A 54,795-nucleotide genomic window follows, 5' to 3' on the forward strand; every position below is an offset into this window, starting at 1 on the left:
TGTGTGGCGGCCTAGAAACGGGTCGCGTTCTGGAGCTTGCCGCAGGAACGGGAATTGTCAGCCGTAAGCTGCTCGACGCATTAAACCCGTCTGTTTCGCTGACGGTTACGGACCTTAATCCGCCCATGTTGGAGATTGCAAAAGCCAAGTTCTCCGGCAGTGAGAATGTCGAGTTTGTCCAAGCGAACGCAATGGAACTGCCCTTCGAAGACAACAGTTTTGACCTGATCGTTTGCCAGTTTGGCGTGATGTTCTTTCCGGACAAAACTGCGTCATATCGCGAAGCTGCCCGTGTTCTGAAGCCAGGTGGCCGGTACGTGTTCAATGTCTGGAGCGATATGTCCGAAAACCCGTTTTCCGAGACAGCCCACAAAGCGGCGATGACGTTCTTTCCCGCAAACCCACCCGGATTCTACAAAGTCCCGTTCCACTATGGCGACCCCGACATCGTTCACGCGGACCTTGCGGCCGCAGGTTGGGGGACTGTTACGCACGAAACCATCAGGCTGAACAAACCAATCGCCGACCTTGAGAAATTTGCGACAGCCCTGGTGTATGGAAATCCGTTGATTGACGAAATCAGAGCGCGCGGAGGCGTCGATCCGGATGCGGTTGTGGCCGAAATGCTGTCGGCGCTGCGGTCCAGATTTGAGGCCAGTGATATGGTGATGCCCCTTTCGGCAACCCAGTTCGAATGCCGAAACAAGGGGTGAATCGGACCTGACGGGGGCAAGTGATATTACCCGGGCAGGTTAAAGTCCCCGAACCGTGTGGTATCCACCCAAACACCTTCGGGCGAAATTTGCGTACCATACACCAATCGTTCGACACCGTTCGCCTGTGCCGTCTCAAATGCCGCCGCATAGGCCGGGTCTATATCCGCCGCCAAACCAAACCGGTCGCAATCCGTGCGCTGCACCAGATACAGCATGATCGCGCGATGTCCTTGGGTCACCATGGCCGTCAGCTCTCCTAGATGTTTGGTACCGCGTGCGGTGACGCTGTCGGGGAACTCTGCCAAACATGGTTCACGGGACAGGGTCACGCTTTTGACCTCGACATAGGCGTCGGGCAGGCCAGGTTGCGTCAGCAGAAAATCAATACGGCTGTTTTCGCCGTACTTCACCTCGGGACGGACGGTTTTATAGGCTGCAAGCTCAGGTATTTCACCGGCCTGAAGGGACGCGCGCAGGGCTTTGTTGGGTACTGAGGTGTCAACACCGGTAAAATGCCCGTTCTCATGATCGACCAGACGCCAGCCGTATTTCAGTTTTTTCTTCGGGTCATCGTTGGGTTCCAACCAGATCTTCTCGCCGGGTTCCGCCAGACCCATCATTGACCCCGGATTGGCGCAATGGGCGGTTACTTCACGCCCGTCCTCCAACTGGCAATCGGCCAGAAAGCGTTTGTAGCGGCGGATAAGGCGGGCGGGGATCAATGGGGTGGCAAACTTCATGCCACCCGGCTTACCGCGCCCCCGCCCGCATGGGAAGTGTCAGACGAGGCCCGCCATTACGCCACCATCAACATCCCAGACTGCCCCAGTGACCCAACCCGCATCATCGGACAAAAGATGGGTGACGGTATGCGCCACATCCTCGGGTCGACCGACGCGGCCGATCGGGTGGAATGCGTCGAAGGCATCGGTCAAGGTGGCCTCGATCTGTTCCGGGTCGATGAAGGCACCATAGATGGGGGTCACCACCACAGCTGGAGAAACCGCATTCACTCGGATGTTATGTTCTGCCAGCTCCATTGCCAGATGCTGCGTCAGGGAATGAAGGCCGGCTTTGGCCATCGAATAGGCCGAGGACGGTGTGGCGCGAACTGCCTGTTTTGCCCACATAGAGCCTATGTTGACGATATTGCCGCCTCCGTTGGCTTTCATGTTTTCGGCCACGGCCTGCGTGATGAAAAAGGTTGCACGGTTCAGATCCAAATAGCTGTCATAATCTTCGGCAGTGTGTTCCAGGAACGGTTTTGGCGCAAATGTACCGGCTGCATTCACCAACCCCTGAATGTGACGCGTGTCCGATTTGATCTGTTTGATCAACCTTTCGACGTCTGCCGGGTCACGCAGGTTCGCGCGGTATATGTCCGCTTTGTCGCCAAGTTCCGCTTTCGCCGCGTCCAACTTGCCAGCGGATGACCCGACAAGGGTCACGTGCCCGCCGCTTGCTATGATTTGGCGTGCTGTGGCCAGACCCATTCCGCTGGATCCGCCGACGATAAGTGTTGTTGTCTGTGTCATGATCAGATTCCCTATCTACTGATAGGTAGATATATTGAGTTTGAAATTTGAAATACAACCCCCTATCTAGTGGTAGGTAAATTTTAGATTGATGAGCAGATGCCCAAAACGGAAAAACCCCTGTCAGAAACTGCCAGCCGTATTTTGGATGTGGCCGAGCGTATGGCGCGACAAGGCGGGTATTATGCCTTCAGTTTTCGCGACATCGCGTCTGAAATCGGCATCAAATCGGCCAGCATTCACTACCATTTTCCCACCAAGGAAGCTTTGGGCGAGGCGCTAGTGACCCGGTACACTGATCGGTTTCTGGGGGCGTTGGGACGGTTGGACGAAGCCACGCCATTGGAATCTCTTGAACAATATGTCGCGGCATATAGACAAGCATTGATCGAACAGGACCTGATGTGCCTTTGCGGTATGTTCGGTGCTGAAATCGCAAGGTTGCCAGACCCGGTCGCCGGACGGACTCGCGAATTTTTTGAGCGCAATCTCGTATGGCTGGAAACGGTTTTCCGGGCTGCTGGTGCCGCAAATCCCGAAGCCCGAGCAGGGGAAACGATTGCCCGTCTGGAAGGGGCAATGATCCTGGCGCGGTCGATGAATGATATGGACCTGTTCCAAAGCGTCACTGCGGATTTGCCTGCCCAAGCGCTGCGGGACTGACAAACGGGCCTTGCGAGGTTCAGCAGGAACGATATCTTGCGGCCTGTGCCATATCAGGAAAGGACAGGTCATGCCGAACCCAACCGCAGCAATGCTTGTGATCGGGGATGAAATCCTGTCGGGACGCACGCGGGATGCGAACATGCATTATCTAGCGCAGGAACTGACAAAGCAGGGCATTGACCTTAAAGAGGTCCGGATGGTCAGCGATGACGCCACTGCTATCGAACAAGCCGTTCGAGCGCTGTCTGAGCAGGTCGATCATGTGTTCACCAGCGGCGGAATAGGCCCGACGCATGACGACATCACGGCCGAATGTATTGCCCGAGCCTTTGGGGCGACGATCGACGTGCGGGATGATGCCCGCGCGTTGCTGGAACGGCACTATGAGAATTCAGGGCTGGAACTGAACGCCGCGCGCCTGCGTATGGCGCGTATTCCGGATGGGGCGACATTGATCGATAATCCCGTTTCGACCGCACCAGGGTTCACGCTTGGGAATGTGCATGTGATGGCGGGTATCCCCACAATCTTTCAGGCCATGGTCGCCAGCGTTCTGCCAAAGCTGACCGGTGGCGATCCCCTGTTGTCGCAAACGCTGCGGATCAATCGGGGTGAAGGTGATATCGCCTCAATCCTCTCGGCTTTGGCTGAGGATTACCCTGATCTCGCCATCGGCAGCTATCCGTTTCAGGTAAATGGTGTATTCGGCTCTAACGTGGTGGTTCGGGGCACGAACGGGTCACAGGTCGATGCGGCCACGACCCGGTTGGCAAAAGAGCTGGAGCTTTGAGCCCGAACTGGGCCGACGTTGTCGACGGCACATGGCCGGCGGCTCGGTCCGAAACAATTGGCCCAATTCGACTGCGACAAGGGTTGGGTGGCGGTTCGCGGGTGTCTGCGGCCAGCGCTGTGGCACTAGCAACCGGCGCTGACATCAAAGCTGCAGAAGAGGCGATGCGCGCGATGGGTCAGCGACCGATTTTCTGCCTGCGACCGGGCGACGAAGGGTTGGATCAGCAGCTTGCGGATCAGGGCTATGACATTCTTGATCCCGTCAACATCTACCAATGCCCGGTCGACCACCTGACCGATACGCCCATCCCTCGGGTCACCGCCTTTACCATCTGGAGTCCGCTGGCGATCATGAACGAGATCTGGGCGCAGGGCGGGATCGGGCCAGAGCGGCTGGCCATCATGGACCGCGCCGACGGGCCTAAAACGGGGATATTCCTACGTCATTCCGATCACCCGGCGGGGACCGGTTTTGTCGCCATTCACGACGACGTCGCCATGGTTCATGCGCTGGAAATCTTACCGGCCTATCGCCGTCAGGGCTTGGGAAAGTGGGCCATGCGCGCAGCTGCAATCTGGGCACAGAAGAACGGCGCAAAAACGCTAAGTGTGATCTGCACTAAGGCCAATGACGGGGCAAATGGTCTCTACCATGTGCTCGGGATGGGGATCACCGGCGAATACCATTACCGTCAGCTTGTCCAAGGAGAGTGACCAACGTGACCGATCAAACCCTGCCCACCGCACTGGACCTGCCGATGGTGGACCCGCTGCCGCCTGAGACGCAGAAGTACTTTGAAATATGTGTCGAAAAACTGGGCTTTGTGCCCAATGTTCTGAAAGCTTATGCGTTCGACATCGACAAGCTGAACGCGTTCACGGCGAACTACAACGATCTGATGCTGGGCGACAGCGGATTGTCAAAACTGGAACGCGAAATGATTGCGGTGGTCGTGTCCGCGATCAACAAGTGCTTTTACTGTTTGGTGGCCCACGGCGCGGCCGTCCGACAATTGTCGGGCAATCCGCAACTGGGCGAGATGCTGGTTATGAACTACCGCGTGGCCCCACTGGACAACCGCCAACGCGCCATGCTGGATTTTGCTGCCAAGATGACGACCGCCAGTACCGAGATCGAAGAACCTGATCGTCAACGTCTGCGCGATGTTGGGTTCAGCGACCGGGACATTTGGGACATTGCCAATGTGACCGGCTTTTTCAACATGTCGAACCGAGTGGCCAGCGCAACTGCGATGGCCCCGAACGACGAATACCACGCGCAGGCCCGATGATCCGAACTGCTGCCCTATTCCTGATGATCATGGCCGGCCAGGGTCTTGCGCAGAACCTGACAATGCCTTCCGGCGCGCGTCTTGTCAGCGAGCGGACCAGTGAACTGGACAGCTACGAGCTGCCAATCGGGCCCTTTGCGGATGGGGCGGTACCGGCGCGAGAAGTCGAAGGAAAAGTCGAGCGGTTTACCTGGCGGTTGCAATCCGGCTCCAGCACGACGCTGCAATTGCTGGCCCCGTTGCGTGACCAGATCGCAGCGCAAGGGTACGAAATATTGCTTGAGTGCCAGGCCAAAACGTGTGGTGGGTTCGACTTCCGTTTTGGCACCGAAGTTGTGCCCACACCAGACATGTACGTGGCTATTCAGGACTATCGTTTTTTGTCTGCCATCCGAGGGGGAAATGTGGTCAGCCTGCTGGTCAGCCGCAATCCGCCTGACGGGTATGTGCAGATGATCCGGGTCACCCCGGTGGGTGCAGAGGCGTCACCACCGCTTGTGATTGACGAGCCGGTCACGTCGCCCAGCGACCTGTTGGCCGAATTGGAACAAAACGGTCACGCAATATTGGAAGATCTTCATTTCCGCACCGGAGAGATGACGTTGGGCGAGGGGCCCTTTGCGTCGCTGAAATTGGTTGCGGAGTTTCTGGACAAAAACCCAAACATCCGGCTGGCACTTGTGGGTCACACGGATGACACGGGCGCGCTGGATGCCAATATCTCGGTCAGTACCGGCCGGGCACAGGCCGTGCGCGACCGGTTGATCCAGGCACATGGGATCGCGGCAGACCGGGTCGAAGCGCGCGGGATCGGCTATCTGGCCCCGCTCACCTCGAATGCCACGCCGGAAGGCCGCGACCTGAATCGCCGGGTCGAGGCGGTCTTGCTGGTCAACTGACGCCAGCGGTGCCGATCAAATCTTGATCTGCAAAAAAAAGGCCCACGAAGTTGGCGCAGGCCGTACAGTTTCACCGAGGTTAATTTACCAGTCCATCGGGCCTTTTTCGTGAAAGGCATCGACGAGAAAATCTATGAATGCCCGAACCTTGGGCTGAGTAAAGCGTCCGGGCGGGTAAACGGCGTAGACGCCCTGAACCTCGTCCGGAAGCGACGGCATAGCGTCCAGTACAGCACCGGATTTCAGCGCATCTGCGTACAGATAGCTGGGCAAATATGCGATCCCCAGACCAGAGATGGCGGCGTTCAACAGGGATTGCCCATCGTTCACGCTCAGCCACCCTGCGGTGCGAACCTGTCTTTTTTCACCCGAAGGCGCGGTCAGCTTCCATACATTGCCAGAGGACTGGCTGGAGTAATGCAGTAGCTTGTGTTCATTCAGTTCGTCAATTTTCTGCGGCCGGCCGAATTTCTCGACATAGCTGGGTGCTGCGACCATCCGCTTGACGGTTTCAGTCAGTTTGCGTGCGCGCAGGGTGCTGTCTTCCAGCTCACCAATCCGGACGGCTACATCGAACCCTTCAGAAATCAGCTCGACGTAGCGGTTGTTCAGCACCATGTTCACAGTGATATCAGGATAGGCCGCCAGAAAATCCGACAGAACCGGAGACAGGTGATTGACGCCGAAATCTGTTGCAACGCTGATCCGAAGCAGACCCGAGGGGGCGGATTGCATCGAAGTCACAAGCGCATCAGCTTCGCCCGCGTCATTCAGAACACGCCGTGCGCGGTCATAATATGCCAGGCCAATTTCGGTCGGCGACACTCGCCGGGTCGTGCGGTTCAGCAGCCGTGCGCCCAGACGGGCCTCGAGGCTCGAAACATGCTTTGATACGGCCGATTTGGAGATGCCCATTTTCTTGGCCGCATCGGTGAAGCCACCTTGGTCCACCACATTGGCAAAGGCTTCCATTTCGGTCAGTCGGTCCATTCTCGTTCCCCAAGTCTTAGTCCTTTGAGCCAACCTGACGTCCAATCTGGGCGGAAACAGGGCGGACATGGGATAATATCAGGGTTTCAAATCGGATCGTTTGCATATGGGAAACGCGGAAACGATGGTTTCCGAGATGGCCACAATGCCTGTAAGCCAAGGGTTTTGGGTGATTTCGGCCGGATATGCTAGGATGACAATGGCAAATTTGTGACCACGGAGGAGATCATGAAAGCCATTTATACCGTCGCAGTCATATGTCTGTCCGCGACCTTCGCATGGGCGGGTGGCGAGACGCCGTCGAACCCAGACGCACGGGTCTATTTTGTAAACCTGTCGGATGGCGACACTGTTTCATCGCCGGTGACCGTGGTCTTTGGGTTAAGCGGGATGGGCGTGGCCCCCGCCGGAACCGAGGTGGAAAACACCGGGCACCACCATTTGCTGATCGACCGCCCGCCATTGGGTGAGGGCGAGGACGGTGTGGACGAGCTGGCCTATGGTCTGCCTGCGGACGACAACCATCTGCATTTCGGCGGGGGACAGACCGAGGTGACAACGGAATTGGCCCCTGGTGCACACACGCTGCAACTGGTGCTGGGCGATGCCGGGCATGTGCCACACTCCCCTCCTATTGTGTCCCAGGTGATCACGATAACGGTCGAGTAGCCGACGTGCCTTCGCGGCGCAGGCAACTATGCCACGTCGGGCAATAGGAAAATACGGCGCGCCAGCACCGAATTTAGCCGTTCTTGTGGATACCATTGGCTGAGGGTTGTCTTGGCCATCAAATCGGGGTTTTCCGCAATGAACGCCTCGAAAGCGCTGGTTTTCGAACTGGCAAGACGCTCTGCGATCAGGCTCATGAACGCGTAGGTGATCGTCAGGTTGAACTTATCCGGGGCGCCAGCCTTGGCTGCAAGTGTTCGGATTCCTTTGGCGTAGATCGCCGCGGCATCGATGAAATCATACTTGCGCAGCAGATCGTATGCGACCTGTACATGTTCGGCATGTCCGAAGGTCGTGTTGTCGATGGCGTGTTTCTCAAATGCGTTGGTGATGTCGGCGCTCATTCCCCGTCCTCCTTGAAACGGTGGCTATCCTCGGCTGTCCAGTCGAGGTCGTAGACATTTTTGAGTTGCTTAATCTTCTCCAGCGTTTCCTCGGAAAACGCCGGCTTGTTTTCAAAACTGTGCAAGGCGATGCCCTCGATTAGATTTCCGAGGGTCATATCCAACGACTCTGCCAGTCCTTTGAGGACTTTCAGCAGGCGCTTTTCGATTCGAATTCCCGTCTGGGTGCGTTCTATTTTCTGACTCATTGCGTACATATGTACATTGATACCAATGGAGTCAAGCGACACAAAAAAAGCCGCCTCTTTCGAGACGGCTTCCTGCAGGTCAATTGAGGTGTTGCTTTAGAACGTTGCCGCCAGTCGCGTGCCTTGATTGATCGCCCGTTTGGCGTCCAGCTCTGCCGCCACATCTGCCCCGCCGATCACGTGCGGAGTGATGCCGCGTTCGATCAGCGCATCCGCCAGGCTGCGCTCGGACACCTGACCGGAACACAGAACGATTGTGTCCGCCGCGATCACGGTCGGGTCGGCACGTTCCTCACCAAAGCTGACATGCAGGCCGTCCTCATCAATACGCTCGTAGTTCACGCCGCCCACAAAATTGACGTCCTTCATCTTTAGCGTAGCGCGGTGAATCCAGCCGGTTGTTTTACCCAGACCTTTCCCATGCGCCTGTTTCTTGCGCTGTAACAGAGTGACCTCACGCGCAGGTGCCGCAGGTTGCGGACCCTCAGGTGCCAGGCCCGAGCGGTGTTCGGCCGGGTCTGTGACGCCCCATTCCTTCATCCATGCGGGCAGGTCGGTGGTAACGCTGTGGCCGTCTTCCAGCAGGAATTCGGACACATCAAACCCGATGCCGCCCGCACCGATCACGGCGACTGACTTACCGACATCCGCCTTTTCGCGCAGTACGTCGATATAATTGATGACGTTGTCCCGATCCTGACCCGGGATTTGCGGATCGCGCGGAATGACACCAGTAGCGATAACCACCTCGTCAAAGCCGGTCAGGTCGTCAGCGCTGACTTCGCGGTTTAGCTCTACCTTCACACCCAGATCGGTCATCATGGTGCGGTACCAATCGACTAGTCCCCAGAACTCTTCTTTGCCCGGAACCTGCTTGGCCATGTTCAATTGGCCGCCAATCTCCGAGGCGCGATCGAACAGGGTTACGTCGTGTCCGCGCTGGGCTGCGGTCATCGCGGTGGACAATCCCGCGGGGCCGGCGCCGACAATGGCAATCGTCTTTGGCGCTTCAGCTGTGGTGATTTCCAATTCGGTCTCATGGCAGGCGCGTGGGTTCACAAGGCACGAGGTCAACTTGCCGCTAAAGGTGTGGTCCAGACACGCCTGGTTGCAGGCGATGCACGGCGCAGTCTGTGCCGCGTTACCTGCAATTGCCTTGTTGACGAAATCTGCATCGGCGAGCATCGGACGGGCCAGAGACACCATGTCGGCGCAACCCGTCGACAGGACCTCTTCGGCGACCGCTGGCGTGTTGATCCGGTTCGAGGTGATAACGGGGATAGAAACCTTACCCATCAGCTTTTTCGTTACCCAGGCGAAGGCCGCGCGCGGAACGCTGGTGGCGATGGTCGGAATGCGTGCTTCGTGCCAGCCGATGCCGGTGTTGATGATCGTGGCACCGGCCTCTTCGATACGCTGGGCCAGTTCAACGACCTCTTCATGGGTCGAGCCATTGGGGATCAGGTCAATCATCGACAGGCGATAGATGATGATGAAATCGGTGCCCACGGCCTCGCGCGTGCGGCGAACGACCTCGATCGGCAGGCGCATGCGGTTCTCATAGGATCCGCCCCAACGGTCAGTGCGCTTGTTGGTGTGTGTCACAATGAACTGGTTGAGGAAATATCCCTCGGACCCCATGATCTCGACCCCGTCATAACCCGCTTTCCGGGCCAGAACGGCAGCGTTCACGATGTCGGCAATCTGCTTTTCAATACCCTCTTCATCCAGCACATTCGGCGGGAAGGGCGAGATCGGAGATTTTACCGGGCTGGGGGCCACACATTTCGGACCGTATGCATAGCGCCCTGCGTGAAGGATCTGCATCGCGATCTTGCCGCCGGCCTCATGGACACGCTGGGTAACGATGGAGTGGTTCGCGACCTCTTTGTCATTAGTCATCATCGAAGCACCCGGCAGGACCGAGCCTTCAAAGTTCGGACCAATCCCACCTGTCACCATCAACGCGACGCCTCCGCGCGCGCGGTCGGCATAGAACTCGGCCACGCGGTTCCAGTCGCCGGTTTCTTCAAGGCCCGTATGCATCGATCCCATCAGGACGCGGTTCTTCAAAGTGGTAAAGCCCAGATCCAGCGGGGCCAGCATGTTTGGGTACGCAGTCATGGCGAACTCTCCCTCCCGATTTGTCGACGCTAGATTGACCTTCGCGTCAACGTTGTCACGCGAAACCTAACGTCACACCCTTTGCTGGCGCCTTGGGGCTTGATACAGACGTCTCAAAGCACATTCACGAGGCTGCACATGACCCCCGAAGAGATCGCCAAACTGCCCTATCGCCCTTGCGTGGGGCTTATGCTGATGAATGCCGAGGGCAGGATTTTCGTCGGCCAGCGCAATGACCGCCACAAGGAGGCATGGCAAATGCCTCAGGGCGGCGTGGACAAGGGCGAAGACCCTCGGGACGCAGCCCTACGTGAGTTATGGGAGGAAACCGGCGTGACCTCGGACCTGGTCGAGATCGTGGCTGAGACGGACGGCTGGCTGCCTTATGATCTGCCCCACGATATCGTGCCCAAAATCTGGAAAGGCCGCTATCGCGGGCAAGAGCAGAAATGGTACCTTCTGCGATTTACCGGCCAGGACGACAAGATCGACATCCAGACCAAGCATCCGGAATTCACCCGATGGAAATGGCAGGAGCCAGGCAAGCTGATCGACGAGATCGTGCCGTTCAAACGTGAGGTTTACCAGCAGGTGGTTGCCGCCTTTGCGGATCACCTGTCATAAAACAGCATGCGCATTGAAGACATCTGGCCCAAGTACCGCGCACGCCTGAAGGCGTTTTTGCATTCGCGTGTGTCCAACACCGCGGATGTGGAAGACCTGTTGCAAGAGATCTCGGTCAAGGTTTTCACTGGTCTGCCGAACTTGAAAGACCCGACAAAACTGCAGCCGTGGTTGTTTCAAACGGCCGACCGCACGATAATCGACCATTACCGAAAATTCGGCCGTGCCGAGGCGCATCCGGATGATCTTTGGTATCACCGGGATGATCCGGAAACGCGTCAGGATCTTGAGGGATGCGTCGAACCTTTCATTCGCGGATTGCCGCAGGAAACCGCGGACATGCTGATGGCGATCGACATCAATGGCGTGTCCCAACTGGATTATGCACAGGCGCAAGGACTGGCGTATTCAACGCTCAAGTCCCGGGTTCAAAAAGGCCGGGCAGAGCTGCGAAAAGCGTTCGAAGATTGCTGCAATATCTCGATGGATGTGCGGGGCAATATCTCGGAGGTTCAGGAAAAACCGAAATCCTGCAAAAAATGTTGATCTGATCGTCGTCTTTTTGGCGCGGGCTTCGTCTGACAGATGAAACCAGCAAAAGGAAAGTCAAATGATCCGTATCATCAGTTTCAAAATCTGCCCTTTCGTTCAGCGCGTCACTGCGCTGTTGGAAGCGAAGCAGGTGCCTTATCAGATTGACTACATCAGCCTCAGCGACAAGCCGGACTGGTTTCTGGAATTGTCGCCGACAGGTCAGGTGCCAGTTCTGGTGACCGAAGGCGGTACCGCGCTGTTCGAGTCGGACGCTATTGCCGAATACCTCGACGAAGTGACCGCCCCGCTGCAGTCCAACCTGACATCTGAACAGCGCGCCCTGAACCGCGCGTGGAGCTATCAGGCCAGCAAGCATTATCTGGTTCAGTGCAGTGCGATGCAAAGCGCGGATCAGGCGATCTTTGCGGATCGGACGACCAAGTTGAACGCCTCGTTCGCGAAAGCCGAGAAGCAGCTTAGCGGTGGCCCATTCTTTGCGGGCGAGGCGCTGGGCAATGTCGATATGGCTTGGTTGCCGTTGCTTCACCGGGCTGCAATCGTGGCCGATCACAGCGGGCACGATATGCTGGCTGACTATCCTAAGGTGAAGGCGTGGCAGCAGGCTCTTCTGGCAACAGGCATTCCTGAGAAAACCGTGTCTGATGACTTTGTCACCCGGTTCACTGATTTCTATCTCGCAGAGCGGACGTGGTTGGGGCGGGGTGCGAACCTGAACGAAGCGCCTGCAACCGCTCAGGTGAAACAATCCGGCGGGTGCTGCTGGTGATTCACTCACTAAGCCGCACGTTGGCGTGAGGGGGCGTGGCCGCATCTGATCGACCTGTCTAGCTTGACGGGTATGAAGGACACGGCCCCAACTCTCTCTTCTGTAAAACCCGCCGGACGCAAGTTTACCGGCACCGACCGTCGCGCGCCTTTGCGCGGCGGTCTGCAAGGGTGCGGGGAATATGGCGCAGGGCAGACGGCAGGCCGGTTCTACCCCATCGCCTGCGTCGCGCTTGAGGTCACCCAACGCTGTAATCTGGATTGCACACTGTGTTACCTCTCGGACCGGGCCGAGATGACCTATGACCCACCGCTGTCGGTTCTGTTTGCGCGTCTTGCCACAATTCACAGCCATTATGGTCCCGGTGTCTCGGTCCAGCTGACGGGGGGTGATCCGACCCTGCGAAAGGTGGAAGACCTAGAGGCACTGTGCCGTGAAATTCGCCGCCTGGGCATGCGGTCGTGCCTGATGACCAACGGCATTCGCGCCAGCCGGGCGTTTCTGACGCGGCTTGCGGCGGCGGGGTTGGATGACGTGGCTTTTCACGTCGACATGACGCAGGAACGCAAGGGGTTCAACAGCGAGACTGAGCTGAACGTTGTACGTCGAGCCTATATCCGGCACACGCGTGGGCTGGGCCTGCGGGTGTTGTTCAACACAACCGTTTTCGGCGGCAACTTCGATGAATTGCCTGCGCTGGCGCGGTTCATGCGAGACTGCCCCGAGGTCTCCTTTGTCTCGTTCCAGATGCAGGCCGATACCGGGCGCGGAGTGCTGCGCGAACGGCCCGACGCGATCACGCAGGAAAGCGTGATGGCCGCGGTTGAGGCCGGATATGGAACGCCTCTGCATTTCGACACGGCCGCCGTGGGCCATGCAAAATGCAATCGCTATGCAAGTGTTGTCACCGCAGGCGGACGGGCGGTTTCGCTTTTGTCCGCCAAGCGCCTGACGCACAAAGTGATCGCTGCGCTCAGCCGCGTCGATCAGTCGGCAGACGGCCATATCGACACCCGCGACAGCATCTGGCGCATGGTGAGGCGCAACCCGCTGTTGGCGCTGCGGGCCGGGCTACATCTGTTGGGTTGTGTGCTGCGGTTGGGTCGAGGGTTGTTGCAGGGTCCCGTCCGTCGGCAGTCAGTGTTTATCCACAATTTTATGGCCGCCGATGCGCTCGAAGAAGACCGCTGTGCGTCTTGCGTCTTCATGGTCGCCACTGCGAACGGGCCGATGTCCATGTGCGTTCAAAACGCGCAGCGTGACATGCATCTGGCCGCGCCAGACCGGGTTGACGGGCCGTCTGGACCAAGCTGGTGGAATGCCGCCGTTCCCCGCCTGTCGGGTGGACCCGATCTGCCGGATCTGAGCGATCCCGGGCTGGCCCCGCTCAAGCGGCTCAAGGGGCAGTTGCGGGCCACGCGCCGGAACCAAAAGGACGTATCATGAGAAAACTTCTGATCCTGCTGTTGCTTCCGGTTTTGACCGCATGCGCAAGTGTCGAGCGTTTGGCCTTGCCCGCCCCCGAGGCATTGCCAGGGCAGACCCTGACCAGATTTGCGTCCCCACCGGGCGAAAAGGTCGATCACCGCGATTGGACAGCTTTCCTGCACCGCTATGTTGTGACCGACGGCCAGGGCGTGAACCGGGTAACTTATGGGCAGGTGACACAGGCAGACAGGGCGCGCCTGGACGAATATCTGGTCGATCTGCAAGCCATTGACCCTGCGCGGCTGACACGTGATCAGCAACTGGCGTATTGGATCAACCTGTACAATACGTTGACGGTGGATGTGGTTCTTGAAAACTATCCCGTTTCTTCGATCCGCGACATCAAGAACGGACGATTTTCGATTGGGCCGTGGAATCAACCTCTGGCGCAGGTGGCCGGGCAGGAGTTGACCCTCAATGACATCGAACACCGCATTATCCGGCCCACATTCGGCGAACCGCGCATCCACTATGCGCTGAACTGTGCCGCTGTAGGTTGCCCCAACCTGATGGACCGCGCCTGGCAGGCCGAGACGTTAGAGCGCGATTTTGCCGCCGCCGAGCACGCCTATATCAACGACCCGCGTGGCGTGCAGTTCGACCAACGCGGCGGATTGATCCTGTCGAAGATCTTTATCTGGTTCCGTGAGGATTTCGGACCAAACGAAAAATCCGTGCTGGCCTATATCGCGACCGCAGCGGAACCCGAGCTGCGCGCCCGTCTTCAGCAGACGCCGCCCGTCAAAGCGTATCAGTATGACTGGGCTTTGAACGACGCGGCGGCTGGATCTTAATCAGCGGATTACAGCAACCCTTCGGCGCGCAGCAGTTCCTGCATGTTCGCCTCGGGGCGCGGGCCGATATGGCTGATGACCTCGCGGGCGCAGATATTGCCGATCTTGGCGCAGGTTTCGTGATCGCGGCCTGTCGCCATGCCAAACAGGAAGCCGGCGGCAAACTGATCGCCCGCACCGGTTGCGTCCACGGGCACGACTTTCTCGACCGGTACGTCGACGCGTTGCCCGTCGCTTAGAACAGTCACGCCGTCGCCGGAGCGGGTGCATACAACAAGCGGGCAGATCGCGGCGGTTTTGGCCAGCGCCTCTTCCAGATCGTCGGTTTCGAACAGGGATTTAATCTCGGCCTCGTTGCCGATGACGAAATCAAGTTCGTTTTCGATCAGCAGCAAGAAATCAACACGGTGGCGTTCCACGCAGAAGGGGTCCGAAATGGCGATACCCGCCTTGCCGCCACCCTTGTGGCACGCGCGCGCGGCCTCAAGAAACGCGGCCTTGCCCTTTTCCTTGTCGAACAAATAGCCCTCAAGGAACATGATCTGGCTGTTCCCGGCTACGGCATCTGACACGTCTTGCGACGACAGCTCTGAGGAAATCCCCAGATAGGTGTTCATCGACCGCTCACCGTCGGGCGAGACAAAGATCATCGAGCGCGACGTTGGCAGTTCGCCGCCCGGTACCGGAGGATTCACGAAATCAACGCCGTCCTCGTTCATCGCATCCGCATAGAACCGGCCCAGAGCGTCATCATGAACCCGCCCGATAAACGCTGAATCCAGCCCCAGCGCACCTGCGCCAGCGATCGTGTTGGCAACCGAACCACCCGGCGTCTGAACGCGGCCTTCCATCGAGGCATAGAGGACTTCGCCACGCTCCTGCTCAATCAGTTGCATGATGCCTTTTTCGATGCCCATCAGCTCCAGGAAACTGTCGTCGGCTTGGGAAATCACGTCCACAACAGCGTTTCCGATGCCGGTCAGTTGGTAGGTTTTCATAAGTTCTTGTCCTCAAATTCGCAGAGATCGCGGATGATGCAGGTGCCGCACATGGGTTTGCGCGCCTTGCAATGATAGCGGCCATGCAGGATCAGCCAGTGATGCGCATGCAGCTGAAAGTCGGTTGGGATATTGTCTTCGATGGCGCGTTCGACGGCGTCCACATTCTTGCCGGGGCAAATGCCGGTGCGATTGCCGACCCGGAAGATATGCGTGTCCACCGCCTGCGCCGGATATCGCCACCACATGTTCAACACCACATTGGCGGTCTTGCGGCCCACTCCTGGCAGTGACTGCAGGGCTGCGCGGGAATTGGGCACTTCGCCGCCATAATCGTCGACCAGAATACGGCTGAGTTTAATGACGTTCTTCGCCTTTTGCCGAAACAGGCCAATGGTCTTGATGTGTTCAATCAGACCTTCTTCGCCCAGATCCAACATCTTTTGCGGTGTGTCGGCGATCTTGAACAACGCACGGGTGGCCTTGTTCACGCCTAAATCGGTGGCCTGCGCAGACAGCGCCACAGCAACGACCAGAGTGTAGACGTTGACATGCTCAAGCTCTCCCTTGGGTTCGGGGTCGGCTTCCTGAAAGCGCGTAAAGATCTCGCGGATCCGGTGATATCCGAGTTGTTTTGCCATCCGCGTCTTAATGCCGTTCGGGGCGCGTCGATACAAGTCCAAAGCCAATGCGCAAGTTCCGGGTCGCGAGGGCGTAACCTGCGCGCTATGGTTTGATCAAGAATATGAGGTAATAGCCATGAACGTCCAGACACCGGAAAGCGGATACCACTACAACGTCATGCGCCGCGCGATCGACCTGATTGATCAGGGCGGCGAGGGCCTGAGCCTGGAAGAGCTAGCCCGCCAGATGGATATGAGCCCGGCGCATTTCCAGCGCCTGTTCTCGCGTTGGACCGGGGTGTCGCCGAAACGCTACCAGCAATATCTGACACTGGGCCACGCCAAGGCATTGTTGCGGGAACGGTTCACCACGTTGGAAACCGCACACAACGTCGGCCTGTCCGGCAGTGGCCGTCTGCACGATCTGTTCCTGAAATGGGAATCCATGAGCCCCGGCGAATACGCGCGCAGAGGCGTGGGGCTGACGATCTATTGGGGCTGGTTCGAATGCCCCTTTGGCCCGGCACTGGTCATGGGAACCGACAAGGGCATTTGCGGCATGGCTTTTGGTGCTGAAACCGGTGAAGAGGCCGCGATGGAGGATATGATCTCACGCTGGCCCAAGGCCAAGTTCATAGAAGATCCGATGCACCTGCGCCCTTGGGTTCTAAGCGCCTTTGGCGCAGCAAGCGACCGGCTGGAACCTACGCCGCTGTACCTTATTGGTTCGCCCCTGCAAATCAAGGTTTGGGAGGCGCTGATGCACATCCCGTCAGGCCAGGTCACCACCTATTCCGAGATCGCGCAGCGTGTGGGATCGCCACAAGCAGTGCGCGCCGTGGGTACTGCGGTTGGCCGCAACCCGGTCAGCTGGCTGATCCCGTGCCACCGGGCGCTACGCAAATCCGGTGGGCTGGGTGGCTATCACTGGGGCTTGCCGGTCAAACGCGCAATGCTGGCATTCGAGGCCGCTCAGGCCGACGCATAGTCACGTCAAAAACAAACTTTGCGCTGCTGCATCCTGTGATAGTGAGATTCTATGAAGCAGGACAGCAGGCAGATCACACAGACATTCGCGGCGTGGGCCATTCCGGTTTCAGTGGCGGTCTTGCTGCTGAAACTGCTGGCCTGGTGGGTAACGGGTTCGGTCGCCCTGCTCTCGGACGCCTTGGAATCAGTGGTGAATGTAGCGGCAGCTCTGCTTGCATTTTTTGCGGTGCGGATATCTGGCATGCCGCCAGACAAGAAACACCCGTTTGGGCATAAGAAAGCCGAGTACTTGTCGGCCGTGGCCGAAGGGACGCTGATTGTTCTGGCCGCACTGCTGATCATTCGTGAAGCTGTTTTCGCATTACCTGATCCGCATCTGGCCGGGGAACCGTTCCTGGGCATTGCCATAAATGTGGGCGCGACGTGCCTGAATGGTATCTGGGCGTTTCTGCTGTTGCGGGTTGGGCGACGAGAATCCTCGCCAGCGTTAGAGGCAAGCGGAAAGCACATTTTGACCGATCTTATGACCTCGGTCGGTGTTGTTGTCGGATTGCTGATTGCGATGGCGACAGGTTGGTTGATCCTTGATCCAATTATCGCGATTCTGGTGGCCGTCAATATTCTGTGGGAGGGGTGGAAGGTTATCCGCAGCTCGGTCGACGGGTTGATGGATGCTTCGCTGATCGACGGAGAATTGACGTCTGTCCGCGAAACAATCGAAGCCAATTTAGGCCCGGCGCTTGAGTATCATGATCTGCGCGGTCGCAGGTCAGCCAACATGATTTTCGTTGAGTTTCACCTTGTCGTCGACGGTGCCATGTCGGTCGCGGCCGCGCATGACATCTGCGACGATATCGAGGCGGCCCTGAACAGGAAGTTTCCGGGGTCAGTCTTTGTCATCCATCTGGAACCGGACAGCGAGTTGAAAAGTGCCAGCGCCTGATTGACAGATACACTCGCCGGTGCCAAAGGTTTCCTTCAGGTTTGGGTCCCCTGCCGTTCGCTGCCATTTGGCATTGGTGAAACCCGGTTGATGAACATCTGTTGCCCTTTTCTGGCGCGCGGATGGTAATGCGAACTCCGTCCTGACTTGGCGCCCGTTTAAGGAAACGAGGCAAGAAATGACACGTTCAAACAGTATTGCTCCACTTGAGGAGCTAAAAGCGCAGGCAAAACGACTGCGCGACAGGCTGCGCGGAGCGGGGGTTACGCTCTCGCATAGTGAATCGCTGGAATTGCTGGCGCATCAACATGGGGTGCGCGATTGGAATACGTTGCACGCAATGGCCGGAAATCGCATGCATTTGCGTGTTGGTGATCGCGTTGAAGGGTTCTATCTGGGGCAGCCGTTCAGGGCGGAGATCCGTGGTATGACCCTGTTGGGTGACGGGTCGCATCGGCGCGTTACCTTACACTTTGACACCCCCGTGGATGTCGTTCAATTCGACAGCTTCTCGGCCTATCGGCAACGCGTAACCGGTGAGATTGGCTGGGATGGCCGATCCACACGACATACCTCGGACGGCCAACCGCAACTGATCGTGCGACCCACGTAAAGAAAAGGGCGCGGCGGGTAACCACCGCCGCGCCCTTTTGTTAAGTTCTGGTCTGGCGTCACTCTGCCGCCCAGCCACCGACGGCTTTGACCTCAAGGAAGTCCTCCAACCCCCACAAGCCGCCTTCGCGCCCGTTGCCGGACTGTTTCATGCCGCCAAACGGTGATCCTGCACTGCGCGACTGGCCATTCATTTCGACCATGCCGGACCGCAGTACCCGCGCCATTCGATTTGCTCGCGCGCCGTCTTGTGTCTGAACGTAATTGGTCAGGCCGTATGGCGTGTCGTTGGCAATCTCGACCGCCTCTTCTTCGGTGTCGAAGGGGATCATGGTCAGGACGGGGCCAAAGATCTCTTCGCGCGCGATGTTCATCTGGTTATTGGCGTCGGCAAAGACGGTTGGACGTACATAATAGCCCTTGTTCAGCCCCTCGGGCCGACCGGTGCCGCCTGCTACCAGCCGGGCGCCTTCATCGATGCCCTTCTGGATCAGGTCCTGGATTTTGTTCCACTGCACCTCGTTCACGACGGGGCCGATATGGCGGCCTTCTTCCTGCGCGCTGCCCACGGAAACCATGCTGGCCACTTCAGCCGCCGTTTCCACGGCCTGATCGTAGATCGGGCGCTGCACCAGCATGCGGCTGGGCGCATTACAGCTTTGGCCGGTGTTGTTCATCATGTGCAGAACACCACGTTTGACGGCCTTTTCATCGGCATCGGCAAAGACCACGTTTGCACCCTTGCCGCCCAGCTCCAGATGTACCTTCTTCAAGGTGTCTGCAGCACTTTTCGAGATCGCGGTCCCGGCGCGGGTCGAGCCGGTAAAGCTGACCATATCCACATCCGGATGCGCGGAAAGCTGGGAACCGACGCCCACGCCATCGCCGTTCACCAGATTGAACACACCGGCGGGGAAGCCGGCCTCATCCATCATCTCGGCAAAGATCATCGCGTTCAGCGGGCTTTGTTCGGAGGGTTTCAGAACCATGGTGCAGCCTGCAATCGCCGCCGCGCCAACCTTGAGCGTGACTTGGTTCATCGGCCAGTTCCATGGCGTGATCAGGGCGGCAACACCGACGGCCTCATAGATGATCCTGTCATTGGGCGTGTGATCGCCCAGCGGGCGGTCGAATTGGAACGCTTTGGCTGCGCGCACAAAGTTCGCAAGGTGATACATGCCCGCGCCAGATTGCTGGGTGCGCGCCATGTCGATTGGCGCGCCCATCTCAAGTGACATCGCCTGTGCCAAATCCTCGGACCGGGATTGGTAAATCTCGATCAGTTTCTCGACCAGCGCGATGCGATCTTCGACCGGTGTGGCCATCCAGCCGGGCAGGGCGGCCTTTGCGGCAGCAACTGCGGCGTCTGTATCAGCTTGCGTGCCCAGTGAGATCACCGCGCAGGGTTCCTCGGTCGAGGGGTTGATCACCTCGAAATCTTTCGCTGCAGATGGGGCGACCCATGTTCCGTCAATGTAGAAATTGCGTTTCTCGATCATCACGTATCCTCCTGATCCCGTGGCCCGGATGGCGGGGATTTGCGCCACTCTGGCACCGGCATATCGGTGTGGCAAGGCGCAATTTGATCAAATTAATTTCCTCAAAAATGAATACCCTTTCAAGCAGCTAATGGTTTAACAATGGCGCAGAGTTATTAGGTTTCCAGCAACCGACTCGGTTTGTTTCACAAAAAAGGAGATGCCCCATGGGTTTGCGCATCAATGACACCGTTCCGAATTTCACTGCAGAGACGGATCAGGGCACTGTTCAGTTCCATGACTGGATCGGTGACAGCTGGGCGATCCTGTTCTCACACCCCAAGGATTTCACGCCGGTCTGCACTACCGAGTTCTCGGCCGTTGCACAGCTGAACGACGAATGGGCAGCCCGCAATACCAAGGTGATGGGCGTCTCAGTCGATGGTGTCGAGGACCACAAGAAGTGGAAGAAGGACATCGAGGCGTATGGCAACGCCAACCCCGGCTTTCCGATCATCGCCGACGACGGTCTGGCCGTGTCCAAGGCGTTCGACATGCTGCCCGCCGAGGCATACCTGCCCGATGGCCGCACGCCTGCCGACAGTGCAACCGTGCGTTCGGTGTTCATCATCGGCCCTGACAAACAGTTGAAACTGTCGATGACCTACCCGATGACCGTGGGCCGAAATTTTGCCGAAATCCTGCGCGCGCTGGATGGTCTGCAGATGAGTGCCAAGGGCGTGGCCACCCCCGCGAACTGGGTGCCGGGCGAAGACGTGATCATCCCGCCGGCCGTGTCGAATGATGAGGCAAAAGAAAAGTTCGGTGAGTTCGAAACCATCTTTCCGTACCTGCGTAAAACGAAAGCGCCGAGCTAAAACAAGTTCGGGCGGAGCTCAAAGCTCCGCCCGGTTCCAAAACACCTTTAAAGCCGCTTAAGCGGCGGATCTTTGAGGGTGCTGATACAGTTTCCGACGGTAGGCAGCGCGTTTGAACTCACGCGTTAGCTTGTCGGCCAGCGGCGGGCTTGCCTGTATGGTCGAACCGCCGATTTCTTGTGCGACTTCCTGATTGCCGCTTCCTTGCAAGGAAAGGATCGGCTGCCCAGTCACCCAGTGCATTTGCAGGAACGTGTCGACCGGTCGGTCAATCTGGTCGGTTACGGCAAGCAACCGCTCAGCCGCACGCCGCCCGACCACCTGGCAGACGCATTGCAAGCCAATGACTTTTGGCAGGATCAGACGCAATCCATTTTGCTTTATAAGCGTTCGTGCCGCATCCTCGCGTTGTTTCACGGGAATTCGGATATAGTGATCCGGGGTTGCAAGCGGATCCAGCATCTCTAACGCATAGGCCATACGACACGGATCTATGCGCAAATCATCCTCGGTAATGATAGCGCGGTCGATCTTTTCATCAACGAGCTTGCGCCAGATTCGCCGATGGCTCGCGAAAATTCCGATCTCCGCAGGGCGTAGCGGAAAAGGGTATCTGGGGCGATACAAATCGCCCGGAAACAATTGTACATCCGCGATTTGAGCGGGGTCCTTCCCATTGACGGCCTCGAACAGTTCCGCATCGGGCAGACTGGCACACAGCCTTTCGGCATTGGGTCGCCGCGCTGTGCTTGCTGTCATATGGATGACAAAAGTCCTCATGCCACAGTGCATAGAACACGATAACGAAAGGGGGAAGAGAAACCCGAAAGAAACACTTCCCCGTGATCCATCAGAAACCGTAACGCAGTCCGACATTGACGCTGAAGGCGTCGATATCATCCTCGACCGTACCCGTAGACGCACCGTTTGGTGCCAAACGTGCCGAGGATACGTCGAATGCGCGGGCATATCGGGTGTCCAGGGTCAGAGAGGTATTTGGGCTGATCTCATAGGCTACACCGGCAATAATTTGCGCAGCAAAGGTGGTGTCGGTGTCGTTAAGTTCAACGCCGGGCCCGTAGACAAAGTCCAGATCAGAATAGGTGGCACCCAGACCCAGACCGACATAGGGCGTGAAGGCCCCTGCCTGTTTGAAATCGACCAGCACATTGGCGAACAGCGATGTCTGCGACACGTCACCCGAAATGTTGCCTTCTGCGCCGGGTCCGTTGCCTGAAAAATTGACGCCATCCACGTCGTTGTCGCGGTAGGACAGCTCCAGCTCGATCCGGGTGCCAAACTGATCGTTCGACCACTGCGGGATCTCTTTGCCGACCGCGATGCCCAGCCCATAGCCGCCATCGAAATCGGTATCCACCGACTGCGACGATCCATTGATTGTGCCGCTAAAGTCGCTGTCCTGCAGCTGGCTGTACCCGGCAAAGCCCTGAAGATAGAGACCATCCGACAGGCTCTGCGCGGCCAGCGCGGACGCGCTGATCGTCAAAGCTGTCGATGCGAGAAGAAGACGCGTAACCATGACCATGTCCTTTGTTCCACATTTGTTATGGCGCACATGTGGGCAGTAGAGGCAGGAATGAAAGGCAACAGCCCTTCACTTCAATTCACAGGATATTGGGCACGTGTGAGTGAATAAGATCAGCACCAAGCTAACACTTTGGTTCACGTTCTATGTGGTCGAATTCGGCTTTTCAGAACTGTTTGTCAGCAAAGGTTCGGAAAGCAGCTCATCAATGAAGTAGCTCAGCAATTGCACGCGTCCCGTGACTCCTGCCTTGCGATACACCGCGGCGCATTGCGCTTTGACCGTGCCTTCTTTGGTTTGCCGCAATGTCGCGATGTCCGCAATGGACAGACCCTTGATAGACAACAGGGCAACGTCGCGCTCGGCATCACTCAGGTTCCACTCAGTGAATTGAGAGACAATGAGTTGAGCAAACGCGCCCTGCGCGACATTCAGCTGTCGCTGCATGTCGCGCACACGCCTGTTCTGGGACCTGATCAGTGCAATCGTCGCGGCAAGGCCGCCGATCAATGCCAGCGCCAGAACCAGTTCGAAACTATGCAGGTGGCGAAAGCCCGCGCTTTCCCCACCAGTCCAGTCCAACATCGCGTCGGTCACGAAAAAGGCGGCGCAGACGGCCTGCACCACCAGAAGGAGCCAAAGCAATGACGTTTGTGAAAGCTTCATGAGGCTCCTGAGAGTTTGTCGGGTCAGTCATCGTCCTTTTCGAGTTCGATGGCAGTTACCACGCCGTCGGTCTCGGACAGGACAAGTTCAGTTTCTACGCCATCCTTGATGAGTTCAACCTCGATCTCACCGTCTTCGAATTCGATCTCTTCAATCTGGTATCCCTGCGCCTCTAGGGTCGTGCGGATATCAGCCTCACTGGTGCCCAGTTTGTCGCCCAGTCCGACATTGGCCAGTGCAAGAACCGGCGCTGTTGCAATCAATCCGGTCAGTGTCAGCAGTTTCAAGGTTTCCATTTTACATCTCCTTTTTGTGTCTCGGTGACGGGATGGAACTGGGGGCAAGCCGAGTGCGCTGCGATTGGCTTTTGGTTGAAACGCAGGGAATTGGACCAAGGTTTATCCCGGAAAATGCGGATTCAGGTCGCCTGGTTCTGCATTTGCCCGAATTGTGCTAGGGTTATGCGGGGGAAATCTACAGGCATTTAAACACGGCGTCGGGCGTTCAGACTGTGTAAAACAGGAGAAGACGATGGAATTCACAGATTGGTACGTTGAAGGCGAAGCATTCGGGAACTGCAATTGCGGCTATGCCTGCCCTTGCCAGTTCGAAGAATTACCAACCCATGGAAATTGCCGCGGCTTTGAGGTGCTTGAGGTTTCCAAAGGGCATTTTGGCGACACCGACCTTGCTGGCACAAAAGCTGCGCTGATCTACGCCTGGCCCGGCCCGATCTTTGAGGGCGGCGGCCAGATGCAGGTGATCATCGACCCAAGCGCCTCGGACGCGCAACGGGCCGCATTGGAAAAGGTCTTTCACGGTGAAGAGACCGAGGAAATGGCAACCCACTGGCATGTCTTCCGCACGATGTGCGACACCGTTCACGAGACCCTGTATGTGCCGATTGATTTTGAGATGGACATGGATGGGCGCACCGCCAAAGTCTCAATCGGTGAGGTGCTGAGCTCAACCGGCCGTCCCATCGAGGCCCCACATGGTGGTGGCCCGCATCGTGTACGGATCGACATTCCCGGTGGTATAGAATTCACCCTGGCCGAGATTGGCAGTGCATCGACCAAGGCAGATGCGGCGATCAAACTGGATTTGAACGACAGTTATGGGCAGTGGCATGTGATGAAACACGGGCCGTCTGGCGTGGCGCACTGACGTTCTGGGTATTTGACTTGTCAGCAAGGATCAGGCTGCAGCGGCTTCACCGGTCAGATGTTCGCTTTGGCCAGCTTCGTTCTTTTCCAAGCTTGGCTTAATCGGCCGCACGCGATCATAGATGATGTGGAACAGGTAGGTGTAAACCGTATAAGTCAGTGTCAGACCGACATTGAGCGCAAGCGCTGATCCCAGAGAATGCCCACCAACCATCATCAAAAGTGGGCAGGTGATCATGACTGCCGTAACCTCATGCAATGTGGCATGAAGAACGCGCACCGATTGGGGGCGTTTGCAGGCCAGCCGGGCCGTTTTGTCCCGCTCAATCAGATCAAAAATAGTATTGAAGAACGGGCACCAGATCATGATCACAATCGACAGCATGGCGATCATAGCGAACCCGTGCACCATCGATGCGCCGGTCAAATAAGCGTATACGGGTGAGACAAATGCGATCCCGATCAGCTCGAAGCTGCCGGTCTGGATGACGCGTTCCTTGAAGGTCCTCAGGGTCATGTCACGCCTTTCAAAACACAGGATCACGGTTCAGCCGAGCGGATTGCCCGGCTGCTGAAATACGGGTGGTCTTAAGGGATGGATTGCTTCCCTAGCGTAACCTTTCATGAAGAAATACATCTGACTGTGAACTCGCACACATTCAGATATTTATGGCAATAATTGACCGATCCGTCCTTGGCTGGGCGGTCATGGCTCGAAACGAAAAAAGGCCCCGGCGTTTCCACCGGGGCCTTGATCAATTGAAAGAAGAACAGATTACTCTGCGCTTTCCTCTTTCTTTTCTTTCTTCTCGGGAACGATCTCTTCGCCGGTTTCCTGATCGACCACTTTCATCGACAGGCGGACTTTGCCGCGGTCGTCAAAGCCCAGCAGCTTGACCTTTACTTCCTGACCTTCCTTCAGAACATCCGACGGATGGTTCAGGCGGCGGTTTTCGATCTGGGACACGTGGACCAGACCGTCGCGCTTGCCAAAGAAGTTCACGAAGGCACCGAAGTCGACGATCTTAACGACTTTACCGGTGTAAACTTGGCCTTCTTCCGGCTCGGCGACGATCGAGTGGATCATCTCATACGCCTTCTTGATCGATTCACCATCGGGCGAGGCGATCTTGATGACGCCGTCGTCGTTGATGTCGACCTTAGCGCCTGACACTTCGACGATTTCGCGGATGACCTTACCGCCCGAACCGATCACTTCACGGATCTTGTCGGTCGGGATGTTCATGGTCTCGATGCGCGGGGCGTGGACCGAGAAATCGTTGGTCTCGGACAGGGCTTTGCCCATCTCGCCCAGGATGTGCATCCGGCCGTCCTTGGCTTGCGCCAGGGCTTTCTCCATGATCTCGGGCGTGATGCCCGCAACCTTGATGTCCATCTGCAGAGAGGTGATGCCGTTTTCGGTACCCGCAACCTTGAAGTCCATGTCGCCCAGGTGGTCTTCGTCACCCAGAATGTCCGACAGGATCGCGTAATCGCCGTCATCTTCCAAGATCAGACCCATGGCAACACCGGCAACCGGTGCTTTCAGCGGAACGCCCGCATCCATCATCGACAGCGAACCGCCGCAAACAGACGCCATCGAGCTTGATCCGTTGGATTCGGTGATCTCCGACACGATGCGGATCGTGTAGGGGAAGTCGGTTGCCGCAGGCAGAACCGCCTGCAGGGCGCGCCATGCCAGCTTGCCGTGGCCGATCTCACGACGGCCCGGGCCACCTACGCGGCCAACTTCACCAACCGAATACGGAGGGAAGTTGTAGTGCAGCAGGAAGTTCGATTTGAAATTGCCATGCAGCGCATCGATGAACTGCTCATCGTCGCCAGTGCCCAGCGTGGTTACAGCCAGCGCCTGCGTTTCACCGCGGGTGAACAGGGCGGAACCGTGGGTCCGGGGCAGCATCGAGGTTTCTGCAACGATCGAACGGATATCGGTGGTCGAACGACCGTCGATCCGCTTGCCGCCTTTGACGACGTCGCCACGCAGAATGCCAGCTTCCAGCTTTTTCATAGCCGAACCGAGGTTGCCGTCTTCCAGCTGCTCTTCGGTCAGCGCTGCTTTGATCGCTTCACGCGCGGCGGCAACAGCGGTGGTGCGCTCTTGCTTGTCGGTGATCGCGAAAGCGGCGCGCATCTGCTCTTCCCCAGCAGCTTTGACTGCGGCGGACAGCTCCGAGTAGTCGGGCGCCTGGAAGTCGAACGGCTCTTTCGCGGCGTCTTCGGCCAGCGAGATGATCAGGTCGATGACCGGCTGAATCTGTTCATGTGCGAATTTGACCGCACCCAGCATTTCGGCCTCGGACAGCTCGTACGCTTCCGATTCAACCATCATTACGGCGTCTTTGGTGCCGGCAACAACCAGGTCCAGGCGCTGTTCAGGGTTCAGGCGCAGGTCCTGCATGTCATCGACGGTCGGGTTCAGAACGTATTCACCGTCCTCAAAACCAACGCGGGCACCGGCGATCGGACCCATGAACGGCGCGCCGGAAATAGTCAGCGCAGCCGAGGCAGCGATCATCGCAACCATGTCAGGGTCGTTGACCAGATCGTGAGACAGCACGGTGCACATCACCAGAACTTCGTTTTTGAAGCCGTCAACGAACAGCGGGCGGATCGGACGGTCGATCAGACGCGCAGTCAGCGTCTCTTTTTCGGTCGGGCGCGCCTCGCGCTTGAAGAAGCCACCCGGAACCTTACCGGCGGCATAGTATTTTTCCTGATAGTGGACGGTCAGAGGGAAAAAGTCCTGACCCGGTTTTTGCTGCCGTGCAAAGGTCACGTTCGCCATGACGCTGGTTTCGCCCAGTGTCGCGATCACGCTGCCGTCGGCCTGACGGGCAACCTTGCCGGTTTCCAGTGTGAGCGTCTCTTCGCCCCACTGCATAGATTTTTTCGTTACATCAAACATATGCGTATCCTAGATGGGAGCACTCCCGCCCCTGCGGGTCTCCCGTTTGCATGGCGGCCCCATTGCCGCCGATCCCATTTTAGCTTTCGTCTGAGTGCCGGGATCAGGGCACAACGTCTCAGATACCGCGCGCATACATGAGATTGGTGTAGAAGGAAAGGGGAACCGCGCAGGGCCGGTGAAGGACTGCGCAGCCTACGCCCGATCCATTTTGGACCGGGCCAGAGCCGTTCAAAAGAGTGCGTGCGCGAGGATCATCACCACGCCGCATCCCAGAGCATAGCCAGTGTCGACCATGATCGCGAACACGCTTTTTTGCGCCCAGGCCCCGACCGAGGCCGCCTGTGCCGCCACTGCAAGGATGGCCAGAAGGGCGACGCCCAGGCTGTTGGTGGTTTCGGTGAGCGCGATCATGGTGGCCAGCAAGATCAGGAACACGATCTGCGCGGCCATCTGAGGCAATGGCGGCGATTCCGGCGGTGTCGGATCAATCCGCGTTCCTTCGGCCCAGCGTTTCTGGAATCCGACCGGTCCATAGACCAGCCATCCCAGCAGAAAGGCCGCGATCACCCCCGCTGCAAGGGCCAGCCAGTTGATCATAGCGCTGTCTCCAGCGCTGCAAGGATCGCAGCCCATCCGCCCTCGTGATTGTCGCGGCTTTCCTGTGATGGGAAGCGGACGTGATGCAGTCGCAATTCGGTCCCTGCATCGATTGGCGTGAAATCCAGCGTCACGGTGGAATCATCCTGACTGTACGGAGAGTTCCACGTAAATTGCAGCCGGTTCGGGCGGTCGATGACCTTGTATTCGCCCTCATGTGGCAAATCCCCGGCCTCGGGAGCGCGCATGATGATCTTGAACCGTCCACCGACCTTTGCATCGGAATGCGCCTCGGGCACTGTCATACCCGGCCCCGGCAGCATGAATTTGGCCAGCATATCCGGGTTCAGCCAGGCGTCGAACACCTTTTCAGGTGGGTGCGGGATTGCGCGTGTAATTTCAAGAGACAGATCCGTCATCTTCTGGGTCCTCCAAAGCAGTTTCCAAAGCGTCCAGCCGAAGCGCCCAGATCGAACGCAAACCGGCAAACCATTCATCCACGGCTGACAAGGGATCCATTTGAACCTCGATCAAATGCTCGCGCCATTCCGTCCGGCGCCGCACCAGTTCGGCGTTTTCCAACACCTTGATGTGCTTGGATACCGAATTGAGGCTCATATCGAATTGCCGCGCGATGTCCGTCACCCGCAAGGGTCCCTGCTGCGCAAGCATCGTCAGGATCGCACGGCGGGTCGGGTCGGACGCGGCCTTCAATATCGCGCTCAGATCAGAGCGACTCTCTCGTTCAACCATATGGATGAATTACATCCTTCTTCTGCTTCAGTCAACCATTTGGGTGAATAACACGGATAAAGCCCTTTGGCCAGAAGTTGGGACCAATGGTCCCGGTGCCGCCCAAAGTTGTTAATCTAGCCAGATAAATTCACTAACGGGAATGCGTTTGGTGAAATTATGTCGTCAGTGTAAGCTGTTATCACGAAGCCCGCGGTCGAATTGACGGAGAAGCGCCAAGGGACAAAATCTCGTTTCCGTCCGCTGGTCGAATACCTTGGCGTTTGCACTTAGCGAACAGAAGGGCAGACGAATGGCACAAACCAAGAAAATGCTGGATCCGGACCCCCGGATTTACGACTTCGAGACCGAATACGAGCTTGGGCAAGACAACGTCCGGCCATTCGGTCTGGACATCCACAACCCGGTCTTTTTGATCTCGAGCATCCTGATCTTTGCGTTCGTTCTGATCGCTTTGGCCAACCAAGAGGGTACCGCGGCACTGTTTGGCTGGCTAAGACCATGGCTCACCAGCACGTTTGACTGGTTCCTGGTCCTGTCGGTCGACGCAATCACATTGTTCTGTCTTGTTCTGATCGTGCTGCCGGTTGGCAAGGTGCGGATCGGTGGCAAGGACGCAAAGCCCGACTATTCCTATGCCGGGTGGATTGCGATGATGTTCGCGGCTGGTATCGGCATCGGGCTGTTGTTCTTTGGAGTGATGGAGCCCGTCTATTACAATTTTGCCGAAGACGGCAACGCGGTGCCACTGGGCATCGACATCGCCGTTCCGGGCAATGAATATGCTGGAGTCGTCGGTACAATCCATCACTGGGGGCTGGAAGGCTGGGCGGTCTACGCCGCTGTTGGTCTAAGCCTGGCCATCTTTGCCTATAACCTTGATCTGCCCTTAACCCTGCGGTCGGCCTTCTACCCGATCCTGGGCGAACGCGTCTGGGGTTGGTGGGGCCACATCATCGATACCTTGGCTGTGTTTGCGACGCTCTTTGGCCTGACCACCTCGTTGGGTCTTGGTGCGCAGCAGGTTGCGGCGGGCCTGAATGAGGTGTTCGGCATCGAACCCAGCCCAACCGTCACAGTCCTGCTGATCATCGGTATCACGTTGATTGCGTTGGGTTCGGTCCTGATGGGGATGGATGCAGGCGTCAAACGGTTGAGTGAAATCAACATGATCATGGCCGTCGGCCTGTTTATCTTCGTGATTGTTGTTACTGGCGTCGGCACGGCCATCGCACGGTATTTCAACGTGATGGTGGATTATGTGTACCACCTGCCGGCGCTGTCGAACCCGTTCGGACGCGAAGACACCAGTTACTTCCACGGCTGGACGACCTTCTATTGGGCCTGGTGGATCGCATGGTCGCCTTTTGTGGGCATGTTCATCGCCCGCATCTCAAAAGGTCGCACAGTGCGCGAGTTCATCCTTTGCGCCCTGCTCGCACCAACGGCTGTTTGTGCCTTGTGGATGTCGACCTTTGGCGGTGCCGCCATCGACATGTTGAACGCAGGTGGAGCCGAAGGTGTGCGTGCCACAGTGATCGACAGCTACGCCCCTGAAGGTGCCCTGTTCGGATTCCTCAAGGAGCTGCCGCTTTACAGTATTGTTGCGCCAATCGCCCTGGTCCTGATCGTGGTGTTCTTTGTCACCTCGTCGGATTCCGGTTCGCTGGTGATCGACACGATTACTGCGGGTGGCAAGATGGACGCACCGGTGGTTCAGCGGGTGTTCTGGTGCACTTTGGAAGGTCTGGTCGCCATTGCGCTGTTGCTTGGCGGGGGCCTCTCTGCACTGCAAGGTGCTGCGGTTTCGACAGGTATCCCGTTCACCTTGGTGGTTCTGATCATGTGCTACTGCTTGTGGCTGGCGCTGAAATCAGAAAAAGCTAAGATGTAGGGCCTTGATCCGATACATTCTGGACGCCCGCCTTTTGGCGGGCGTTCTTTTGCCGCCGGACAACCGAAAACGCCCGGAAACTTCGCGGAGAAAAAGCAAGGCACAGGCTAGAGGCCCTGAAGCTTAAACTTCTGCGACACTCACAGCAGTTTCGAGCGCTTGATCAAGACTGTTCGCCACCTGATCCACGTCGTCCAACGACAAACACAGCGGTGGCACCATCCGTAGGCATTGTTGAAACGGGCCGGACTTTGACAGGATAATTCCTTGTGCGCGGCAGGCTTCGAAAACTTCTGTGGTCATGTCCTTGTCCGGCGTTTTGCTATCCCGGTCTTTCACGAATTCCAGCGCAAGCATAAGGCCTTTCCCGCGAACATCGCCGATGACCTGATACTTGTCTTTCAAGCCATGCAGCCTTTCCAGCAAGGCGGCCCCTACAACGCGGGCGTTTTCCTGCAACCCTTCGTCCCGCATGACAGCAAGAACCGCACGGGCTGCGGCAGCCGAGGTCGGGTTGGCCCCATAGGTGTGGAACATGAACCTTTCCGCCATCGGTTCCGCAATATGTTTCTTGGCCACAACCGCCCCGATCGGGAAGCCATTTCCCAGACCTTTTGCCATGACGACGATATCGGGCACGACGCCGTCCGCTTCGAACCCCCAGAAGTTTTCGCCAGTGCGGCCAAAGCCGGATTGCACCTCATCCGCGATGTAGAGACCTCCTGCCGCGCGCACGCGCTCGGCTGCGCCGGACATATAGCCGGGGGGCATTTCGATGATGCCGCCATAGCCCTGCACGCTTTCGACAAATATGCCCGCTACATTGCCGGATGTGGCTGTGGCGATTGTGTGATCAATCTCATCCAGATAGGGCTGGGTCCCCTGTCCAAAGATGCCGCGGTATTGATTGGGTTCCGGCACAAAGGCCACGTTGCCGGGCATGCCCGGGTGACGCCAGCCCGAGATACCGGTAATCGACTGCGCCGCAGCCGTTGGCCCGTGATATGCGGTGCGCAGCGCAAGTAAATCCAGATTGCCTGTGTAAGTGCGCGCCATGGTCATCGCCAGATCAACCGCTTCGGATCCGGAGTTGGTCAGATGCACCACCCAGTCATGTCCTTTGGGCATCGTCGCGGCCAGTTCTTCGGCCAGATGTGCTGGTGTCGGGTGGTAGAACATTGTCGTGCAGTGGGTCAGTTCCTGCGCCTGTGCTGCTGCCGCCGCCACCACGCGCGGGTGCGAGTGCCCGACCGAGATACAGACATTCATGCCCAGCAGATCGGTGTATTTCCGACCATCCGTATCCCAAAGGTATTGTCCCTGACCTTTCTTGAAAACGATAGGTTCGCGAAACGGTGTGAACCGCGTTAGTGAGGCAGCATAGTACTGGTCCCGTCGCGCGGCGGTGTTCGAAAAGTCCCAGTCGGTGTGAAGGGCGTGGTCGGTCATTCGGAACCTCCGGTTTTCAAGCGTGAGTTTTCGGGGTCAAAGGGAGCCTTTGGCAGGATGGTTGCCGCACGATGCTGGCCCAGTATTGAGATGGTCAGCCCGTCTCGCGCGGTCTGGTCGCGAAGATAAGCCAAAGCCAAACCCTTACCGGTCCGGTAGCCATAGGCACCCGAGGTGGCGATCCCAACGGGCAGATCGTCTTTCCAGATCGTGTGCGCGTAGAAAGGATCTATCTCACCGGCTTCGACCTCAAGCAGCACCATATCCCACGTGTTGTCTCGGCCCAGTCCGTGGCGCAGGTCCTTGCGGACAAACGAGGTCAGACCGGCCTCAAACGGGCTGCGTTCGGTCGTCAGGTCACTGCCCCAACCGCGATACCCTTTTTCAAGGCGCATGGAGTTTGCTGCATAGGCCCCATAGAACCCAAGCCCACGCGGTTTGGCGACCTCTTCCAGCGTCGTGAAAAGCTGCACGGCATATTCTTTGGCTACATGCAATTCCCAGCCACACTCGCCCAGATAAGACACCCGCAGAGCGCGCAGGGAAATCCCGCCTACATGGGTCTCTTGCGCGGTGAGCCAGGGCATATGGTTCAACTCGGGCAACACATCGGCGGATTTGGGTCCCATGACGCCGATAACTGCCAGATCCTCAGACACGTTTCGAACGGTGACGTCAAAGCCTTTGGCAACCTGTGTCAGAAGATCCTGGTCGATCTGCTCGGCCGCGGCGGCGCTGGTCAGATAGGCGTGATCCTCGGCCAAACGGGTGACGGTGAATTCCGACAGCACGCCACCTGTGGTTGTCAGCGCATGGGTCAGGCCGATCCGGCCCGGCGGGATCGCACGGTTCGCGCCCAATGCTTGCAGAAAGGCCGCGACATCGGGGCCGGTGACGTCGTATTTTGAAAACACGGACAGGTCCGCGATGGCGACGCGGTTGTGCGCGGCCTCGACCTCTCGCGCCACGGATTCGAACCAATTGGCGCGGCGGAAGGTTTCGTCGGCGACGGCTCCGGGCGTGTTTGAGAACCAATTTGGACGCTCCCAACCATAAGCTGCGCCCATCACCGCGCCACGTTCGACCATCAGGTCGTGCAGCGGGGACAGCCGCAGGCCGCGCCCTGCGGGCCGTTCCTCATGCGGATAGTGCACGCCGAATTGCAGGCCGAAACACTCGACGGCTTTGGCAACCCGATAATCACGATCTGCCCAGGACCCAAAGCGGCGCGAGTCCACCGCCAGCGCATCCATCGGCGGCGCGCCGTGGGTCATCCAATGGGCCAGGAACCAACCTGCGCCACCACCTTCCATCACCCCCATGGACGAGCCGGTCAAAAGCCAGGCGTTTTTCAGCCCGTGTGCAGGTCCGATCAATGGATTTGCATCCGGGGTGAAGGTAATCGGCCCGTTGATCACCGATTTTACGCCGCCGGTTTCCAGCACTGGTATGCGCTCCATGGCGGCCATGATGATGTGTTCCACACTGTCCAGATCCGGCGGCATCAGATCCGCGCCAAACTCCGGTGGCACACCATCGACCGACCAGACCTTGGCGTCTTTTTCATACGGCCCAAGGATCAGCCCATCGCGTTCCTGCCGCACATACCAGCTTTCTTCCGGGTCGCGGATGATCGGCAGCTCTGGCAATCCCTCTTTGATCCGGGATGACACAGCCTCCACCGTGTCCGTCACCAGATATTGGTGCAGCACCGGAACAGACGGGATGTTGAGGCCCATCATATGCCCGATTTCCCAACCCCAGGTGCCTGCAGCGTTGACTACGTGGGTGGTTTCGATGATCTCTTTCGAGGTCTCGATCCGCCAATGGTCCTGCTGACGCTCAATCGCGGTGACCGCGCAGTTGCGCATGATCCGCGCCCCGCCCCGCCGGGCAACCTCGGCCATCGCGTGGGTTGCCAGCGTAGGGTCTACATGGCCGTCATCGGGTTCATAGATCCCCCCGATCAGCCCATCCAGTTTGGCCAGAGGGAACAGCTCGGCGATGCGCTCGGGCGTCAGCACCTCCAGCGGGTAGCCGGTGAATTCGGACAGACCGGCCACATGGCGGAACTCGTCCATTCGGTCGGGGTTGCGTGTGATCCGCATCGCACCCGAGCGGTGAAAGCCGCAATCGCGTCCGGTTTCCTGCGGAAGTATATCGCGGTAAAGCCGAACAGAGGTAGCACGCAATTCCTGAATGGTGGGATTATGCGCGAAATGAGTACACAGTCCCGCCGCGTGCCAGGTCGATCCATGGGTCAGGTCGTTTTTCTCGACCAGCAGAACATCGGACCAGCCAGCCTTGACCAGATGATACATCAGCGAAACACCCATGGCCCCGCCGCCGATGATAGTAACCTGCGCCTTGATCATGCGCGCATCCTTTCGCCTGAGGGATCAAAGGGTGGGCGTCGCAAGGGCTGCGCGAGATAGTCCTGCCCAGCGACCCGAACCGTGAAATTTCGTTCGCATGTCTGGGCCAACGTCTCTCCCGGCTGGACCGAAATCATAGCGAAACACAGATTCAGCCCTGTGCGCGGCCCGCGTCCGCCCGAAGTCGTCAGCCCCACATGGGTGCCATGCTCGAACACCGGCTCGTCATGCAACATCAGGGCATTGCCGTGAACCTGCAAAAGGATAAGGCGCTGTTGCAAGCCGTTGGACTTTTGCTGTTCCAGCGCCGCTTTGCCCTGAAACTCCTTGGCCCAGTCGATGGTGAACCCCAGACCAGCTTCCAGCGGAGTGATCTTGGGGCCAAGTTCATGCCCCCAGTGTTTGAAGCCCTTCTCCAACCGGCAGGCATCCACCGCATAGTGGCCAAGCGGGCGCGCGGCTGCCTTGTGAAGGGTGTCGAACAGCTGAGGGGCCTGAGCGTTGGGTATAGTTAGTTCCCAGCCCAATTCTCCGACAAAACTAACGCGCGTGGCGCGGCAAGTAATGCCTGCCAATTCGGCGGTGGTGGCATAGCCAAATGCCATTTCTGGTAGGCTGCCAAGACCCTGTAGCAGCGTCCGGCTGCCACCTCCCATTACACCGATTGTGCAGAATGCTTCGGTCACATCCCTGACAGACACATCGCCCTTCAAATGCCTGCGCAGGAACATCAGATCGCGCATCCGCGTGGCAGCGCCTGAAGTCAGATGAAACGCATCCCGACCCAACCGCGTGATGGTCACATCCATTTCGATCCCACCGCGCGCGTTGAGTATCTGCGTATAGATAGCCCGACCAATGGGCACATCCATCTGCGCGGTCGTCAGGCGGTTAAGCGTTGCAAGAGCATCCGGCCCGGTGATGTCAAGTTTGGTAAACGGGCTCAGGTCAATCAGCGCAGTGCCCTGATCCAAGATTGCCGCTTCGGTCTCAGCCAGCGACCACCACCCCTGATCTGTTGTCGAATAGGGCTGTGCCGGGCCATAATACAGCCCGCGTTCCCAACCGGCCGTCAGGCCAAAATGCGCCCCAGCCTCAGCCCAGCAATCGTGCAGCGCGGTGGTGCGCAGACCCCGCCCTGCCTTGGGCTTTTTGTATGGCCAATGAAGGGCAAAGAGATCCGCGACGGCCTCTTCCATGCGGTCGGCCATATGTTCCGCCGTGGCTGTGTGCGGGTCGACCCGGGCGACATCGACCTCCCACATGTCCATCGGGGGGGCGCCGTCGACCATCCAATCGGCCAGCGCCCGTCCAATCCCCGCCGAAGACATGACCCCGACCGAGTTCATACCCGCAGCCACAAACAATCCATCGACCGTGGTTTCACCAACAAGCGGCCTTGTGTCTGCGGTAAAGCTTTCTGGGCCATTCATGAAATGCTGGATGCCGACCGTTTCAAGGCTGGGGCACAGCTCTAATGCGGCCTCCATGAAAGGGGCAAATTGATTCCAATCCTCAGCCAGTTCAAGAAAGGGCCGGTCGCCTTCGGGGCCGTAGGCGTCCCAACATTTCGCGTTGGGTTCAAAGCCGCCGATCACAAGCTTGCCCGCATCGCCCTTGATGTAGATGCCCCGGTCCAGATCTCGGATCACCGGGAACGGGTTGGGCAGGTTGGGCATCGGTTCGGTGACAACATACATGTGCTCGACCGCCTGTAACGGAAGCGCGACGCCAACATTGGCGGCCAGCTCACGTGACCAAGCGCCGGTGGCAAGAACGACCTGATCGGCGTCCAGTTTCGTCCCATCGGTCAGGGTTACACCCGTGATCCGCTGACCCTTTTTCCGCAGGGACTGAACCCCGGTATGTTCGCGGATTGAAACGCCACGATCCCGTGCACCTTTGGCGTATGCCATGCACAAATCGACCGGATTCACATTGGCGTCTTCCGGCACATGCAGCGCACCGAAATGGTTCCTCAGATCAAGGTGTGACAGGGGCACGTCCGAGGCCTCGATCATGCGTGGTGTCAATCCCAGGGTCTGGCCCAGATCCGCAATCCGGCGCAGCTCGTCCAAACGGGCAGGGTCGCGGGCCAGCCAATAGCCAGAGGTTTGGCGATATCCAGTGGACATGCCAGTCTCGGCCTCAAGGGTCGGAAAAACCTCAAGTGCGGCCATTGCCAATCGGGTCATGTTTGGCGTTGCACGCAGTGGACCGACAATCCCCGCCGCATGCCAGGACGTGCCCGAGGTCAGCTGATTGCGCTCCAGAACAGTGACGTCATTCGAACCGCGTTTGGCCAGATGGTAGGCCAGGCTGAGGCCAATGGCGCCACCACCGATAATCAAGAAACGGCTCATCAGAAGTAATCCTGATCTGGCTTCTCGGCCTTACGCTGCGCGATATAGTCCTGCAGCGCGGCGTCGATGCCGGGGTCGAGACCGGGGTCTTGATATGCGTCAAGCCGTTCTTTCCAGATTGCATTGGAGCGGGCTGCGGCATCCAACTCTCCGGCCGCGTGCCATTGTTCGAAAGAATTGTCATCCGGGGTCCAGGGCCGGAACAATGCGGACATGAAATTGGCCTGCGTATGCTCAGAGCCCAGAAAATGCCGCCCCGGTCCAGTCGCGGCAATTGCCTCCATCGCCTGAGCGTTCTCGCTCATGTCGATTCCATCGAAGAACCGTCCGACTTTGCCACAAAGATCATGATCCAAGATCGTTTTTTCGAACGAGGTCACCAACCCACCTTCGAGCCATCCAGTTGCATGGTTGATCAGATTGGCACCCGCGAACATCGACATCATAAGGCCCCATGTGGCCTCTTGCTGGCTCTGGGCGTCCGAAACTTTTGAGGCGCTGAGCGTGCCAACCGTGTGCATCGGCACCCCCAGCCTGCGAGCAAGCTGTCCGGCCGCCAAAACCATCAACCCGGCTTCGGGCGTACCAAAAGTGGGCGCACCGGATTTCATCGACATGGTCGAGGCGAAACTGCCCATCAAGCAGGGTGCCCCGGGGTTCACCAGTTGGGTCAGCGTCATTGCTGCCATGGTTTCAGCCAGCACCTGAGCCAGCGTCCCGGCAACGGTTGACGGCGACATGGCCCCGGTCAGAACCCAGGGGGTGCAAGCGACCGGTTGCCCGGCCCGGGCATAGGTTTTCAGCGCGCCCGACATGTGACTGTCCATCACCAACGGCGCGTTTGTATTCGAGACACAATACAGGGCGGCGTTTTCCGCCACGAAGTCTTCGCCGAACACAATTCGTGCCATGTCGATTGCGTGGCCCGCGCGTTCGGCCCCGATAAAGGCACCCATGAAGGCTCGATCAGAATAGCGAATATGGCCATAGAGCATGTCGAGATGGCGCTTGTTGGCAGGCAAATCCACCGGTTCGCAGACCACGCCGCCCGAATGGTGCAGCCAGGGCAGGCTGTGATGCAGCTTGACCAGATCGACGAAATCCTGATGCGAGGCATAGCGCCGCCCGCGGTCCAGATCATGCACAAAGGGCGGACCCCAAGCCGGGCATAACACGCTGGCGTTGCCGCCCAGCTGAACGTTGTTGGCCGGGTTTCGGGCATGTTGAACGAACTGAGCCGGCGCTGTTGCCATGATCGTTTTGCGGCAGAACCCCGGCGCGAACCGCACACGCGAGCCATCTACGTCACAGCCTGCTTCGGCAAAAATGCTCAGAATCTCTGGGTCGTCCTGAAACTCCATCCCGGTTTCGGCAAGGATGGTATCCGCATTGGCCTCGATCTGTTCCAACCCTGCCTCGCTGAGGACATTGAAGGTCGAAAGCTTGCGCAGAATATACGGCGCGCGCACCTCGGAAAGTGTGCGAGGTCCAGCAGCCCTGCGGCGTCGAGATGAGCGCGAACGTGTCATGGCCAAAGCGTTGACCGAGTGCTTGACGTAAACCAAGAAAATTCCAACAGTATAAATAATATTTATACTAAGGATGAGCAATGCTGGATCATCGTAAGCTCTCACCAAGTCTGATGCGTTCACTTGAGGTTTTCGTCGCCGTTGCGGAAACGGGTCAAATGCGGGCGGGCGCAAAACTCCTGAACCTGTCGCAGCCAGCAGCGTCCCAGCACGTCACGGCGTTGGAAAAGGCATTCGGCACTGTGCTTTTGGATCGCAGTACGCGACCGGCACGGCTGACCTATGCGGGTGCGCGTTTGCACGGAAAGGCGCAGAAAATTCTGGATGCACTTTCCGACATGGAAACGGAACTGCGCCACGTTGGCGAGAAGTCCCTGACGCTGCTGCGAGTCGGCATTCAAGCCTCAATCGCCACAACGCTGACGCCCTCTTTGGTCGATTTTGCGCAGCGCGAGTTCAACGTCGAAGATATCACCTTGCACGCCGGTCAAAGCGGTAACCATGAACACCTGCTGCGGACGAAACAAGCGGACCTCGCGATCACATCTAACCCGTTTCTGGATATGGATGGTCTGGAGCGTCATCACGTTCTGACCGAACGATACCTTCTGGTCCTGCCAGAAACATATGACGGCCCGACGGACAGCCTGGAGGCGATCCAAACGCGGCTTCCTCTGGTGCGGTTCGGAGATACAACCAACGCGGGCCGCCAGATTGCGCAGCATCTGCGCCGATTGCGGTTTGAGCCCGACAAGGTCATCCAGGCGGACCGCTCCAGCATGGTTACGTCCTGTGTTTCTGCAGGCCAGGGGTTCAGCCTTTTGACGCCGACATTGCTGATTGATGGTTTGGTTGAGAATATGAGTCTGCAGTTGAAAGATCTTCCGGTCTCGGGCCTTTCGCGCACTTTGACGGTTGTCGCCAGACAGGAAGAGCTTCAGAGCTTTCCGGAGGCGCTTGCAGACATGTCCAGGCAGAAATTGGTGCAGCGCATCACCGGCCACATGGGCGACATCGGAGCAAAAAGCGTAGAGTACGATATGGTCTAGCGCGCCGTCACAAGCTGAACAGCGCGGGGAACTTTGGGCTCAGGTTCAGCCTAAAGTCGCTACCTGTTGGTGAACTTCGACAACATTGCCTTCGGGGTCGCGAAAGAACACTTGGTGCCACTCTTTCGAAAAGGCTGTGCCATAGTCCGAATAAGGAACCGCGTTTTCATCAAGTATCCTCAGGACCGCGGCAAGATCATCCGTTCGGAACGCGATGTGTCCGCGGCTCACTGGATTGATGACCTGATCATTTTTGAAAGCGACGTCAAAGTCCCGTTCCGCCAGATGCATCTGCATGCTGCCGTCCGTTGCAAAGCGGATCTGGCCGTCATAACCGGCGTCTTCAGTTGCTTCAGAGCGCGGGAAATTCTGCTGCGGAATATCACCCAAACTCAAGACGTTTGTATAAAAGTCGTGTAGGCGGTCAACGTCGTCTGCCACCAGGTTAATATGATGAAATTCCAGCTTCATTTGGTTCCATTTTACTTGTCGTCACGCACTGGATGTGTGCTTGGAGGACTGATGTATTGAGCAGCTGTTGATCAGGTCCCGGGATAGTGCCGACAGAGTTAGTGAACTGCAAGCCGGATTGAGCCCCACCATACCGCTACTTTGAGCGCGCGTTCCCTGATCCAACAAAAAACGCCCGCCAATTAGGGCGGGCGTCTAAAATCCAAAAGCGGCAGAAACCGGTATTAGCGGCGGATGCCCAGCTTTTTGATCAGATCCTGATAGCGCGCTTCTTCTTTGCCCTTCAGGTAGTCCAGCAGCTTACGGCGCTGGGCGACCATTTTCAGCAGACCACGACGACCGTGGTTGTCTTTTTTGTGGGTCTTGAAGTGCTCGGTCAGGGTGGTGATGCGCGAGGTCAGGATGGCAACCTGGACTTCTGGCGAACCGGTGTCGCCGTCCTTGGTGCCGAATTCTTTCATGACGCGTGCTTTTTCAGCGGCAGTAATCGACATCGGGGTCTCCTTTGAAAGGTTAGAGTTGATGGCGCAGGCCGGGATGTCGTCCAGCACAGGCCCATGGAGAAAACCGCACCGATTCCGATGCGGATGGGCGCGTATAAGCGGATTTCAGGCAAATGGCAAAGGGATTCTATTGCTTCAACTCAGCGCATTGAGCTGCGACAGTTCCTGATCGTTGATCAGTTGGATATCGTCCAGGGTCAACCCTTTGGCACCCAGCAGTTGGGCGACGTCTTGTCCGTCGACCATGATACGGGTCAGGTTTTCGTTTTCAGCGTCTGTTTCAATGTTGATCTCCGGATATTCCTCGCCTTCCCACGAGATCAACAGCATGTCCTGCCCGGGTTCAAAATCCATGACCTTGACGGCATCGTCGTCATCCTCGGGGTTCAGGTGGATGCTGTCAGCGCCTTCGCCTCCGGTCACGATATCACCGCTATGGGCAGCAATAATGTCGTCGCCGGCACCGCCATTCAGAAAATCCACGGAGTCCTCGTTTTCGCCATCCTCACCGGTCAGCACGTCGTCACCGTCGCCGCCAAACAAGACGTCTTCACCTGCGTCACCAGCAAGCTCATCGTCACCATAGCCCCCATGCAGCGCATCCTCGCCCGCGCCTCCGGTCAGCGTGTCGTTGTCCTGACCGCCGTACATATCGTCATCCCCATCGCCGCCGTCCAGCCTGTCGTCGCCGAAATGACCAAAAATCTTGTCGTCGCCATCATCACCGAACAGGACGTCATCGTTACCTTCGCCATGCAAAACATCATCGCCTTCGCCGCCCTGGATTGTATCAACGCCATCGCCGCCATGCAGGGTGTCATCGCCCATGCCCCCCAGCACAGTGTCGTCGCCGCCGTAGCCGTTGATCTGGTCGTCGCCATCTTGCCCGGCCAGAATGTTTGTGTCGTCGTCCCCGGCCACAACCAAATCGCCTTCGAATTCCGAGACTGTGGTCCCGGTCGAGGACTCTTCGACTTCGTCGATGTTTTCACCAATCTCAAGATAACTGCCGTCAGAGACCTCTTGCGGTTCATCTTCGATGATCTCGTCTTCTTCGGTGTCGTCGTCAGCCTCGATAATACCGCCCATCGCATAGGCTGCTCCGCCCATTGCGGCCAGGCTCAGCAATCCGAACAGAAACATGGAAACCCTCCGAGAACGCACTGCTCCGAGGATGAAATATCCCATGTGATCAGTTAGTTGGTCAAAGCCAAGCTGTACTTGTGGTTAACCGTTGGTCACCAAGGTTCGGGCTGTTGGGTATAGGCGATGTAAAGCGGGTGTTTGGGATGCCCGCCCTTGGTCAGCCCTAGATGAAACAGCGGCTGCCTGGTGTCGCGCAGAAGGGATTCAACTGCCGGGCCGCGGTCCAGATGCGCACCATGGGTGCCCCATGCGGCGATGACCTGATCGGCCCATTGAACACCATCCAATATGGCCGCGTCGTTCTCGGGTCCTACCGGGTCGGCAGCAGCGCGCATCTTGCGCGGGTCGGTGTCGCGCCAGGCAAAGATGTTGGTTACCTGAAATGCTCCGAACCCCAGCGCCCGCGCGCGGCGTTCGCAACGTTCCACCGTCGGGTCGTTCTGAACCTCGGTCGCGGTAGACGGGTTCAGCATCACGAACAGCGCTTTGCGCCCCGCAGGATCCCAGATACGGGTCAGGCTATAGCGATATTTCTCGCAGTCGGAATAGATGGCGGTCGAGGGCGCGTCGCCCTTGGTGTGCGTTCGGGTAATCATGCCCTTCGCCTAGCACGTGGCTTAGGTAACGAACACCCGGCTGGGGTGCAATTCGCCCGATTTGTAGATCCCTACCGCCACGGCCTTGCCGTCCAGCGAAGCCCAGGCTTCATCGCCGTATTCCACGTCCGAGGCCAGAACCATGCCCGGGTTTCCGTTGCGCAGGCGGGTTGCGCCTTCGGGTGTGCATTTCAATTCAGGCAGATCGGCGAGGCCGGTTTCCAGCGGGTGCAGGTAGTCGTCCAGTGCGGTTGTCTTGGCCATTTCATCGATCTGTTCGATGCTCAACCCGTCTTCAACGTCGAACGGGCCGGACCAGATGCGGCGCAGTTCCCGGACGTGGCCGTGGCATCCCAGCGCTGCGCCCAGATCGCGGGCGATTGAGCGGACATAGCCGCCCTTGCCGCAGGTCATTTCCAGCGTCACGTGGTCTTCGTCGGGGCGGTCGACCAAAATCAACTCCTCAACCCATAGCGGACGTGCGGCCAGTTCCACATCTTCGCCATCGCGGGCCAGCTTGTAGGCGCGCTGGCCGTCGATTTTCACGGCCGAGAACTTGGGTGGGACCTGCATGATATCACCCAGAAACGGGGCCAGTGCTTGTTTGATATCGTCATCCGATGGGCGCGCATCGCTGCTCGCAATCACTTCGCCTTCGGCATCATCGGTATTGGTGGCCTGACCCAAACGCACGGTGAATGTGTAGGCTTTCAACGCATCGGTGATGTAGGGAACGGTCTTGGTCGCCTCACCTAGTGCCACGGCCAGTACGCCAGTCGCTTCGGGGTCCAGTGTGCCCGCATGGCCCGCCTTCTTGGCATCCATCGCCCAGCGTACCTTGTTGACTACTGCAGTCGAGGTCATGCCCGCGGGCTTGTCCACCACCAGCCAACCGGAAATGTCGCGACCCTTGCGTTTGCGTCCCATTCTACACCCTGAATCTTGCCGAGGCGCGCGACCTAGCGGATCGCTCTGCCGCTGTCAATTTCAGGGCGTATCTTCGACCACGCCCACAATCGGGCCAAGCGAAAACCCGACATCCGACCGGTTTCCCGCGCGTTCATACATCCGGGAGATATTGCCGTCGAAAAACAGAGCATTTGGCGTTTCCAGCACATCCCGGAACAGGCTGCCGAACTCATGAAAGGTGACATAGTCATCCGAAATCGCAAAAACTGCCCGTTTCCCATCCGCGCTGGTACCAACGCCGTTGCGGACATAGCGCGAGGTCGAATCGGGCAGGAATCGCGGGTGCAATTCCCCGTCGATGACCAGCATAGGGCCGGATTGCGTGGCGAAACGGCACTGCGGGGCCTGATCCACATAATCCAATGTCTCAAACACGTCGGCGCGGCCTTCGCGGATGCAAAACACTCCGTTCGGCAACAAACCGAAATTGCCCGGCCCGGCATTGGGGATCACGCGCATCTGTTCCTGACCGTCTTCGACGTAATGCCCGACTGGCGAGCGGTCGTCATGATACATGCCCGCGTTCATGGCAAATGCCAGACGCTTTCCCTGTGGCGCCAGGGTCTCGTTCACCGATGAGAAATGGCCCAGCACCTTACCGTCTTCATCATTGAGGAAGAGGCGCAACTCTTCGCTGGCGGCATCCACCTCGCAGATGGTGTACCGCTTGTCCTCATGGGTCACCTTCTCGCATGTGACCGCTGAGGCCTGCGCGGCCCAGAAGACCGCGCCCAAAATGACAATTGCGCGGATCACTCGTCCAGATCGCGGCGCACCGCGTCCTGATCGAACATGCGGCGGGTGTCATCCATTCGGTCAAACGTGTCATCCAGCCGGAACCGCAGATCGGGTGAGAATTTCAGACCGACCTTCTTGCCGACCGCCCGCCGCAATTCACCCTTGTTGCGCGCCAGCAGCGCGATCACATCCTCCTGCCCCTTGCCGCCCAAGGGAAGCACATAGGCGGTGGCGATCTTCAGATCGGGCGAGGTGCGCACCTCGCCGACGGTGATTGACATGCGGTTCAGGTCGGGGTCGTGGACATCTCCGCGTGCCAGAACTTCGGACAGGGTGCGGCGGATCAGTTCGCCGACGCGCAGCTGTCGTTGGGACGGGCCGGGGCCATCGTGAAATTTGTTCTTTGCCATATCCCCGATCTAAGCGCAAAGCAGGGCTTTGCCAAGCGGGCGCGAACCGGGTAGGAGGCTTTGAGCCGAATTCAACAAAAGGACCAGCGCAATGACCCATATTCCGGGGATCGTCATCACAGGGGCTTCGGGCCGTATGGGGCAGATGCTGATCAAGACAGTGACCGACAGCGATCAGGCGCGTCTGGTGGGCGTGGTCGAGCGGACGGGTCATGACTGGATCGGTCAGGATGTGGGCGAGGCGATGGGCGGTCAGGCGCTGGGTGTGAATGTCACCGATGATCCGCTGGAGGCGTTTGCGCAGGCGCAAGCCGTAATCGATTTCACCGCGCCCGAGGCGACGCTGGAGTTTGCGGCACTGGCCGCGCAAGCCCGCTGCGTGCATGTGATCGGCACCACTGGCATGTCGGATGAACAGATCGCCGCGCTGGAACCAGCCTCACGCCATGCAGTCATCGTGCGCGCGGGGAACATGAGTCTTGGCGTCAATCTGCTGGTGCAACTGACCAAGAAAGTCGCGGCTGCACTGGATGAGGATTTCGACATCGAAGTGATCGAAGGGCACCATCACCACAAGGTCGACGCCCCGTCGGGCACAGCATTGATGCTGGGCGAGGCCGCTGCCGAAGGGCGCGGCGTGAAGCTGGAAGATGTGTCTGACCGGGGCCGCGACGGCATCACCGGCGCGCGCAAGCGGGGCGACATCGGCTTCCACGCCATTCGCGGCGGCGACATTGTGGGTGAGCACGACGTCCTGTTCGCCGCCCCCGGAGAGCGCATCGTCCTGCGCCATTTGGCCACCGACCGCGCCATCTTTGCCCGTGGCGCTTTGAAGGCGGCACTGTGGGGGCAGGGCAAAGTGCCTGGTCAGTATGACATGGTGGATGTGCTGGGACTTTAAGCGCCTCTAACGGAACGCCGCAAGACCGGGCGGTTCGGCGCCCTCGTCCTCGATCCTGGAAAACAGTGCGCCTAGTCGCTGATCCCAGGTCGGGTATTGGCCTGTACGCGCATAAGTCAGGCGTTCGGCCCCTATGGATATGCCAAGGGGTGCTGCCTGCCCGCCAATCACAACCTCACCGATTTCGGTCCAGTTGTCCGACGGCGGGTAAGCGGTGGGGGCCGTTTCATCCGTGCCGCCCAGCCGATAGTAGACGCCCATTGTCACAAGGTACTCATCACCAAATGGGTCGGGGAAGAAAAAGCCCGAGGCATCGCGTGCAGCCAATGCCTCGGCCTCATCGCGCAACAGAACCTTTTCGGTGAATGGCAAGCCTAACGCGTCCAGCACCGGGCGCATGTCATCGGCTTGCGGCACACTGACAAATGCGATGCGGGACGGGTCGAGGCCAAAGCTCTGAGTCAGAATTTGCATCATCAGCCGGGTCATGGCTTGCCCATCAGCATCAGCGGGATGACAGCCGACCTCGTGAAACATCGGCAACACGTCTGCGCGTGATTTTTCATCAACGTCCGCGACGCGCGCCAGCGGCTGAATCACATAAGCACCCGAAGGGAGAACGGACTGATCGAAATCATGCCGCAATCCGCCGTTATAGTCGTCGACCCCCGAGGCCAGCGACAGGGACTCAGCCTCATTAAAACCAAGCTCGGAGGACGCGGTTCTCAGTTGATTGAGCGTGTTTGCGAACTCCTGTTCGAACGTGTCATTCTGGTCAGTGGCAGCAGACCCGACGCCCGGAAACAGCGTTCCGACCGTTGCTGCGGTTCCAAGCTGAACCACTCGACGCCTATTCAATCCCATCAGAGCCCTCCCCTTTTGAGTTGGACACTGTCGAGCGTATCACAGATGTGGCCGCCAACGGTTAAGGGATTGTGAAAATGCGCGATACTGGCGTTTTGCCCTGTACTTCATAGGTCCTTGATTTTGTCGACCCGGAGCGGGCAGGCAAGGTAAACTCCGAACTCCTTGCCGATATCGGCGCTGACACGGGCGTGAACCTTGCCTTGCCGGTCGAGGAAACGCTGGTTGTCTTCGACGGGGAATATCCCTTCGTGCCAGATGCCGGGATGAATATAGAGGCCACGCGTACCATCACACCAGAAAGCCACCACCTTATCTGGCGTCAGGTTGTCGCCGGGCAGCGCGACAGGCACGATGAAGGGCTTGTTGTCCAGCGGCCAGAACATCTGCCCGCCATCGGGGTGGTAGTTCATGTGCCACAGTAGAACCTGATCGCGCGGTGCCGTCTGCAGGTCGGTCTGCACCTGTTGTGGATCAGCGGACCAACCCAGAACATAGTGGCCTTTGACGGCCTCGTTCTCACCATAAAGCACGTCACCCTGCCAATCGCATTTGAACGTGCCTTCGACCCAGCCGCCCTCGTCGCCGGTTCCTTCGTCAATCTGGCGCCAGCCTTGTTGGGGCCAGCGAGCGATTTCAATCTCGAAGGTATCGGGGTCATCAACCAGACAGCCATAGCTTTTGACCGACGTGTCCGTGGCCCGGATCAGCGGAACCTCGTGCCACGGCAGTGACGGTTTCGAGCTGGCCTCGAAGATGTATTCCGGTGCACTCATGACGCCCCCAGATGCCTGTCGATCATGCGCTGCACCATCGGTGCGAAATGGGTGAAATCGGGGGTTTCCATGTCAGCCCGTTTGCCCGCCTCGTCCAAATAGCGCACCTGAATGATCTCTTTCAGGTTCGGATTACTCTCGAACTCTGCGACCTCCTCAGCGCTCATCGGCCCGCCCTGCAATTCCAGCGTATGGACCGAAGCGGTGGACAGGCGGTTGAAATATTCAGGCTTGGTGGCGCAGAGATACCGCTTGGCCGCCACGTGATAGCGGCAGCAATCGGTGATGACCGAGGGGAAGAACTGTTCCAGCACCTCAGCGCCCGCATCCTCGTGATGACGGTCCTCGGTATCATCCGGGTGATAAGTGCCGAACTCGGAGGTGAAATGGCCGATATCGTGCAGCAACGCGCCGACGATGATTTCCTCGGGCTGGCCGTTCTGCTCGGCGATCGTTGCACCTTGCAACATGTGTTCAGCCATGGTGACGGGCTCACCCAGATATTCCTCACCGCCGCGGCGGTCGAAGATATCGCCGATGAAAGCCACGATATTGTCCCGGCTCAGGGTCGAGAAATCGGGCTTCATTCTGCGGCCTCCGGTTGACTCATTTCCATCGCGGCCAATGTGGACAGCAACCCGTCCTTGTCGGCATAGCAGCCCTGTAACCAGCGCGAACCCGCGCCGGAATAGCCCAGACGGGCATGCAGAACGCGGGTGTTGTCGACGATGAAGCTCTCACCCGGTTCCAGTTTGAACGACACGCCCATGGCGGGGTCGTCGATGATCTCGCCCAATTGGCGATAGGCGGCGTAGTAGGCCTCCATCTGATCAAAGGGCACGTCGACGAACGGCGCGGATGAGCGATTGTTGAACCGGATACCGACCAATTCACCATCTGGCGATAGCTCGATCATCGGGCGGCGTGAGCGCAGGCAGATACCGTCCGAGCCCTTGTATTCGAACCGGGCGGGATAGCCTGCCAGCAAGGCAAAACCTTCCGGGTTCTGTTCGTGCAGTTTTTCAGCAGCGCGGAAGCCGTCAACCACGATGGAATCACCACCCTCGGCACTGTTTTCCAGGCAATACAGAATTTGCAGCGTCGGAACCGGATCACGATAGGGGTTGTCGGTATGCGCCTGCAGACCAAGGCCGGTATAGGCGAGGTTGGTCGGGTTCACCTCGGTCCGGACCTCAAAATAGGGGCCGTAGTTGGTTTGGCGGACATAGCCGAACAGATCAGCGACTTTCAGCAGGGATTCCGGCTCGGTCGGTCCGCCGGTCAGTTTGGCAAAGCCGTATTCGGCCACCGCAGCCAGCCAGCCACGCTTGGCGACGGGATTGGCGTGGACCTCGTCCCAATCTGCGCTGGGCGCGTCGATGCCGCGTCCCCAGGTGGTGATGCCGGGAGCCGTCCGACCCATGGGGCGGTTTTGATCGCGGTCATAGCTGTGCTCGGCCAGCCAGTCGGCGGGAAAGGTGACAATCTTGCCTTCTGGCTGAAAGGTGACTGTCAGATCACCATTGCTGATTTCGGCGGCGCTGACCGAAATGTCTGAGGGGATATCGCCGATGGTGATCAGACGTTGGCCATTGCCGGGCGCGCGGGTTTCGGGGTCCAGCGCGTTGTCGCGTAGCCAGATGGCGTGAAAGCGAGCCTTTGTGCCGGTGTCGAATTCTACGGTCACAACCGAGGCGTCATGGGTGGCAAAGCGCAGCATGGGGGGTCTCCTGTTCAGCGCGGGCTTTGGTTGAGGAGATACGCCCCTTGTGGCATTACGACAATTAATCCTTCTTTCTGCTGAGGCTTGGAAAAACTTATGGCTAAGAAAAAGATCGGGTTGCCACCCTTGGACTGGCTGCGCGTTTTTGAGGCGGCGGGGCGTCTGGGCGGGTTTTCCGCAGCGGCGAGGGAATTTGGTCTGACACAAGCGGCCGTAAGCCAGCGGATCGGCAACCTTGAAGCCTGGCTGGGTCGAACATTGTTTGTGCGTGAGGCGCGTGGCGTGTCATTGACTGTCGAAGGAGAAAGCTATCTGCCGCTGGTGCAAGACAGTTTGCAGGCGCTTGAACGCAATACCGAGGATCTGTTTGGAAAATCCCCGCGCGAATTGCGGGTGGCCGGTTTGTCATCGCACATCCATGCGCTTGTGGTGCCAAGTCTTGCCCGGTTTCAGGAGATGCAGCCGAAGGTGCGTGTTCTGACCGATTCCGTGGCGCGGCGGTCGTCGCTGGATGAAGAGCGGACATGGCTACAGATCCGTTATGGTCGGGGCGCTTGGCCGGGGCGGGATTCCGAATTGATTGCAGCTGAAGTGCTGGTGCCTATGGCGGCACCGGGCGTGGAATGGGGCGCGCCTTTGATTGATCTGCGCGGAGAACGACCGGGGTGGCGAGATTGGGCGCGAAAGGCAGATCAGGGCGATGTGACTACGTCGAACATCAGCTTCGATTCAATGGAACACGCGTTGTCTGCGGCACGTCAGGGCATGGGCGTAGCGTTGGGGTCGGTGCCCTTGGCCAAGGCGGATCTGCAGGACGGACGGTTGCGCCGGTTACGCCTACCAGAGCTGAAAACGAAGGATGGGTATTGGCTGACCTGGCCCGAAGATCGGGCGAAATCGAAGAAGCAGCGTGCTCTGATAGCGGATTTTCTGGAAGCCTTGCGGGGATAGGTGATCAGAAATCGATCGCTATGCCCTTCTTCTCCCAATCGCCGTACCGGGCCGGATCGGGGCCGTCGCGACCGCCCAGTTCCTTGGGCATATCTTTTGCCTCAGCCTCGGCTTTGCGGCGCCGCTCTTCAGCTTCGGCAAGGGCGCGCTGGGCGGCGGGTGGCAGGTCTTTGCGGTCGTCACTCATGACATCGGGTTCCTTTCCGTGCATGGGCTTGATATACGCCCGCGTCCGCCATTGGCAATGCGGGCGAGGATTTATTCAAAGGCGATTCCATGTCCGACAACGCAACAGCGGCCCGACGCAGCGCGATCTATCTGCTGGATCAGATACTGGGCGAAGGGCGCCTGCTTTCCGAATGTCTGGCCGCAGGCGCGCTGGACCGGTTGGCCCCTGAAGATCGCGCGCGGGCGCAACGCCTGACGCTGGAAACCCTGCGCGGATTGGAGCGTGCGGATCGTCTGCTGGAAAACCACCTGAACCGCACGCCGGCTTTGACCGTGCATAACGCCCTGCGCCTTGGCGCGGTCGAGCTGTGCCACGGTGAAGCGGCACATGGTGTTGTGAATTCAATGGTCGACATCGTAGGGCGTTCACGCAAGCACGGGCGGCTGAAAGGCCTAGTGAATGCCGTGTTGCGCAAAGTGGCCGCCGAAGGCCCCGATGCATGGCCCAAAATGCGCGTGCCGCGTTTGCCCGAATGGCTGCGTGATCCGCTGATCATGGCATGGGGTGAGGATGCAATCGTGGGAATGGAAAAGGCGCAATTTGCTGGCGCACCGCTTGACCTGTCTGTGAAGCCGGGCGCCAGCGGACCGGGTGAGGCCCTGCCTACCGGTTCGATGCGGCTGCACGATGCCGGTCAGGTCACCGCCCTTCCGGGCTATGGCAAAGGTGATTGGTGGGTGCAGGACGCGGCGGCCGCTATTCCAGTGCGCATACTTGCTCCGAAATCGGGCGAAAAAATCCTCGACCTTTGTGCCGCTCCGGGTGGAAAAACACTGCAACTGGCGGCGGCTGGGGCCGATGTTACGGCGCTCGACGTCTCTGAATCGCGATTGGCGCGGGTGCATGAGAACCTCAAACGCACCGGACTGACTGCCACTGTCGTCGCGGGCGACGCGCTTGAACATCAGGGCCAGTATGACGCCATCCTTTTGGACGCGCCGTGTTCTGCCACGGGAACGATCCGCAGGCACCCTGACTTGCCTTTTGCCAAAGACGGATCGGAATTCGGTGAGCTGATCGAGCTGCAGGCCCGGATGCTGGCCCACGCCTGGAGCTTGCTGAAACCCAGCGGGCGGCTGGTCTATTGCACTTGCTCTCTCCTGCCGGATGAGGGCGAGGTGCAGGTCGAAGAAGCGCTGGACCAACACCCCGATATGTCGGTGGACCGGGCGGCTTTGAACATTGCCGGAATCGAGTCCGAATGGATCACCGAGGAAGGCGGCCTGCGTCTGCGGCCCGATTACTGGGCTGATCTTGGTGGAATGGATGGGTTCTACATCGCGCGCCTGAACAAATCGGCGTAGTTGCATGCTTTTCGATGACTTGACGATCGCCCCGGTCTATCGTTGGGTCTCAGGCGCCAGCAGAGCGCAAGGGGCAGAGTAACGAGCGTCATGTCGAAGACAGATACCATGACCAACCAGTGGACACGGTTTCAGAACCGTCTCTACGCGCGGCTCAGTCAGCGACGCAAAGCGGTCTCGGGGTTTGTTGGCGATCCGGAGCCACGCACGGTCGGCTCATTTGCGCGCGGGCGTCAGTTGGTCGCCGGAAATCTGCTGTTCGCAGGCTATCTGGTCGAAGCTCAGGATACCGAGCTGTGGGATGTGACCGCGCCCAGTACCGGGTTTGACAATGAACGCCACGGCTTTGCCTGGCTCGACGATCTGGCGGCTGTTGGCGATATGCGCGCGCGTGAAAAGGCCCAGCGGTGGGTCTGGGGCTGGATTAACGCGCATGGCCGCGGTCAGGGGCCGGGCTGGGCACCTGATCTGACCGGTCGACGCGTTATACGCTGGATCAACCATGCGATTTTCCTGTTGCGCGGCGCAGATGAACACCAAAGCAGGATGTTTTTTCGTTCGTTGGCCCAACAGACATGGTTTTTGTCCAAGCGCTGGAAGGCAGCGACTCCCGGTCTTCCCCGGTTTGAGGCGCTTGCCGGGCTGGTGCAGGCTGGTCTGGCGCTGGAGGGGTTGGAGCAAATGGCTGATCCTGCCCTTCGTGCTTTGGCACGCGAGTGTGACAGTCAGGTAGACGAACAGGGCGGTATCCCAACCCGCAACCCCGAAGAGCTGCTTGAGGTCTTTATGCTGCTTTCATGGACCTCGGCTGCGCTCAGCGCGTTGGGCCGGGGCACGCCCGGGGCGCAGGCAAGTGCCATCAAACGCATGGCCCCCACCTTGCGCAGCCTGCGCCATGCGGACGGGGCTTTGGCCCGGTTTCACGGCGGTGGGCGCGGTGTCGAAGGGCGTTTGGATCAGGCACTGGCGCAAAGCGGTGTCAGGCCACATCACACCACGGGGCTGTCCATGGGATTTGCCCGACTTTATGCGGCCAGAACCAGCGTGATTGTGGATGCCGCCACTCCACCCAAGGGGGCGGCGTCATACAACGCCCATGCTTCGACCCTCGCTTTCGAACTGACGTCGGGCCGCAGACCACTGGTGGTCAATTGCGGATCGGGCGAAAGCTTTGGGACGGAATGGCGGCGTGCGGGTCGGGCGACACCGTCGCATTCGACACTGTGCCTTGATGGGTATTCAAGCGCTCGGCTGGCGCCACCGACGCAGGGAGTCGAACGCGAGGCACTGGTGGATGCGCCGCATGAGGTTCCCATTGATTTCGAGGATGCCTTTGAAGGCACGCGATTCATGGCCGGGCATGACGGGTATACCAAGGTCTTCGGATTGACTCATGCGCGTACCTTTGAGCTGCGCTTTGATGGGCGTGAGCTGGCCTGCGAGGATATTCTGCTGACGGCCACCGACAAGGCGAAGCGCCAATTTGACAAGGCGATGGACGCCTCGGGCCTGAAGGGCATCGCCTTTGACATCCGGTTTCACCTGCATCCGGACGTGGATGCGGCACTGGATCTGGGGGGCGCTGCGGTGTCGATGGCGCTGAAAAGTGGTGAGATCTGGGTTTTTCGCCATGACGGCGTCGGAAAATTGTCTGTAGAACCAAGCGTTTATTTGGAAAACGGGCGTTTAAAACCACGCGCGACAAAACAGATCGTTCTATCTGGCCGCGCAATGGAGTATGCGACGCGCATCCGGTGGACGCTGAGCAAGGCCCAGGACACAGCCTATGCCGTGCGGGATATACACCGGGACGAGCCCGAGTTTGACTGACGCCAAAAGGACCTTTGACCCCATGACCGATCTTCACCCCGTGCGCCGCGCGTTGCTTTCCGTTTCCGACAAGACCGGGCTGATCGAGCTGGGAAAGGCACTGGCCGAGCGTGGGGTCGAATTGCTGTCTACCGGAGGTACAGCCAAGGCGCTGCGCGATGCAGGGCTTGCGGTTAAGGATGTCAGCGAGATTACCGGCTTCCCCGAGATGATGGATGGCCGCGTGAAAACGCTGCATCCGATGGTGCATGGCGGGCTGCTGGCCCTGCGCGACAATGACAGCCACGTGGCGGCGATGGACGAACATGGCATCGGTGCGATCGACCTGCTGGTGGTGAACCTCTATCCGTTCGAGGCCACGGTAGCCAAAGGTGCGGGTTACGACGAATGCATCGAAAACATCGATATCGGTGGCCCGGCGATGATCCGCGCGGCCTCGAAAAACCACGCTTTTGTGAATGTGGTTGTGGATGTTCAGGATTACGACCTGCTGCTGGCTGAGCTGGCGGCTAACGATGGGCAGACATCCTATGCGTTCCGTCAGAACCTGGCGCAGACGGCCTATGCTCGTACCGCTGCCTATGACGCGGCCGTGTCGAATTGGATGGCCGATGCGCTGGCCGCCGAGGCCCCGCGCCGTCGCGCTTTTGCCGGTGAGTTGAAACAGACCCTGCGCTATGGCGAAAACAGCCATCAGCAGGCAGCATTTTATACCGATGGCACCAACCGCCCCGGTGTCGCGACAGCAGTGCAGCATCAGGGCAAGGAACTGAGCTACAACAACATCAACGACACAGACGCGGCATTTGAACTGGTGGCCGAGTTCGACCCGGCGCAAGGCGCAGCCTGCGCGATCATCAAACATGCCAACCCCTGCGGTGTTGCCAAGGGCGCGACATTGATCGAGGCCTATAAAGCCGCGTTTGATTGTGACCGCACTTCGGCCTTTGGCGGGATCATTGCCCTGAACCAGCCGCTGGATGCCGAAACCGCGCAGGAAATCACCGGAATTTTCACCGAAGTTGTGATCGCTCCGGGTGCGTCGGATGAGGCCAAGGCAATCTTTGCCGCCAAAAAGAACCTGCGTCTGCTGACAACCGATGGCCTGCCAGATGTGACCACAGGTGGCAAAACCGTCCGTCAGGTAGCCGGTGGCCTTCTGGTGCAGGATAAGGACAACGGATTTGTCGGCCTGGATGACCTGAAGGTCGTCACTAAGAAATCCCCGACCGAGGAACAGATGCGCGATCTTCTGTTTGCGTGGAAAGTGGCGAAACACGTCAAATCCAATGCCATCGTCTATGTCAAAGACGGAGCAACCGTGGGTGTTGGTGCCGGGCAGATGAGCCGCCTGGACTCGGCGATGATTGCAGCGAAGAAAGCCGAGCGTATGGCTGATGCTCTGGGCTTGGCCCAACCACTGACAATCGGTTCCGCCGTGGCGTCGGATGCGTTTTTCCCATTCCCGGACGGTCTGATGGAAGCGGCCGAGGCCGGCGCAACCTGTGTTATCCAGCCCGGTGGCTCGATGCGCGATGACGAGGTGATCGCAGCCGCGGATGAGGCCGGGTTGGCCATGGTCTTTACCGGCATGCGCCACTTCCGCCACTGATGCGCTATCTTCTGCTTCTCTGGGCCGCACTGGCTGCGTTACTGATCGACCAGATCAGCAAGTATCTGGTCGTTCACGTGATGCGCGTAGCCGAAGGGAACATTGATGTCCTACCGCCGCTGCTGGTGTTCAAATACGGTGAGAATCGGGGCATCAATTTCGGCCTGTTTCAAGGCAATACCGATGCTGCCCGATGGGCGTTGATCGGTGTTTCCATGCTCATCGCTATCGGTGTGTTGATCTGGCTTATGCGCACAGCTCCGTCGAAACTGATGCTGGTTTGCGGCGGGTTGCTGATTGGCGGGGCGCTGGGCAACGTCGTGGATCGCCTGCTTTATGGTTATGTTCTGGACTTCCTGAACATGTCCTGTT

Annotated in this window: 59 protein-coding genes (2 of these 59 running past the window's edge); 25 read left to right on the top strand and 34 right to left on the bottom strand. The window is 58.5% G+C overall.

Features of this window, described 5'->3' with window-relative positions:
- A protein-coding gene (locus tag AC2FI8_RS03985; RefSeq protein ID WP_496777269.1) for a class I SAM-dependent methyltransferase crosses the window boundary here: on the top strand, nt 1–713 show its 3' portion. The gene continues 103 nt to the left of window position 1, outside the view; the window shows 713 of its 816 coding nt (coding positions 104–816); its start codon lies off the left edge, out of view; its stop codon occupies nt 711–713.
- 26 nt (nt 714–739) lie between these two features.
- Here AC2FI8_RS03985 and sfsA read toward each other — a convergent pair whose 3' ends face one another.
- Nucleotides 740–1,456: a DNA/RNA nuclease SfsA gene (sfsA, locus tag AC2FI8_RS03990; protein ID WP_496777272.1), complete on the bottom strand. Its 717-nt coding sequence runs from the start codon at nt 1,454–1,456 to the stop codon at nt 740–742.
- 39 nt (nt 1,457–1,495) lie between these two features.
- Complete coding sequence (locus tag AC2FI8_RS03995; protein WP_496777275.1) at nt 1,496–2,251, bottom strand: SDR family NAD(P)-dependent oxidoreductase; 756 nt, start codon at nt 2,249–2,251, stop codon at nt 1,496–1,498.
- A 99-nt stretch (nt 2,252–2,350) separates the two neighbouring features.
- Here AC2FI8_RS03995 and AC2FI8_RS04000 point away from each other — a divergent pair, with 99 nt between their 5' ends.
- From AC2FI8_RS04000 to AC2FI8_RS04020, 5 genes are all read left to right on the top strand, one after another.
- Entirely contained in the window at nt 2,351–2,914 is a 564-nt protein-coding gene (locus AC2FI8_RS04000; RefSeq protein WP_496726390.1) for a TetR/AcrR family transcriptional regulator, read from the top strand.
- A 70-nt stretch (nt 2,915–2,984) separates the two neighbouring features.
- The gene (locus tag AC2FI8_RS04005) at nt 2,985–3,707 is read left to right on the top strand and encodes a competence/damage-inducible protein A (protein ID WP_496726389.1); all 723 of its coding nucleotides are present in this window, start codon (nt 2,985–2,987) and stop codon (nt 3,705–3,707) included.
- Nucleotides 3,704–4,423: a GNAT family N-acetyltransferase gene (locus AC2FI8_RS04010; RefSeq protein ID WP_496777277.1), complete on the top strand. Its 720-nt coding sequence runs from the start codon at nt 3,704–3,706 to the stop codon at nt 4,421–4,423. Before AC2FI8_RS04005 ends, AC2FI8_RS04010 begins: the two co-directional genes overlap by 4 nt.
- 5 nt (nt 4,424–4,428) lie before the next feature.
- Nucleotides 4,429–5,001: a peroxidase-related enzyme gene (locus tag AC2FI8_RS04015; protein ID WP_496777278.1), complete on the top strand. Its 573-nt coding sequence runs from the start codon at nt 4,429–4,431 to the stop codon at nt 4,999–5,001.
- Complete coding sequence (locus tag AC2FI8_RS04020) at nt 4,998–5,900, top strand: OmpA family protein (RefSeq protein ID WP_496777280.1); 903 nt, start codon at nt 4,998–5,000, stop codon at nt 5,898–5,900. Before AC2FI8_RS04015 ends, AC2FI8_RS04020 begins: the two co-directional genes overlap by 4 nt.
- An 84-nt stretch (nt 5,901–5,984) precedes the next feature.
- Here AC2FI8_RS04020 and AC2FI8_RS04025 read toward each other — a convergent pair whose 3' ends face one another.
- Nucleotides 5,985–6,890: a LysR family transcriptional regulator gene (locus AC2FI8_RS04025; protein ID WP_496726385.1), complete on the bottom strand. Its 906-nt coding sequence runs from the start codon at nt 6,888–6,890 to the stop codon at nt 5,985–5,987.
- A 228-nt stretch (nt 6,891–7,118) separates the two neighbouring features.
- Between AC2FI8_RS04025 and AC2FI8_RS04030 the strand changes: the two genes are divergently transcribed.
- Complete coding sequence (locus tag AC2FI8_RS04030) at nt 7,119–7,559, top strand: DUF4399 domain-containing protein (protein ID WP_496777282.1); 441 nt, start codon at nt 7,119–7,121, stop codon at nt 7,557–7,559.
- A 26-nt stretch (nt 7,560–7,585) separates the two neighbouring features.
- On the opposite strand, the gene AC2FI8_RS04035 is transcribed toward AC2FI8_RS04030, so the two are convergent.
- The 3 genes from AC2FI8_RS04035 to AC2FI8_RS04045 are packed head-to-tail and all read right to left on the bottom strand — an operon-like array spanning nt 7,586 to nt 10,335.
- A complete protein-coding gene (locus AC2FI8_RS04035) occupies nt 7,586–7,963 on the bottom strand; it encodes a hypothetical protein (RefSeq protein ID WP_496777284.1) in 378 nt (125 codons plus the stop codon).
- Nucleotides 7,960–8,253, bottom strand: a complete 294-nt coding sequence (locus AC2FI8_RS04040) for a hypothetical protein (RefSeq protein WP_496777286.1) — start codon at nt 8,251–8,253, stop codon at nt 7,960–7,962. The genes AC2FI8_RS04035 and AC2FI8_RS04040 overlap by 4 nt, the downstream gene beginning before the upstream one ends.
- A 54-nt stretch (nt 8,254–8,307) precedes the next feature.
- Nucleotides 8,308–10,335 (bottom strand): 2,4-dienoyl-CoA reductase FMN-binding domain-containing protein, encoded by a 2,028-nt coding sequence (locus AC2FI8_RS04045; protein ID WP_496777287.1) that lies wholly within the window; start codon nt 10,333–10,335, stop codon nt 8,308–8,310.
- A 138-nt stretch (nt 10,336–10,473) separates the two neighbouring features.
- Here AC2FI8_RS04045 and AC2FI8_RS04050 point away from each other — a divergent pair, with 138 nt between their 5' ends.
- The 5 genes from AC2FI8_RS04050 (at nt 10,474) to AC2FI8_RS04070 (ending at nt 14,562) form a co-directional block, all read left to right on the top strand.
- Entirely contained in the window at nt 10,474–10,959 is a 486-nt protein-coding gene (locus AC2FI8_RS04050) for an RNA pyrophosphohydrolase (protein ID WP_496777290.1), read from the top strand.
- Between the two features lie 6 nt (nt 10,960–10,965).
- On the top strand, nt 10,966–11,505 hold the full coding sequence (sigZ, locus tag AC2FI8_RS04055) for an RNA polymerase sigma factor SigZ (protein WP_496777292.1): 540 nt from the start codon (nt 10,966–10,968) through the stop codon (nt 11,503–11,505).
- A 64-nt stretch (nt 11,506–11,569) separates the two neighbouring features.
- Complete coding sequence (locus tag AC2FI8_RS04060) at nt 11,570–12,280, top strand: glutathione S-transferase family protein (RefSeq protein WP_496777294.1); 711 nt, start codon at nt 11,570–11,572, stop codon at nt 12,278–12,280.
- 72 nt (nt 12,281–12,352) lie between these two features.
- A complete protein-coding gene (locus tag AC2FI8_RS04065) occupies nt 12,353–13,726 on the top strand; it encodes a radical SAM protein (RefSeq protein WP_496777296.1) in 1,374 nt (457 codons plus the stop codon).
- The gene (locus tag AC2FI8_RS04070) at nt 13,723–14,562 is read left to right on the top strand and encodes a DUF547 domain-containing protein (protein ID WP_496777298.1); all 840 of its coding nucleotides are present in this window, start codon (nt 13,723–13,725) and stop codon (nt 14,560–14,562) included. Before AC2FI8_RS04065 ends, AC2FI8_RS04070 begins: the two co-directional genes overlap by 4 nt.
- A gap of 8 nt (nt 14,563–14,570) precedes the next feature.
- On the opposite strand, the gene AC2FI8_RS04075 is transcribed toward AC2FI8_RS04070, so the two are convergent.
- Both AC2FI8_RS04075 and nth read right to left on the bottom strand, forming a co-directional pair.
- Nucleotides 14,571–15,560 (bottom strand): adenosine kinase, encoded by a 990-nt coding sequence (locus AC2FI8_RS04075; protein ID WP_496765496.1) that lies wholly within the window; start codon nt 15,558–15,560, stop codon nt 14,571–14,573.
- Nucleotides 15,557–16,201 (bottom strand): endonuclease III, encoded by a 645-nt coding sequence (gene nth / locus AC2FI8_RS04080; RefSeq protein WP_496777300.1) that lies wholly within the window; start codon nt 16,199–16,201, stop codon nt 15,557–15,559. The genes AC2FI8_RS04075 and nth overlap by 4 nt, the downstream gene beginning before the upstream one ends.
- Nucleotides 16,202–16,319: 118 nt before the next feature.
- Between nth and AC2FI8_RS04085 the strand changes: the two genes are divergently transcribed.
- The 3 genes from AC2FI8_RS04085 (at nt 16,320) to AC2FI8_RS04095 (ending at nt 18,729) form a co-directional block, all read left to right on the top strand.
- Entirely contained in the window at nt 16,320–17,171 is an 852-nt protein-coding gene (locus AC2FI8_RS04085; RefSeq protein WP_496777302.1) for a methylated-DNA--[protein]-cysteine S-methyltransferase, read from the top strand.
- Between the two features lie 51 nt (nt 17,172–17,222).
- Nucleotides 17,223–18,116 (top strand): cation diffusion facilitator family transporter, encoded by an 894-nt coding sequence (locus AC2FI8_RS04090; protein ID WP_496739556.1) that lies wholly within the window; start codon nt 17,223–17,225, stop codon nt 18,114–18,116.
- A gap of 178 nt (nt 18,117–18,294) precedes the next feature.
- On the top strand, nt 18,295–18,729 hold the full coding sequence (locus tag AC2FI8_RS04095; RefSeq protein ID WP_496765489.1) for a glyoxalase superfamily protein: 435 nt from the start codon (nt 18,295–18,297) through the stop codon (nt 18,727–18,729).
- 58 nt (nt 18,730–18,787) lie between these two features.
- Here AC2FI8_RS04095 and AC2FI8_RS04100 read toward each other — a convergent pair whose 3' ends face one another.
- Nucleotides 18,788–20,227 (bottom strand): aldehyde dehydrogenase family protein, encoded by a 1,440-nt coding sequence (locus AC2FI8_RS04100; RefSeq protein WP_496777304.1) that lies wholly within the window; start codon nt 20,225–20,227, stop codon nt 18,788–18,790.
- A gap of 206 nt (nt 20,228–20,433) precedes the next feature.
- Between AC2FI8_RS04100 and AC2FI8_RS04105 the strand changes: the two genes are divergently transcribed.
- Nucleotides 20,434–21,084: a peroxiredoxin gene (locus AC2FI8_RS04105; RefSeq protein WP_058274981.1), complete on the top strand. Its 651-nt coding sequence runs from the start codon at nt 20,434–20,436 to the stop codon at nt 21,082–21,084.
- A gap of 57 nt (nt 21,085–21,141) precedes the next feature.
- Here the strand turns inward: AC2FI8_RS04105 and AC2FI8_RS04110 are convergent, their stop codons facing one another.
- From AC2FI8_RS04110 to AC2FI8_RS04125, 4 genes are all read right to left on the bottom strand, one after another.
- Nucleotides 21,142–21,876, bottom strand: coding sequence for a glycosyltransferase family 25 protein (locus AC2FI8_RS04110; RefSeq protein WP_496777306.1), 735 nt, complete (start codon nt 21,874–21,876; stop codon nt 21,142–21,144).
- A gap of 58 nt (nt 21,877–21,934) precedes the next feature.
- Nucleotides 21,935–22,624 (bottom strand): outer membrane protein, encoded by a 690-nt coding sequence (locus AC2FI8_RS04115; RefSeq protein ID WP_496734978.1) that lies wholly within the window; start codon nt 22,622–22,624, stop codon nt 21,935–21,937.
- A gap of 150 nt (nt 22,625–22,774) precedes the next feature.
- A complete protein-coding gene (locus AC2FI8_RS04120; protein ID WP_496734976.1) occupies nt 22,775–23,296 on the bottom strand; it encodes a helix-turn-helix transcriptional regulator in 522 nt (173 codons plus the stop codon).
- 23 nt (nt 23,297–23,319) lie between these two features.
- Nucleotides 23,320–23,592: a PepSY domain-containing protein gene (locus AC2FI8_RS04125; RefSeq protein WP_282119574.1), complete on the bottom strand. Its 273-nt coding sequence runs from the start codon at nt 23,590–23,592 to the stop codon at nt 23,320–23,322.
- Nucleotides 23,593–23,827: 235 nt separating this feature from the next.
- Between AC2FI8_RS04125 and AC2FI8_RS04130 the strand changes: the two genes are divergently transcribed.
- A complete protein-coding gene (locus AC2FI8_RS04130; protein WP_496734973.1) occupies nt 23,828–24,463 on the top strand; it encodes a DUF1326 domain-containing protein in 636 nt (211 codons plus the stop codon).
- A 30-nt stretch (nt 24,464–24,493) separates the two neighbouring features.
- On the opposite strand, the gene AC2FI8_RS04135 is transcribed toward AC2FI8_RS04130, so the two are convergent.
- The 5 genes from AC2FI8_RS04135 to AC2FI8_RS04155 form a co-directional block, all read right to left on the bottom strand.
- Nucleotides 24,494–24,979: a PACE efflux transporter gene (locus AC2FI8_RS04135; protein ID WP_496765472.1), complete on the bottom strand. Its 486-nt coding sequence runs from the start codon at nt 24,977–24,979 to the stop codon at nt 24,494–24,496.
- A 258-nt stretch (nt 24,980–25,237) separates the two neighbouring features.
- A complete protein-coding gene (gene pnp / locus AC2FI8_RS04140; RefSeq protein ID WP_496777308.1) occupies nt 25,238–27,388 on the bottom strand; it encodes a polyribonucleotide nucleotidyltransferase in 2,151 nt (716 codons plus the stop codon).
- 231 nt (nt 27,389–27,619) lie between these two features.
- Entirely contained in the window at nt 27,620–27,988 is a 369-nt protein-coding gene (locus AC2FI8_RS04145; protein ID WP_496777310.1) for a DUF1761 family protein, read from the bottom strand.
- Nucleotides 27,985–28,407 (bottom strand): SRPBCC family protein, encoded by a 423-nt coding sequence (locus AC2FI8_RS04150; protein ID WP_496777312.1) that lies wholly within the window; start codon nt 28,405–28,407, stop codon nt 27,985–27,987. The genes AC2FI8_RS04145 and AC2FI8_RS04150 overlap by 4 nt, the downstream gene beginning before the upstream one ends.
- On the bottom strand, nt 28,388–28,741 hold the full coding sequence (locus AC2FI8_RS04155; protein ID WP_496777314.1) for an ArsR/SmtB family transcription factor: 354 nt from the start codon (nt 28,739–28,741) through the stop codon (nt 28,388–28,390). Before AC2FI8_RS04155 ends, AC2FI8_RS04150 begins: the two co-directional genes overlap by 20 nt.
- 292 nt (nt 28,742–29,033) lie before the next feature.
- Between AC2FI8_RS04155 and AC2FI8_RS04160 the strand changes: the two genes are divergently transcribed.
- Entirely contained in the window at nt 29,034–30,635 is a 1,602-nt protein-coding gene (locus AC2FI8_RS04160) for a BCCT family transporter (RefSeq protein ID WP_058277077.1), read from the top strand.
- 123 nt (nt 30,636–30,758) lie between these two features.
- Here AC2FI8_RS04160 and AC2FI8_RS04165 read toward each other — a convergent pair whose 3' ends face one another.
- Genes AC2FI8_RS04165 through AC2FI8_RS04180 form a run of 4 tightly spaced genes read right to left on the bottom strand, consistent with a single transcriptional unit; the run spans nt 30,759 to nt 38,387 of the window.
- A complete protein-coding gene (locus AC2FI8_RS04165) occupies nt 30,759–32,084 on the bottom strand; it encodes an aspartate aminotransferase family protein (protein WP_496777316.1) in 1,326 nt (441 codons plus the stop codon).
- On the bottom strand, nt 32,081–34,459 hold the full coding sequence (locus AC2FI8_RS04170; RefSeq protein WP_496777319.1) for a GcvT family protein: 2,379 nt from the start codon (nt 34,457–34,459) through the stop codon (nt 32,081–32,083). Before AC2FI8_RS04170 ends, AC2FI8_RS04165 begins: the two co-directional genes overlap by 4 nt.
- The gene (locus AC2FI8_RS04175; protein WP_496777321.1) at nt 34,456–36,822 is read right to left on the bottom strand and encodes a GcvT family protein; all 2,367 of its coding nucleotides are present in this window, start codon (nt 36,820–36,822) and stop codon (nt 34,456–34,458) included. The genes AC2FI8_RS04170 and AC2FI8_RS04175 overlap by 4 nt, the downstream gene beginning before the upstream one ends.
- Complete coding sequence (locus tag AC2FI8_RS04180; protein WP_496777323.1) at nt 36,822–38,387, bottom strand: trimethylamine methyltransferase family protein; 1,566 nt, start codon at nt 38,385–38,387, stop codon at nt 36,822–36,824. Before AC2FI8_RS04180 ends, AC2FI8_RS04175 begins: the two co-directional genes overlap by 1 nt.
- Before the next feature lie 44 nt (nt 38,388–38,431).
- Between AC2FI8_RS04180 and AC2FI8_RS04185 the strand changes: the two genes are divergently transcribed.
- A complete protein-coding gene (locus tag AC2FI8_RS04185) occupies nt 38,432–39,400 on the top strand; it encodes a LysR family transcriptional regulator (protein ID WP_496777326.1) in 969 nt (322 codons plus the stop codon).
- A 45-nt stretch (nt 39,401–39,445) separates the two neighbouring features.
- On the opposite strand, the gene AC2FI8_RS04190 is transcribed toward AC2FI8_RS04185, so the two are convergent.
- From AC2FI8_RS04190 to rbfA, 7 genes are all read right to left on the bottom strand, one after another.
- A complete protein-coding gene (locus tag AC2FI8_RS04190; protein WP_496777328.1) occupies nt 39,446–39,871 on the bottom strand; it encodes a VOC family protein in 426 nt (141 codons plus the stop codon).
- A 224-nt stretch (nt 39,872–40,095) separates the two neighbouring features.
- Complete coding sequence (gene rpsO, locus AC2FI8_RS04195) at nt 40,096–40,365, bottom strand: 30S ribosomal protein S15 (RefSeq protein WP_039543122.1); 270 nt, start codon at nt 40,363–40,365, stop codon at nt 40,096–40,098.
- Nucleotides 40,366–40,509: 144 nt separating this feature from the next.
- On the bottom strand, nt 40,510–41,517 hold the full coding sequence (locus tag AC2FI8_RS04200) for a calcium-binding protein (protein WP_496777330.1): 1,008 nt from the start codon (nt 41,515–41,517) through the stop codon (nt 40,510–40,512).
- A 95-nt stretch (nt 41,518–41,612) separates the two neighbouring features.
- Nucleotides 41,613–42,116: a DUF1643 domain-containing protein gene (locus AC2FI8_RS04205; RefSeq protein WP_058274963.1), complete on the bottom strand. Its 504-nt coding sequence runs from the start codon at nt 42,114–42,116 to the stop codon at nt 41,613–41,615.
- Nucleotides 42,117–42,137: 21 nt separating this feature from the next.
- Nucleotides 42,138–43,043: a tRNA pseudouridine(55) synthase TruB gene (gene truB, locus AC2FI8_RS04210; RefSeq protein WP_496777331.1), complete on the bottom strand. Its 906-nt coding sequence runs from the start codon at nt 43,041–43,043 to the stop codon at nt 42,138–42,140.
- A gap of 60 nt (nt 43,044–43,103) precedes the next feature.
- Nucleotides 43,104–43,841 carry a phosphodiester glycosidase family protein gene (locus tag AC2FI8_RS04215; RefSeq protein ID WP_496777333.1) on the bottom strand — a complete coding sequence of 246 codons (738 nt, stop codon included), beginning with the start codon at nt 43,839–43,841 and terminating at the stop codon, nt 43,104–43,106.
- Entirely contained in the window at nt 43,838–44,233 is a 396-nt protein-coding gene (gene rbfA / locus AC2FI8_RS04220; RefSeq protein WP_058274960.1) for a 30S ribosome-binding factor RbfA, read from the bottom strand. Before rbfA ends, AC2FI8_RS04215 begins: the two co-directional genes overlap by 4 nt.
- Nucleotides 44,234–44,324: 91 nt before the next feature.
- Here rbfA and dapB point away from each other — a divergent pair, with 91 nt between their 5' ends.
- Nucleotides 44,325–45,134: a 4-hydroxy-tetrahydrodipicolinate reductase gene (gene dapB / locus AC2FI8_RS04225; protein ID WP_496777335.1), complete on the top strand. Its 810-nt coding sequence runs from the start codon at nt 44,325–44,327 to the stop codon at nt 45,132–45,134.
- A gap of 6 nt (nt 45,135–45,140) precedes the next feature.
- Here the strand turns inward: dapB and AC2FI8_RS04230 are convergent, their stop codons facing one another.
- From AC2FI8_RS04230 to tmpA, 4 genes are all read right to left on the bottom strand, one after another.
- The gene (locus AC2FI8_RS04230) at nt 45,141–45,998 is read right to left on the bottom strand and encodes a hypothetical protein (RefSeq protein WP_496777337.1); all 858 of its coding nucleotides are present in this window, start codon (nt 45,996–45,998) and stop codon (nt 45,141–45,143) included.
- 107 nt (nt 45,999–46,105) lie between these two features.
- A complete protein-coding gene (locus AC2FI8_RS04235; protein ID WP_496777340.1) occupies nt 46,106–46,774 on the bottom strand; it encodes an ureidoglycolate lyase in 669 nt (222 codons plus the stop codon).
- Complete coding sequence (gene tmpB / locus AC2FI8_RS04240; RefSeq protein ID WP_496777343.1) at nt 46,771–47,361, bottom strand: (R)-1-hydroxy-2-trimethylaminoethylphosphonate oxygenase; 591 nt, start codon at nt 47,359–47,361, stop codon at nt 46,771–46,773. Before tmpB ends, AC2FI8_RS04235 begins: the two co-directional genes overlap by 4 nt.
- On the bottom strand, nt 47,358–48,494 hold the full coding sequence (tmpA, locus tag AC2FI8_RS04245) for a 2-trimethylaminoethylphosphonate dioxygenase (protein ID WP_496777345.1): 1,137 nt from the start codon (nt 48,492–48,494) through the stop codon (nt 47,358–47,360). The genes tmpB and tmpA overlap by 4 nt, the downstream gene beginning before the upstream one ends.
- Before the next feature lie 99 nt (nt 48,495–48,593).
- Between tmpA and AC2FI8_RS04250 the strand changes: the two genes are divergently transcribed.
- Entirely contained in the window at nt 48,594–49,448 is an 855-nt protein-coding gene (locus AC2FI8_RS04250; RefSeq protein WP_496777347.1) for a LysR family transcriptional regulator, read from the top strand.
- A gap of 4 nt (nt 49,449–49,452) precedes the next feature.
- Here AC2FI8_RS04250 and AC2FI8_RS04255 read toward each other — a convergent pair whose 3' ends face one another.
- The gene (locus AC2FI8_RS04255) at nt 49,453–49,635 is read right to left on the bottom strand and encodes a DUF1674 domain-containing protein (RefSeq protein ID WP_496777349.1); all 183 of its coding nucleotides are present in this window, start codon (nt 49,633–49,635) and stop codon (nt 49,453–49,455) included.
- Nucleotides 49,636–49,724: 89 nt separating this feature from the next.
- Here AC2FI8_RS04255 and AC2FI8_RS04260 point away from each other — a divergent pair, with 89 nt between their 5' ends.
- The 4 genes from AC2FI8_RS04260 to lspA all read left to right on the top strand — a co-directional run.
- Complete coding sequence (locus AC2FI8_RS04260) at nt 49,725–50,981, top strand: RsmB/NOP family class I SAM-dependent RNA methyltransferase (protein ID WP_496777352.1); 1,257 nt, start codon at nt 49,725–49,727, stop codon at nt 50,979–50,981.
- Between the two features lie 90 nt (nt 50,982–51,071).
- Nucleotides 51,072–52,811: a heparinase II/III family protein gene (locus AC2FI8_RS04265; protein ID WP_496765421.1), complete on the top strand. Its 1,740-nt coding sequence runs from the start codon at nt 51,072–51,074 to the stop codon at nt 52,809–52,811.
- Nucleotides 52,812–52,833: 22 nt separating this feature from the next.
- The gene (gene purH, locus AC2FI8_RS04270) at nt 52,834–54,423 is read left to right on the top strand and encodes a bifunctional phosphoribosylaminoimidazolecarboxamide formyltransferase/IMP cyclohydrolase (protein WP_496777354.1); all 1,590 of its coding nucleotides are present in this window, start codon (nt 52,834–52,836) and stop codon (nt 54,421–54,423) included.
- A protein-coding gene (lspA, locus tag AC2FI8_RS04275) for a signal peptidase II (protein ID WP_496726341.1) crosses the window boundary here: on the top strand, nt 54,423–54,795 show its 5' portion. 98 nt of this gene lie beyond the right edge of the window; the window shows 373 of its 471 coding nt (coding positions 1–373); the start codon lies at nt 54,423–54,425; its stop codon lies beyond the right edge, outside the window. The genes purH and lspA overlap by 1 nt, the downstream gene beginning before the upstream one ends.

It is taken from the genome of Ruegeria sp. CDSB029, assembly GCF_059611125.1.

Excerpts from the sequence above, each read along its gene's own strand:
- sfsA (WP_496777272.1), bottom strand. The coding sequence starts at position 1,456 with ATGAAGTTTGCCACCCCATTGATCCCCGCCCGCCTTATCCGCCGCTAC.
- AC2FI8_RS03995 (WP_496777275.1), bottom strand. The coding sequence starts at position 2,251 with ATGACACAGACAACAACACTTATCGTCGGCGGATCCAGCGGAATGGGT.
- AC2FI8_RS04000 (WP_496726390.1), top strand. The coding sequence starts at position 2,351 with ATGCCCAAAACGGAAAAACCCCTGTCAGAAACTGCCAGCCGTATTTTG.
- AC2FI8_RS04005 (WP_496726389.1), top strand. The coding sequence starts at position 2,985 with ATGCCGAACCCAACCGCAGCAATGCTTGTGATCGGGGATGAAATCCTG.
- AC2FI8_RS04020 (WP_496777280.1), top strand. The coding sequence starts at position 4,998 with ATGATCCGAACTGCTGCCCTATTCCTGATGATCATGGCCGGCCAGGGT.
- AC2FI8_RS04025 (WP_496726385.1), bottom strand. The coding sequence starts at position 6,890 with ATGGACCGACTGACCGAAATGGAAGCCTTTGCCAATGTGGTGGACCAA.
- AC2FI8_RS04030 (WP_496777282.1), top strand. The coding sequence starts at position 7,119 with ATGAAAGCCATTTATACCGTCGCAGTCATATGTCTGTCCGCGACCTTC.
- AC2FI8_RS04035 (WP_496777284.1), bottom strand. The coding sequence starts at position 7,963 with ATGAGCGCCGACATCACCAACGCATTTGAGAAACACGCCATCGACAAC.
- AC2FI8_RS04045 (WP_496777287.1), bottom strand. The coding sequence starts at position 10,335 with ATGACTGCGTACCCAAACATGCTGGCCCCGCTGGATCTGGGCTTTACC.
- AC2FI8_RS04050 (WP_496777290.1), top strand. The coding sequence starts at position 10,474 with ATGACCCCCGAAGAGATCGCCAAACTGCCCTATCGCCCTTGCGTGGGG.
- sigZ (WP_496777292.1), top strand. The coding sequence starts at position 10,966 with ATGCGCATTGAAGACATCTGGCCCAAGTACCGCGCACGCCTGAAGGCG.
- AC2FI8_RS04060 (WP_496777294.1), top strand. The coding sequence starts at position 11,570 with ATGATCCGTATCATCAGTTTCAAAATCTGCCCTTTCGTTCAGCGCGTC.
- AC2FI8_RS04065 (WP_496777296.1), top strand. The coding sequence starts at position 12,353 with ATGAAGGACACGGCCCCAACTCTCTCTTCTGTAAAACCCGCCGGACGC.
- AC2FI8_RS04070 (WP_496777298.1), top strand. The coding sequence starts at position 13,723 with ATGAGAAAACTTCTGATCCTGCTGTTGCTTCCGGTTTTGACCGCATGC.
- AC2FI8_RS04075 (WP_496765496.1), bottom strand. The coding sequence starts at position 15,560 with ATGAAAACCTACCAACTGACCGGCATCGGAAACGCTGTTGTGGACGTG.
- nth (WP_496777300.1), bottom strand. The coding sequence starts at position 16,201 with ATGGCAAAACAACTCGGATATCACCGGATCCGCGAGATCTTTACGCGC.
- AC2FI8_RS04085 (WP_496777302.1), top strand. The coding sequence starts at position 16,320 with ATGAACGTCCAGACACCGGAAAGCGGATACCACTACAACGTCATGCGC.
- AC2FI8_RS04090 (WP_496739556.1), top strand. The coding sequence starts at position 17,223 with ATGAAGCAGGACAGCAGGCAGATCACACAGACATTCGCGGCGTGGGCC.
- AC2FI8_RS04095 (WP_496765489.1), top strand. The coding sequence starts at position 18,295 with ATGACACGTTCAAACAGTATTGCTCCACTTGAGGAGCTAAAAGCGCAG.
- AC2FI8_RS04100 (WP_496777304.1), bottom strand. The coding sequence starts at position 20,227 with ATGATCGAGAAACGCAATTTCTACATTGACGGAACATGGGTCGCCCCA.
- AC2FI8_RS04105 (WP_058274981.1), top strand. The coding sequence starts at position 20,434 with ATGGGTTTGCGCATCAATGACACCGTTCCGAATTTCACTGCAGAGACG.
- AC2FI8_RS04110 (WP_496777306.1), bottom strand. The coding sequence starts at position 21,876 with ATGCACTGTGGCATGAGGACTTTTGTCATCCATATGACAGCAAGCACA.
- AC2FI8_RS04115 (WP_496734978.1), bottom strand. The coding sequence starts at position 22,624 with ATGGTTACGCGTCTTCTTCTCGCATCGACAGCTTTGACGATCAGCGCG.
- AC2FI8_RS04120 (WP_496734976.1), bottom strand. The coding sequence starts at position 23,296 with ATGAAGCTTTCACAAACGTCATTGCTTTGGCTCCTTCTGGTGGTGCAG.
- AC2FI8_RS04125 (WP_282119574.1), bottom strand. The coding sequence starts at position 23,592 with ATGGAAACCTTGAAACTGCTGACACTGACCGGATTGATTGCAACAGCG.
- AC2FI8_RS04130 (WP_496734973.1), top strand. The coding sequence starts at position 23,828 with ATGGAATTCACAGATTGGTACGTTGAAGGCGAAGCATTCGGGAACTGC.
- AC2FI8_RS04135 (WP_496765472.1), bottom strand. The coding sequence starts at position 24,979 with ATGACCCTGAGGACCTTCAAGGAACGCGTCATCCAGACCGGCAGCTTC.
- pnp (WP_496777308.1), bottom strand. The coding sequence starts at position 27,388 with ATGTTTGATGTAACGAAAAAATCTATGCAGTGGGGCGAAGAGACGCTC.
- AC2FI8_RS04145 (WP_496777310.1), bottom strand. The coding sequence starts at position 27,988 with ATGATCAACTGGCTGGCCCTTGCAGCGGGGGTGATCGCGGCCTTTCTG.
- AC2FI8_RS04150 (WP_496777312.1), bottom strand. The coding sequence starts at position 28,407 with ATGACGGATCTGTCTCTTGAAATTACACGCGCAATCCCGCACCCACCT.
- AC2FI8_RS04155 (WP_496777314.1), bottom strand. The coding sequence starts at position 28,741 with ATGGTTGAACGAGAGAGTCGCTCTGATCTGAGCGCGATATTGAAGGCC.
- AC2FI8_RS04160 (WP_058277077.1), top strand. The coding sequence starts at position 29,034 with ATGGCACAAACCAAGAAAATGCTGGATCCGGACCCCCGGATTTACGAC.
- AC2FI8_RS04165 (WP_496777316.1), bottom strand. The coding sequence starts at position 32,084 with ATGACCGACCACGCCCTTCACACCGACTGGGACTTTTCGAACACCGCC.
- AC2FI8_RS04170 (WP_496777319.1), bottom strand. The coding sequence starts at position 34,459 with ATGATCAAGGCGCAGGTTACTATCATCGGCGGCGGGGCCATGGGTGTT.
- AC2FI8_RS04175 (WP_496777321.1), bottom strand. The coding sequence starts at position 36,822 with ATGAGCCGTTTCTTGATTATCGGTGGTGGCGCCATTGGCCTCAGCCTG.
- AC2FI8_RS04185 (WP_496777326.1), top strand. The coding sequence starts at position 38,432 with ATGCTGGATCATCGTAAGCTCTCACCAAGTCTGATGCGTTCACTTGAG.
- AC2FI8_RS04190 (WP_496777328.1), bottom strand. The coding sequence starts at position 39,871 with ATGAAGCTGGAATTTCATCATATTAACCTGGTGGCAGACGACGTTGAC.
- rpsO (WP_039543122.1), bottom strand. The coding sequence starts at position 40,365 with ATGTCGATTACTGCCGCTGAAAAAGCACGCGTCATGAAAGAATTCGGC.
- AC2FI8_RS04200 (WP_496777330.1), bottom strand. The coding sequence starts at position 41,517 with ATGTTTCTGTTCGGATTGCTGAGCCTGGCCGCAATGGGCGGAGCAGCC.
- AC2FI8_RS04205 (WP_058274963.1), bottom strand. The coding sequence starts at position 42,116 with ATGATTACCCGAACGCACACCAAGGGCGACGCGCCCTCGACCGCCATC.
- truB (WP_496777331.1), bottom strand. The coding sequence starts at position 43,043 with ATGGGACGCAAACGCAAGGGTCGCGACATTTCCGGTTGGCTGGTGGTG.
- rbfA (WP_058274960.1), bottom strand. The coding sequence starts at position 44,233 with ATGGCAAAGAACAAATTTCACGATGGCCCCGGCCCGTCCCAACGACAG.
- dapB (WP_496777335.1), top strand. The coding sequence starts at position 44,325 with ATGACCCATATTCCGGGGATCGTCATCACAGGGGCTTCGGGCCGTATG.
- AC2FI8_RS04230 (WP_496777337.1), bottom strand. The coding sequence starts at position 45,998 with ATGGGATTGAATAGGCGTCGAGTGGTTCAGCTTGGAACCGCAGCAACG.
- AC2FI8_RS04235 (WP_496777340.1), bottom strand. The coding sequence starts at position 46,774 with ATGAGTGCACCGGAATACATCTTCGAGGCCAGCTCGAAACCGTCACTG.
- tmpB (WP_496777343.1), bottom strand. The coding sequence starts at position 47,361 with ATGAAGCCCGATTTCTCGACCCTGAGCCGGGACAATATCGTGGCTTTC.
- tmpA (WP_496777345.1), bottom strand. The coding sequence starts at position 48,494 with ATGCTGCGCTTTGCCACCCATGACGCCTCGGTTGTGACCGTAGAATTC.
- AC2FI8_RS04250 (WP_496777347.1), top strand. The coding sequence starts at position 48,594 with ATGGCTAAGAAAAAGATCGGGTTGCCACCCTTGGACTGGCTGCGCGTT.
- AC2FI8_RS04255 (WP_496777349.1), bottom strand. The coding sequence starts at position 49,635 with ATGAGTGACGACCGCAAAGACCTGCCACCCGCCGCCCAGCGCGCCCTT.
- AC2FI8_RS04260 (WP_496777352.1), top strand. The coding sequence starts at position 49,725 with ATGTCCGACAACGCAACAGCGGCCCGACGCAGCGCGATCTATCTGCTG.
- AC2FI8_RS04265 (WP_496765421.1), top strand. The coding sequence starts at position 51,072 with ATGTCGAAGACAGATACCATGACCAACCAGTGGACACGGTTTCAGAAC.
- purH (WP_496777354.1), top strand. The coding sequence starts at position 52,834 with ATGACCGATCTTCACCCCGTGCGCCGCGCGTTGCTTTCCGTTTCCGAC.